The organism is Streptococcus mitis subsp. hohhotensis (genome assembly GCF_000722775.1).
GTDB classification, from domain to species: domain Bacteria; phylum Bacillota; class Bacilli; order Lactobacillales; family Streptococcaceae; genus Streptococcus; species Streptococcus carlssonii.
Map to the genome: position 1 here is coordinate 863,573 of NZ_JPFZ01000009.1, position 57,671 is coordinate 921,243.

Sequence of the window (57,671 nt, forward strand, 5' to 3'; positions counted from 1 at the left end):
TCATAATGATGCAACTGTTCCATAATATTGTGGACAGTTCGTTTAAAGACACTTTCTAAAATCTCCTCTTTGGAATCATAATTGCGATAAAAGGCCGCACGAGAAACGCCTGCACGTTTGACCAATTCAGAAATACTAATCTTGGTCAAGTCCTTTTTTTCCAAGAGTTGTAAGAGGGCTGTTTCAATGGCTTCTCTGGTTAATAAATTGGATTCTTGGTTTGATTTTCTGAGATTTTCAAGAGACTTTTCAGAGATTCTACGTTCAGACATAACATTTTCTTTCTACTTGTCACAACAGACGGATGAGGCTTTTGTTTCAAGGGCTTTCATGATATAATTGTAAAAAAAGACAGAACCTTTGTCAATGTATAACTGACAAAGATGGAGAATTTCTATGACTTGGAAGATTATCGCTGACTCTGGCTGTGATTATCGTCAGCTGGCAACACCAGCTATTGACACGACCTTTGTGAGTGTTCCCTTAACCATTCAAGTAGCTGATCAGGTCTTTGTTGATGATGCCAGTCTTGACATTGACCAAATGATGGGAACCATGTATGCAACCGCAGAAGCTTCAAAATCAGCTTGTCCAAGCCCAGATGATTATTTGCGAGCATTTGAAGGTGCCAAAAACATTTTTCTAGTAACCATCACTGGTACTCTTTCTGGCAGTCACAATAGTGCTCAACTAGCCAAGAATATTTATCTAGAAGACCATCCTGACACTAAGATTCATGTAATTGATAGTTTGTCTGCTGGCGGGGAAGTTGACTTGCTCGTAGAAAAATTAAATGATTTGATTGACCAGGGCTTATCTTTTGAAGAAGTGGTTGAAGCTATCACTGCCTATCAAGAAAAAACCAAGTTGCTCTTTGTCCTAGCTAAAGTCGATAACTTGGTGAAGAACGGCCGTTTGAGTAAACTTATCGGTACGGTCGTTGGCCTTCTCAATATCCGTATGGTCGGGGAAGCTAGTGAAACTGGAACTCTCGAATTGCTACAAAAAGCAAGAGGACCAAAGAAATCGATTCAGGCAGCATATGAAGAGTTAGTGAAAGCGGGATATGCTGGTGGTCGTATTGTCATGGCTCAACGCAATAACGAGAAATGTTGCCAACAGCTTTCAGAGCGAATCCGTGAAACCTTCCCACAGGCGGATATTAAAATTCTCCCAACATCTGGTCTCTGCAGTTTTTATGCAGAAGATGGTGGTTTGCTGATGGGATATGAAATTGATTAATTGCATTCTTGACAAGAGGTGACCATCATCTCTTGTTTTTTTGTGGTACAATAGAGCTATGAAACATTTTGATACTATTGTCATCGGTGGAGGTCCTGCTGGCATGATGGCTACGATTTCCAGTAGCTTTTATGGACAGAAAACCCTCCTCATCGAAAAAAATCGGAAACTTGGAAAAAAATTAGCTGGGACTGGTGGGGGACGTTGCAATGTAACCAACAACGGAACTCTAGATGACCTACTAGCTGGAATCCCTGGAAATGGGCGCTTTCTTTACAGTGTCTTCTCCCAATTTGATAACCATGATATCATCAACTTTTTTACTGAAAATGGGGTCAAACTCAAGGTCGAAGACCACGGACGCGTCTTTCCGGCCAGCGACAAATCGCGAACTATAATCGAGGCTTTGGAAAAGAAAATCACTGAGCTAGGTGGTCAAGTTGCTACTCAAACAGAAATTGTTTCGGTTAAAAAAATCGGCGACCAGTTTGTCCTTAAGTCCGCAGACCAAAGCTTTACTTGTGAGAAACTCATTGTCACAACTGGTGGGAAATCCTATCCTTCTACTGGTTCGACTGGTTTTGGTCACGAGATTGCCCGTCATTTTAAACACACCATTACCGAGCTTGAGGCTGCTGAAAGTCCTTTATTGACAGATTTTCCACACAAGGCCTTGCAGGGAATTTCATTGGATGATGTGACCCTAAGTTATGGTAAACATGTCATCACTCACGATCTGCTCTTTACCCACTTTGGTTTGTCTGGCCCTGCTGCCCTGCGTATGTCCAGCTTTGTCAAGGGCGGAGAGGTTCTCTCACTCGATGTTTTGCCTCAACTATCTGAGAAGGGCTTGGTAGTATTTCTAGAAGAAAATCGGGAAAAATCTCTAAAAAATGCCTTAAAAACTTTACTTCCAGAACGCTTGGCAGAATTTTTTGTGCCAGGCTATCCTGACAAAGTCAAACAACTGACTGAAAAGGAACGCGAACAACTTGTCCAGTCTATCAAGGGACTTAAAATTCCTGTAACTGGTAAAATGTCCCTTGCTAAGTCCTTTGTTACCAAAGGGGGCGTCAGTCTCAAGGAAATCAATCCCAAAACTCTAGAAAGTAAGCTGGTACCTGGACTCCACTTTGCTGGCGAGGTACTGGATATCAATGCCCACACGGGTGGGTTTAACATCACTTCTGCCCTCTGTACTGGTTGGGTGGCGGGATCAAACCCAATCTAAATCTAAATTATTCAATGGCTAAATCAGCCCCAAAAGAAAGGAAGTCCTTTGGAACATATTATCTTGTTAAGGGGAGTTACTCCTAATGGAAAAAATGCTATCCCTAAAATGTCTTATCTAGTAGATATCTTGACAGAAGCTGGTTTTCAACAAGTTCGAACCTATATTCAAAGTGGGAATATCATTCTTGAAAGTGACTTAGATTTAGAAAAAATACGAGAACGTGTCCATACTCTAATAAATGAAAATATTGGTGCTGACTTAAAAATGGTAATCAAGAACAAAAGTGATTTTAAAAAAATTGTCCAAGAAAACCCGTTTGGAGAACACTATCTTTATGACCGTATACACGTGATTTTTTATCAAGAATCTATTCAAAGTCTCCCTTTAGAAAAATTGAAAATTGATTACGGTGAAGAAGAAATTTGTATCGGTAACCATTGTCTTTACCTCTATCTCCCTAGAACTGCTAAACAAAAGAAACTCCATACCAACTATCTTGAAAAGCTTTTTAATGTAGATTTGACCATGCGAAAACTAAATGTAGTAGAAAAATTATTAAGCAAGTAGTGCTTGAATTTAGTAAAAATCGGAAGATCACTCCTCCGATTTTATTTTGTCTGAGTTTGGACATATTGGGCAATCACATCTGATGTGTACTGGGCTGTTCCAGGTCCAAATTTGTCAATATTTTCCTTAAACTCTGGGTTGTAGACGTAGCCTTTACCGATATAACCGAATACCTCAATAGAGCAGTCAAATCCATAAGTACGAATAGCTTGCAAGAGTTTAGCAGCTTCTTCTTGATTTTCGGTTGCTGTTACAGGTAGACCAGCTTGAAGATTTTGTGCCAAAGCTTGAAAAACTTGATTGAAGGCAGCCGTAGCCTCGTCTTCGTGACCTTTCTGGCGCTCCAGCGCTTGGTCCATGACTTCTTGTCCATATTTCTCTACCGCCTCTTGGTGGTATTTTTGATGGTCTTGGTAGTTAAATCCAGCAAATTTCTCTTGAATGCTCATTTCTCTTTCTCCTTTTTGTTCTTGAATGGTTTTTTGCAAGGTTGAAATCAAGGTATCCAGATGTTCCCTTTCTCGAGTCAAATAGTCCAACTGCCTAGTCAAATGAGGCAATAAATCTGTCCTTTCTTCCTTTAATAGCTCTGCTATTTTTTCTAAAGAAAAGCCTAGATATTTATAGTAAAGAATGACCTGAAGGCGTTCCAAATCCTCCTGACTGTAGGTTCGATAGCCGTTTTCCGACTTTAAAGGAACCAAAAGTCCTATCTTATCGTAGTGGTGTAGGGTCTTGACAGAGACACCCGAAAGCTGCGCAGCTTCTTTTATATGGTACATGATTTCCTCCTTACATTGATAGTATAACCCCTCCCCTTAGGTCAGAGTCAAGCGTTTTTGCGAAATTTTTTACTTTATCATAACATGAAAATGGTTTTCTTGACAGACCTTAGAAAACATGATAGGATAGTCAAGTCTATCAATCAAAAGAAAGGCTCACTTTGAGTACTGATGAGGCTATTTGTCAAGGGCAGTAGCTTTTTCTTTTGTAACACTAATTTTAGGAGTTTAACTATGTCTGAAAAATCGCAATGGGGTTCTAAACTGGGCTTTATCCTAGCATCTGCTGGTTCAGCCATCGGACTTGGAGCCGTTTGGAAATTCCCCTACATGACTGCTGCTAACGGTGGAGGAGGATTTTTACTAGTCTTTCTCATTTCCACTATTCTAATCGGTTTCCCCCTACTGCTGGCTGAATTTGCTCTCGGTCGAAGTGCTGGTGTCTCAGCTATCAAAACCTTTGGAAAACTAGGCAAGAATAGTAAGTACAACTTTATCGGTTGGATTGGTGCCTTTGCCCTCTTTATCCTCTTATCTTTCTACAGTGTTATTGGGGGATGGATTCTGGTTTATCTAGGCATTGAGTTTGGAAAATTGTTCCAAATTGGTGGAACGGGGGATTATGCTCAGTTATTTACTTCCATCATTTCAAATCCAGCCATTGCCCTAGGGGCACAAGCGGTCTTTATCTTATTGAATATCTTTATTGTATCACGTGGGGTTCAAAAAGGGATTGAAAGAGCATCTAAAGTTATGATGCCTCTGCTCTTTATCATCTTTGTTGTCATCATCGGGCGCTCTCTCAGTTTGCCAAATGCCATGGAAGGGGTTCTTTACTTCCTCAAACCAGACTTCTCTAAGCTGACAAGTGCTGGTCTCCTCTATGCTCTGGGACAATCTTTCTTTGCCCTCTCACTAGGGGTTACAGCTATGCTGACCTATGCTTCTTATTTGGATAAGAAAACCAATCTAGTCCAGTCAGGAATTTCTATCGTAGCAATGAACATCTCGGTGTCCATCATGGCAGGTCTAGCCATTTTTCCTGCTATGTCAGCCTTCAATATCCAGTCTGAAGGGGGACCGAGCCTGCTCTTTATCGTCTTGCCTCAACTCTTTGACAAGATGCCTTTTGGAACCATTTTCTACATCCTCTTCCTCTTGCTCTTCCTCTTTGCGACAGTCACTTCTTCAGTCGTCATGCTAGAAATCAATGTGGGTAATATCACCAATCAGGACAACAGCAAGCGTGCTAAGTGGAGTGTTATTTTAGGAATTTTGACCTTTGTCTTTGGAATCCCTTCAGCCCTTTCTTACGGTGTCATGGCGGATGTTCACATTTTTGGGAAGACCTTCTTTGACGCTATGGATTTCTTGGTTTCCAATCTCCTCATGCCATTTGGAGCTCTCTGCCTTTCACTTTTTACAGGCTATATCTTTAAAAAGGCTCTTGCAATGGAGGAACTCCATCTCGATGAAACAGCATGGAAACAGGGACTGTTCCAAGTCTGGCTCTTCCTTCTTCGTTTCATCATTCCAATCATCATCATCGTGGTCTTCACCGCCCAATTTATGTAATCAAAAAGGACTTGAGTATGAACTCAGGCCCTTTCTTTTTTATGGATGACTAACAATTAATTCTAAATCTTGCCCTTCCAGAGTCCAAGCTTCAACATCACTTGGTAGGATAAAGTGGCTGCCTTTTTGGATTGGATAGTTTTTCCCGTCAACAGTTAACTGACCTTGACCAGCCAAGACACTCAACAAGCTGTAGTCAGCTGTCTTTTCGAAGTCAACTTTTCCAGTAATTTCCCACTTGTAAACTGCAAAGAAATCATTGGATACAAGGAGAGTGGAACGCAAATCATCTGCTTTAACAGTTACAGGACGGCTATTTGCAGGCTCACCAATGTTCAATACATCAATGGATTTTTCAAGGTGAAGTTCACGCAATTTACCATTATCATCCTTACGCTCAAAGTCATAGACACGGTAGGTTGTGTCACTAGATTGTTGTGTTTCAAGGATTAAAATACCTGCCCCGATAGCATGCATGGTGCCGCTTGGTACATAGAAGAAATCTCCAGCTTTAACTGGTACTTTGGTCAACAGACCATCCCAGTCTTTCGCTTCGATTTGCTGGCGGAGTTCTTCTTTTGATTTGGCATTATGCCCGTAGATAATCTCTGAACCTTCATCCGCAGCGATGATGTACCAGCATTCTGTTTTTCCGAGTTCGCCTTCATGCTCGAGTCCATAGGCATCATCTGGGTGAACTTGGACGCTGAGCCAGTCGTTGGCATCCAGAATCTTAGTCAAAAGTGGAAATACAGACTCTGGACGATTACCAAACAATTCACGGTGTTTTGCATACAAAGTAGCTAGATCTGTTCCTTCAAAGCGACCATTGGCAACTTTAGAGACGCCATTTGGATGGGCTGAGATGGCCCAATATTCTCCGATTTTTTCACTTGGGATGTCATAACCAAACTCATCACGTAGCTTGGTACCACCCCAGATTTTTTCTTGCATAACTGATTGTAAAAATAATGGTTCTGACATGTCAATCTCCTATCTGATTTTTCTCCCTCATTATAGCAAAAAGCTCCATCTAATTGAACTCTTTTTCACATATTATAAAGTAGGGAGAAGATTTTATAAAAATAGTGAACAAATGTGCTCTACTCAATGCTTGCACCATTGCTGGCAATGACATCCTTGTACCAATAGAAGGACTTCTTCTTGCTACGTTTGAGAGTCCCATTTCCTGCATTATCTCGATCTACATAGATAAAGCCATAGCGCTTATTCATTTCGCCTGTTCCAGCTGAAACCAGATCGATACAGCCCCAAGTCGTATAACCAAGCAAATCAACACCATCGTGGTAAATGGCATCTCGCATAGCCTTGATATGAGCCTCTAAGTAAGCAATCCGATAGTCATCTGCTACATAACCATTCTCATCCGGTGTATCCATAGCACCGAGACCATTTTCTACAATGAACATAGGCTTTTGGTAACGATCCCAGATGGCATTGAGGGTGATGCGAAGACCAAGTGGGTCAATCTGCCATCCCCATTCTGAAGATTCTAGATAAGGATTTTTGAGAGAGGCAAAAACATTTCCAGCAGTTAATTCTTTAACTTCTGGATCCCCTGAGGCCACTCGACTTGCATAGTAAGAGAAGGAAACAAAGTCAACAGTGTAATTCTTCAACAAGTCCAGATCATCTAACGTCATTTGAATCTCAATTCCCTCACGCTCCCACTGCTTCTTGGCATAGTTTGGGTATTCCCCACGCGCTTGAACATCAATGAAGAAGTAACTCTTGCGATCTTCCTCCATAGCAGCCCAGTAGTCTCTCGGATGGGCTGTGTTGGGATAGTATTGCCCTGCTGCCAACATACATCCGACCTTGTTTTCTGGGTCAATTTCGTGGGCAAGCTTTGTTGCAAGAGCTGAAGCTACCAACTCATGGTGAGCAGCCTGATATTTAACCTGTTCTTGATTTTCTCCTTCTTCAGAACAGAGCCCAGCTCCCATAAAGGGTGCATGGAGAATCATGTTGATTTCGTTGAAGGTAAGCCAATATTTGACCAAACCCTTATAGCGGGTAAAGAGTGTGCGACAAAGTTTTTCATAGAAGTCTAACATGCGACGATTGCGCCAACCACCGTATTTTTCAATCAAGTGCATAGGACAGTCGAAATGCGTGATAGTCACTAGAGGTTGGATTCCATACTTGTGACATTCCTTAAACAAATCCTCATAAAAGGCTAGACCAGCTTCATTTGGCTCCGATTCGTCACCCTTAGGAAAAATCCGAGTCCAAGCAATGGATAGACGATAAGTCTTAAAGCCCATTTCCGCAAAAAGAGCAATATCTTCCTTGTAATAATGGTACATATCAATGGCTTCTTTGGCTGGGTAAAAATAACCCTCCTCAAACGAAAACATCTTTTTCTGACCTGTGATAATGGCTTCACGGTCTGGACCGATGGGGACGACATCCACATTCGCCAATCCACGACCGTCTAAATTATAAGCACCTTCACATTGATTAGCAGCCGTAGCACCGCCCCAGAGGAAACCATCTGGAAATTGTAGTCTTTCTGTCATCACTTTACCTCACTTGATTTATTACTTCTATTATACTAAAAAGAAAATAAAATGTTTGAAACTATCTGGGTAATGATGGGGCTGAGCTTGCTTATATATACGAAAAAAAAGACTGAAATCAGTCTTCTTTTTAAATCAATGCCGTAATAGCCGTTACTAGACCAAAAACGATACCCGGTGCATTGGCAGCTGCAAGTGGAATATCTCTTTCCTTTTTGAAAAGACCATAGTAAACCCAGAGACTACAGTTGATAGCTGCGACTAGGGGTTGAATGAAGTTGCCTTTTTGACCGGCAAGATTATTCATGATTTGTGGGAAGTAAGACACATACATCATAACAGACATGAAAATCGCTACCCAGCCCAACACTTTCATTTGTTTTTCGGACATTTTCAAAACCTCTTTTATTCTTTTATGCTTTTTATTTTATAATATGACGCAAAAACAAGCAAGAGTTTGAGAGTTTTGTTATAAAAATGTAAACTATCACAATCTTGTGATAAGTAAAGAAGAGTGAAGTTAGGAAAAGTATATATAATCAGAAAAACGCATATTATTATGTATTAAAAAATCTTGATACTAGGTGTTTTATTGCTGAAATATTTACTTTATTTTCTGATAAAACTAACTTTTAAGCCAGAATCAATATTTTCCTAAATCTACAACTTGTTGATATCTACTTTCATCATCAATATGATGGGCAATTTCTAACATCATAACAGGAAGAGAAAATAGTAGCTCATGTACCATGAAGGCGTTTTCTTTGTCTAGGGCTGCGGTCACTTCATCAGCCAATAACAGATTTTTTTTACGAAGAAGAAAACGTGCCAATTCAATCCTTACTCTTTGTCCTCCAGAAATATTCTCCCCGTTATTTTTGATAATAAAATCCATCCCACCCGTCAATTCAAAATCTAGTTTGACTTGTTTCAAAACAGCAAGCAACTCTTCATCAGAAAATTCTTGTCCTAATGTCAAATTATAACGCACTGTATCGTTAAAGAGAAATGGATGTTGGCTAATAATTCCTATACTGGATACAAAACTTGATGTACATTCATTAACAGTTGTCACACCGATAATTTCTCCCTCATCTGCTATTTCTTCTCCAGTAATGAGTCGAAACAAGGTTGACTTACCACAACCACTCGGTCCTTTGATTAAAACTTTCTGACCTGCTTGAACATCCAAATTTAGATGAGTAAAAAGTTGTCTGTCACCATAGGTTTTACTTAAATTTTTAATGTGCAGAGCATTCAATTCTTGCGCATCTTTTTTATCTATCTGTTTTACATCTCCAATTTCTAATACTCCAAAAATCTTATCTGCTGTCGTTTTTGCCCCTTGTATATCTACAGCATCATACATAATAGTCTGAATAGGGCTCACTAGCTGACCTGCTGCGATGTACATGGCAACAAGACTTGCCACTGACACTTTCTGCCCAGCCATAGCAAAGTAAAAACCTAAAACAAGTGGTAAAACTTGACTTAAAAAAACCATGAAACCGTTGCAAAAGAAAATAATATTATGGGTAAAGCAAAATTTTTGAATGGCTAGTTGATAATTTCGATTAATCTTCCAAAATCTGTTCTGATTTTCAGAAATTGCTTGGTTCATGAGTAGAGTGTGTGCTCCTCGGATACTATCAGATACTTGATTATGAACTTCTACTCTGCTTTGCGCCATGTCATCACCAGTATATTTGAGTCTTTTATTCATCAAGAACTGAGGAATAGGACGTAAAATAGTGAAACAGACAAAAATACTACCTAACAACAAATTTTGCGAAATAATATAAATCGCTGTTAGTAATGCTACAAAGCTCCAGCAAATGATATTGATATATTTTTCTAAGTAATTATCCCCCAAATACTCCATATCTTGTGTGAGCATAGTGATTTTTTCATCTTCGCTAAAATCTTTTTTTGTCATCAGCTTGTCAAATAAATCTGCCCTCATATTCATTTGAATTTCACGCCGAAAAACATTATGTGTATGATTACAAAAGAGCATTAAGCTATACAAGACAAAGTATACTGTAAAGCCAAAAACAGCAAACTGTATGATTTTAGAATAAGTCAGTTCCCCTTGATTTAAGGACAAGGCTTGTGATACGACTAAGGGTTGAGCAAGAGCCAAACCTCCATTTGCCAGTGCACCGATGATAGTATAAAACTTCGTTTTCTTATCCAGATAGTGAAATATTTTATTCATAATGCCCTCCTAGAAAAAGAGAGATGCTAGCACTTCTCTCCATTTTTATTATATAAATTTTACAAATATTACAATTATTGCTTACAGCTTCAGTTTTTTACAACCTTTTTGTTTTTCTTAATAGACATTTTTGCTTACCCCTCTCTAGTCCACATCTAAAATATCTTCATAGCATCCAGAAATAGCATAAAGTGCTAGATTTTTACGAATTTTCTCTTGCATATTCTTACAAGTCACAGAAGAGCTTAATTTCGTAATATGCTTAGCCATTGGACAAAATCCTGATTTACAAACTAAAACAAAGGGACATGTTTTACAATCTTCTCTAACAGACAGAAACCATCCTTTCATTTTATCTTTGTTAATCAATCCAGTATTGATATTTCCAAAAACATTTTGATTATCGTACAAAGCAACTGTACATGCTTGTACAATACCTCTAACGTTAAACATATAGTGATTTAAACGATTGGCATAACAAGAAAAGGAATTGTGAACCACAATGCTTGGCAAAGATAGATGGTACCCCAAATCAACTGCTTTCTTAGAAATACCAAAACTCATATCATTTTTAAATACTGTAACACAGTCGTCTTTAGAACGATCTCCTTGTCCCCAGTTACCGATATTATGATATAGAAGAAAAAATCTATCATCATTTTTAAAGTAACGACCATCATTTAATAGAAATGACTCCATATGGTCATAATTTTCCTTCGATATATTGAATCTTAACGTACAAATAAAATCTAAATCACTATCCTTCATTTTATGAAGATTATCTAAAATTCGCGCATAGGAACCTTTTTGATTTTTTAACACACGTTGAGAATCATGACTCTCTCCATCACCATCAATAGTAATCTGAAAATTAGTAACATCATACTCTCTTACTAATTTTTCAAATTTGGAAGATGTTAACAAAAATCCATTAGTAGTAATACTTGCTGAATACGTTATTCCAAATCGCTCACAAATTTTCAAAAATTTTAGTGAAAGCCGTTGAATTGTTTTATAGCCTAACAGAGGTTCTCCACCAAACCATGCTATCCTTAGGAAATGATATTGAGAATTACTCAATTTTTCTTCAGCAAATTTCAAAATAGCATTTTCTGTTTCAATAGACATTCCAATATTTTTAAAGTGTTCATAACAATACTTACATCGAAAATTACAATCTCCATGAGTAAGAATTGTAAACTCTAGTATCTCATTATTCCTATCTTCTATCTGTTTTAAATATTTGTTTACCTCATTGTCTTCACGTAAATATCTATTCTCTTCCAAATAGGCAATATATTCACTTCCCGTTGTTTTATTTTCTTGTATATTCTTCTTCAATTCATTCGTAATCAAAAATGAATGATTATTTTTGGTATTAAAATATACACTACCATCTTCAGTATCATACCTTAAGACATATCGTGATAATTTCATATTACCACCTCTTTATTCTTTGATTTCTTTAAATACATTATATACCTATTAAGATGATAATTCGACAAAAAGTCTGAAAATTAGAAAAGTTCTACATTTTAATAATTTTCAATCTAGTATAAACTAATTTCAAATCCCCTTATCTACTATACATGCCGTACTGTCACATTTCTATTCGTAGAGACACAATCTCGCTATTCCTTCCTCTGATGATTCTTATGTCCAGCGTCATACTTAAAACGGTCTATCACGAGACTGTTTTAATTCGTTACCTCACGATAGTCAAGCTCAGAAGTTACTATTAGGTTTACCTAAAAAAGACCGGATGGCTCCGATCTTTCAATGGTTCATATTCGCAATTTCTGTTGTAAAAATAGCTATGGTTAACGTCAATGACTAAGCCCCTTATTTCATACGATAAAAATCAACCACTAGACCAGCAGGGCCTTTAACTAATAAGGACTCTGTCCCCCAATCCGTTTCACAAATACCGTGTAAAATCTCGACACCAAGCTCTTTCAACCGTTGGTAATTCTGGTCTACATCCTCAACCTCAATGTGAAGAATAATTCCTGACTGAAAATTGTTCAAAGGAATCAAATGATTTTGGGACAACATCAGACAGTGACTGCCAATCGTAAATTGAGCAAAACTGTCATCAGCATAATCTGCCTTTTTATCCAAGATATACTCCAAGTCAGCACAGACTTGGGGAACATCTGAAACGATAATATCTAATTGATTTAAATCCATTTACTATCCTCCAGAAAAAGACCGGATTGCTCCGATCTTTTCAAGTTTCTCTCTATGAAAATCAAAGAATAAACAAGGTTAAACCAAGTTTGATGGCAAATCTTTGCTCATCAAACTACGAAAAATCCTTTGGGACTTTTTCTAGGCTCCACACTAGATTCCATCATTGAAATTTATGGTTTCAATGATGGAATCGTCGGCAGTAATCTAATAAAGAAGTCTATAAATTTATCTTTGATTTTCGACGAGAGAAATTATTTAATTGCGCGTGATTGCAAACCTTCTTCTTCCAAGAAGAGACGGAATGGTACGAGTTCTTCTGCTTCGTATTTTTCTTTGAAGGCTTTAATTGCTTCTTCTGAGTGAAGTTTTGGATCCAATTCAAGTACTTCTACTGGAAGTGGACGGTGTGGAGTGATGCGAGCATCGATTACAACAATTTTACCTTCTTTGTTCAATTTAACAGCTTCTGCAACAACTGCATCGATGTCTTCGATACGGTCAACTGTAAATCCTACAGCACCTTGCGCTTCAGCGATTTTCGCATAATCAGCATTAGGGAAGTCACAACCAAACAAGTGTTTGTTTGTGTCTTCGTATTTGTCCTTGATGAAGGCATATTTACCATTTGAGAAGACAACGTTGATAACTGGAAGGTCGTATTGAACGTTTGTGATAACGTCTGGGTAGCACATGTTGAATGCACCGTCACCCATGATGTTCCATACTTGGCGATCTGGATTGTCTTTCTTAGCAGCGATACCACCAGGAAGGGCAATACCCATTGTCGCAAAGAGTGGAGATGTACGCCACATGTTCTTAGGTGTCATGTGAAGGTGACGAGTAGATGTTTGAGTAGTGTCACCTACGTCGATTGAGTAGATAGCGTCTTGATCAGCATGTTTGTTGATTGCATTGTAAACTTGATACAATTGCAATTCACCCTCAGTTTTACCTTCGATTTTGTTCATGTAATCACGCCAGTTTTGGTTGTTCTTAACGTTTGCACGCCACCATGGAGTAGATTCAACTGGGTTCACTTTGTCAAGGATAGCTTTAGCTGCTTGACCTGCGTCACCAAGGATTGAAGCGTCAAGGGCGTGACGTTTACCAAGTTTGTAAGGGTCGATATCCACTTGGATGAATTTTTCAGTATTCTTGAATGCTTCGTAAACTTCAGCAAATGGGAAGTTTGAACCAAGGAAAAGAACTGTGTCTGCTTCAAAGACCACTTCGTTGGCTGGTTTCCAACCAACACGGTAAGCAGAACCTGTCAAACCTTCATAGTTCCATTCGAAAGCTTCAAAGTTTTTACCAGTTGTGATGATTGGTGCTTTGATTTTACGTGACAATTCAGTAATCACTTCACCAGCTTTAACACCACCGTAACCAGCATAGATAACAGGACGTTCAGCATTGTTCAAGATTTCAACAGCTTTATCGATTTCAACTTCGTTCAAAGCAGGAGCGATGAATGAACGCTCGTATGAACCTGATCCATAGTATGAGTTTTCATCGATTTCTTGGAAACCGAAGTTTACTGGGATTTCAACAACAGCTGGACCTTTTTTAGAAACTGCAGCACGGCAAGCTTCGTCAATAACTTTTGGCAATTGCTCAGCGTAAGCTACACGTTTGTTATATACAGCGATACCGTTGTACATTGGGTTTTGGTTCAATTCTTGGAAAGCATCCATGTTGAGTTCGTTAACTGGACGTGATCCAAGGATTGCTAGGAATGGAGTGTTATCCATAGCTGCATCGTAAACACCGTTAATCAAGTGAGTCGCACCTGGACCACCTGAACCAACTGCAACCCCGATTGAGCCGCCGAATTTAGCTTGCATAACCGCTGCAAGAGCACCTGTTTCTTCGTGGCGAACTTGTAAGAAGCGGATATCTTTGTCTTCAGCCAAAGCGTCCATCAATGAGCTGAGTGTTCCTGATGGGATACCGTAGATTGTGTCTACGCCCCATGTTTTCAATACGTTAAGCATTGCTGCAGATGCAGTAATTTTCCCTTGAGTCATAATGATAACTCTCCTTCAAATATTTTTAAATTCACTAAAAAAGGTTTCATATAGTTTTTGAAAACGTTTCAGTAAATTTTTACACTACTAATTTATCACATTTATTTTGACTTTACTAAGAATCTGCTCAGAAGTTTTTATTCTCTATTACAGTACAGTTTGAAAACGTTTTTAGTTTCTGTTTTATAATACTCAATGAAAATTAAAGAGCAAACTAGGAAGCTAGCCGCAGGTTGCTCAAAGCACAGCTTTGAGGTTGCAGACAAAGCTGACGTGGTTTGAAGAGATTTTTGAAGAGTATAAAAAGCGAGCAAGCCCGCTTTTAGTCTATTTTACTAAAGTTTAACAGAAGGGAACTGGTCAGAACAGATACAGAACTAAAGGCCATGGCTAGACCTGCCAATTCTGGGTTGAGAGCCAGTCCAACACCTGAAAAGACTCCTGCTGCAATCGGAATTCCGGCGACATTGTAGATAAAGGCCCAGAAAAGATTGAGCAGAATACGATGAAAGGTTTTCTTACTCATGTCAAAAGCACGAACCACTCCTAGGAGGTTATTAGTTGTCAACACCAAATCTGCTGACTCGATGGCAATATCTGTTCCAGCTCCCATAGCAATCCCCACATCTGCTACACTGAGGGCAGGAGCGTCATTAATCCCATCACCAACAAAGGCTACTTTCCCAGCTGCTTGTAGTTTATGGATTTCATGGGCTTTTTCTTCTGGCAAGACACCTGCAATGACCTCTTCGATTCCGATCTGATCGGCAATAGCACGCGCCACACCTGCATTGTCTCCTGTCAGCATGACTGTTTTAAGACCTCGTTTTTTCAACTGACTGATGGCAAGCTTAGCATTTTCCTTAGGAATATCTTGCAGAGCAAGCAAGCCTTTGATTTCATTCTCAACAGCCAAAAACACAACTGTCTTAGCTTCTTTTTCTAGTTCTTCTAGTTTTTCTTGATAAATGCTAGAAATATCCATGCCATCCAGCATTTTAGCATTTCCAAGCAAAACTTGTTTTCCATTGATTTGCCCTGAAACACCTTTTCCGTGCAAGGCTTGGAAATTTTCCACAGTGTGAAGCTCAAGTCCAGCTTCACTCGCTCGCTTGACAACGGCTTCAGCCAGTGGGTGTTGGGAAGATTCTTCCAAGGAGGCTGCCAATCCAAGCACTTCTACTTCGTCGCCTATGATATCTGTTACCACAGGCTTCCCTTCCGTCAAAGTTCCAGTCTTATCAAAGACAATCGTTTGAACTTTCTGGATTTCCTGTAGAACCGTTCCATTTTTGAGGAGAACTCCCATCTTGGCACTGCGACCTGTCCCCACCATAAGGGCCGTCGGTGTTGCAAGTCCCAAGGCACAAGGACAGGCGATAATCAAAACCGCCACTCCATAGAGAAGAGAGGACACAAAGCTAGCTCCAAGCACGACTACACTATCCCTGAGCAAGACGAACCAAACCCAGAAGGTCACAATCCCTAAAATGACAACTGCTGGGACAAAAATCCCTGAAATTTTATCTGTCAAATCTTGAATCGGCGCACGGCTAGTCTGAGCTTTTTTCACAAAATCGACAATCTGAGCCAAAACAGTCTCTGAGCCAACTTTTTCTGCCCTAAAGACAAGCGTTCCACTATTATTGATGGTTGAGCCAATCACAGTATCTCCAACTGTCTTGTCCACAGGCAGACTCTCACCTGTCACCATAGACTCATCAATACTAGAGATACCTTCTACTACGACACCATCAACCGCAATCTTTTCACCGGGACGCACTCGAATCAGGTCACCTACCTTGACTTGCTCCAAAGGGACTTGAACATAGTTATCCTCACGCAAGACTTCTGCAGTTTTAGCCTGCAAGTCAAGTAATTTCTCCACAGCTTGGGAAGTATTTTTCCGCATTTTCTCCTCAAAAACGGCTCCCATAAGAACGAAGAAGAAGATAAAGGCAGCACTTTCAAAGTAAACGGGGAGACCAGCGAAGAGGGCAACTAAGCTATAGAAATAGGCCACTAGGGTTCCCAGAGCAACCAAGGTATCCATGTTGGCATTGTGCTTTTTAAAACTAGCCCAAGCACTTTGGATATAAGGACCACCTGCTACTAGCATAATCGGTGTTGTGGCTAAAAAGGTGCCCCAACGCATGACTTGGTGACTAATTCCTCCTGTCGACATCCCAATCATGAGGATCACAAGAGGCACAGTAAAGATACTAGTAATCCAAAAACGCTGTAAAAGTGATAGAGATTTTCGAGTCTTCTCAACAACTGTATAACTTCCCTTTTGCATCTTCATACCACAAGAAAATTCATGTTGACCTAATTCTTGAGGGGTAAAACGAATGACTTTCTCCTCATCTACGCCGATTGGTTCCAAGATGCCTTCTTCTTCAAACAGAATTTCCTTATAACAGTTTGAAGGCGTAGCACGATGAAAGGTAATCTCAGCTGGAATTCCCTTTTGAAGCTGGATATGGGCTGGATGATAGCCTTTGTCTGCCGTGATACGAATTTTTTGAACACCATTTTCAAGACTTGCTTTTACAATTTCAGTCATATCATTCTCCTATTCTACAATCATCTTGCCGTGCATCATATTCATGCCACAAGAGAAACCATACTCTCCAGCCTGCTCAGGCGTGATTTCCACTACATACTCTTCGCCCATAGGCAGGTCCGCATGTACACCAAAATCTGGAAAAACAATTTGGTCCAGACAGGGTGAAGGGTCCTTGCGGTCAAAGACAATGCGTGCTGGCACTGATTTCTTGAGGATAATCAACTCAGGCGTATAGCCTCCCATGACTTCCACTCGAATCTCTTGGTAGCCCTTTTTTTGCTGGGCCTTTTGTCCAGATTTTTCAGGCTTTTTGAAAAACCAAAACAAGATAAATGCGATAAGGCCAATACAAACAATGGTTACAATACTATTTAACATGACGTCTCCTTTACATACAATTACATTTTACTTTTGTTACAGCGCTTGATTTCTTCTCAGAAATCACAGCTTCCAAGTCTTCCAAGTCAGCCTGAGTAAAATCACATTCAGTAATCAAATCAGCCAACAAGTTCTTAATCCTACGAGAACAAACCTTGTCCTTGATATCTTGGACAAGTAAATCCCGACTTTGGTCCAAAGTTAAAAGGGCTGAATAGACAAAGAACTTGCCTTCTTTTTTCCTTGCCAGACACTCTTTCTCAACCAAACGAACCAAAAGAGTTTGAATGGTTGACTTGGACCAGTCGAATCGCTCCGCCAGAACCCTAATCAAATCCGTACTAGTCTGCTCTCCTTGCATCCAAATAATCTTCATGACCTGCCATTCTGCATCTGAAATCTGCATCATCACACCTCCTAAATCTACATTTGTCAATTACAGTTATTAGTATACTCGGAAAATCTACATTTGTCAATTATAAAAAATCAAATCTTTAACTTTTTTAATCTTCATTACAAAATTGATTAATACTCAATAAAAATCAAAGAGCAAACTAGAAAGCTAGGCGCAAGCTGCTCAAAGCACTGCTTTGAGGTTTCAGTCACATATATAATCCAAGGGGTTTGAAGAGATTTTCGAAGAGTATAAAACACAAGCAAAAACCTCCACATCAAGTGGAGGCAAGCTATTTTATCAATACAATTTTAAGTCGCGTGGGTCAACTGGGAATGTTGGGTTGTATGGGTTATGACGAAGTTTAAAGTGTTTAACATCTTCAATAGTCTGAGTTCCAGACAATTGCATAACTGTCTTCAATTCTGCATTCAAGTGTTCAAAAACTTGACGCACACCGACACTACCGCCGAGAGCCAAGCCATAGATAACCGGGCGACCAATAGCTACCAAGTCTGCTCCTGAAGCCAAGGCTTTAAAGACGTGTTGACCACGACGAATACCTGAGTCAAAGACAATTGGTACGCGTTTGTCAACTGCTTCTGCTACTTCTTGAAGTGAATCAAAGGCAGCTGGTCCACCGTCGATTTGGCGGCCACCATGGTTGGTTACCCAGATACCAGAAGCTCCCGCAGCAAGCGAACGTTCAACATCCTCACGGCATTGTGGTCCCTTGACATACACAGGAAGTCCTGAGTATTCAGCGATAAATTCTACATCACGTGGAGACAAGCGTTGTTTAGCTGATTTGTAAACAAAGTCCATTGATTTACCAGCACCTTCTGGCAGGTATTCTTCAACAATCGGCATGCCAACTGGGAAGACAAAACCATTACGCTTGTCCACCTCACGATTGCCTCCTACAGTTGCATCTGCCGTCAAGACAATCGCTTTATAACCTTCAGCCTTCACACGGTCCATAATATGGCGGTTGATACCGTCATCCTTACTAAAGTAAAATTGGAACCAGTGAGGTGTCCCTTGAAGAGCTTCCGTAATTTCTGGAAGGTCGACAGTAGAGTAAGAACTGGTTGTATAGAGAGAACCAAACTCATGAACACCACGCGCAGTCGCCACTTCACCCTGTTCATTTGCCAATTTATGAGCCGCAACAGGCGCCATGATGATTGGTGAAGACAATTTTTCACCTGCAAATTCAATCTCTGTACTTGGATTTTCTACATTGCAGAGTGTATGAGGAACGATGAGTTTGTGGTTAAAGGCACGAATATTCTCACGCAAAGTGAAAGTATCTTCCGCCCCGCTAGCGATATAGCCAAAGGCTGCTTTAGGAATAACTTGTTGCGCCATTGGCTCCAAATCATAGGTATTGATGAAATCTACATGACCTTCTGCATTGCTTGTTTTGTATGACATAAAATGCCCTCCTTAATAAGTAAGCGTTTACTTTGTATATTACAAAAATATCTTAACTCTTTTTTCAAAATTTTTCAAATATTTTGTTTGGAAATTTCAGAAATTTTATGTCTATGATAAAAAATCCTTATAACGGCAATAAAAAATAGATATTATCCAAAGAAGATTTTAAGTGCTACAATAACTGTATTATTTCTAGATGGGAGGTTCTATTTTTGGATTGGTCCATTGTTGAACAATATCTACCACTATATCAAAAGGCATTCTTTCTGACCTTGCATATTGCAGTTTGGGGAATTTTGGGATCCTTTCTGCTCGGTTTAATCGTTAGTATCATCCGGCATTACCGCATCCCTGTTTTGGCGCAAGTAGCGACAGCCTATATTGAATTGTCACGCAATACGCCCCTTTTGATTCAACTCTTCTTTCTCTACTTCGGACTTCCTAGAGTAGGGATTGTCCTATCTTCAGAAGTCTGTGCCACTTTAGGACTGGTCTTTTTAGGAGGCTCCTATATGGCAGAATCTTTCCGAAGTGGCCTGGAAGCCGTCAGTCAAACCCAGCAGGAGATTGGATTAGCTATCGGTCTGACACCTGTACAGGTCTTTCGCTATGTGGTTCTTCCACAAGCAACAGCGGTGGCCCTACCGTCTTTTAGTGCCAATGTCATTTTCCTCATCAAGGAAACCTCTGTTTTCTCAGCAGTAGCTTTGGCCGACCTCATGTACGTCGCCAAGGACTTGATTGGGCTCTACTATGAGACAGACATTGCGCTAACTATGTTGGTAGTTGCTTATCTGATCATGCTGCTACCCATCTCACTGGTCTTTAGCTGGATAGAAAGGAGGCTCCGCCATGCAGGATTCGGGAATCCAAGTACTCTTTCAGGGAAATAATCTCCTGAGAATCTTACAGGGATTGGGCGTTACGATTGGGATATCCATCCTGTCTGTTCTCTTATCCATGATGTTCGGAACAGTCATGGGAATCATCATGACCTCCCATTCTAGAATCATACGATTTTTAACACGATTGTATCTGGAATTTATCCGTATCATGCCCCAGCTGGTGCTACTCTTCATCGTTTACTTTGGCTTAGCTCGAAACTTTAATATCAATATCTCAGGTGAGACTTCAGCTATTATCGTTTTTACCCTCTGGGGAACGGCTGAAATGGGAGACTTGGTACGTGGAGCCATCACTTCCCTCCCTAAGCATCAGTTTGAAAGTGGACAGGCGCTCGGCTTGACAAACGTTCAACTTTACTACCACATTATCATCCCACAGGTTTTGAGAAGACTGCTACCGCAGGCTATCAATCTTGTCACTCGGATGATCAAAACCACTTCCTTGGTTGTCTTGATTGGGGTAGTTGAAGTTACCAAGGTTGGACAACAAATCATCGACAGCAATCGCCTGACTATCCCAACTGCTTCATTTTGGATTTATGGAACCATTCTAGTCTTGTATTTCGCAGTTTGCTTTCCTATTTCCAAACTATCCACTCACTTAGAAAAACATTGGAGGAACTAAATGTCTGAAACTATTTTAGAAATCAAGGAACTAAAAAAATCCTTCGGAGACAATCCCATCCTCCAAGGACTTTCTCTAGATATCAAAAAAGGGGAAGTTGTGGTTATTCTTGGGCCATCTGGTTGTGGGAAAAGTACCCTCCTTCGTTGCCTCAATGGCTTAGAAAGTATTCAAGGTGGAGATATTCTTCTGGACGGTCAGTCTATCGTTGAAAATAAAAAAGACTTTCACCTCGTTCGCCAAAAGATTGGCATGGTCTTTCAAAGCTATGAACTCTTTCCCCATCTGGATGTCCTTCAAAACCTCATCCTAGGCCCTATCAAAGCTCAAGGAAGAGACAAGAAGGAAGTAACGGAAGAAGCTTTGCAATTACTAGAACGTGTTGGTTTGCTGGATAAACAACATAGCTTTGCGCGTCAATTATCTGGTGGACAGAAGCAACGGGTTGCAATTGTCCGTGCCCTCCTCATGCATCCAGAAATCATCCTTTTTGATGAAGTGACTGCTTCGCTGGATCCAGAAATGGTGCGTGAGGTGCTGGAACTCATAAATGACTTGGCCCAAGAAGGCCGTACCATGATTTTAGTAACCCATGAAATGCAGTTTGCCCAAGCTATTGCCGATCGGATTATCTTCCTCGACAAAGGGAAAATTGCTGAAGAGGGAACAGCTCAAGCCTTCTTTACCAATCCTCAAACCAAACGAGCTCAGGAATTTTTAAACGTCTTTGACTTTAGCCAATTTGGCTCATATCTATAAAGGAGATTCTTATGAAACTATTCAAACCACTCTTAACTGTTTTGGCACTTGCCTTTGCCCTCATCTTTGTTACAGCTTGTAGCTCAGGTGGAAATGCTGGTGCACCATCTGGTAAAACCACTGCCAAGGCTCGCACAATTGATGAAATCAAAAAAAGCGGTGAGCTACGAATCGCCGTGTTTGGAGATAAGAAACCTTTTGGTTACGTTGACAATGACGGTTCTTACCAAGGTTACGATATTGAACTTGGGAACCAATTAGCACAAGACCTTGGTGTCAAGGTCAAATACGTTTCAGTCGATGCTGCCAACCGTGCTGAATACTTGATTTCAAACAAGGTGGATATTACTCTTGCCAATTTTACAGTAACTGATGAACGTAAGAAACAAGTTGATTTTGCCCTTCCATATATGAAAGTTTCTCTGGGTGTCGTATCACCTAAGACCGGTCTTATTACAGATGTCAAACAATTAGAAGGCAAAACCTTGATTGTTACAAAAGGAACGACCGCTGAAACTTATTTTGAAAAGAATCATCCAGAAATCAAACTCCAAAAATACGACCAATACAGTGACTCTTACCAAGCCCTTCTTGACGGACGTGGAGATGCCTTCTCTACTGACAATACGGAAGTCCTAGCTTGGGCGCTTGAAAACAAAGGATTTGAAGTAGGCATTACTTCCCTCGGTAATCCAGATACCATTGCGGCAGCAGTTCAAAAAGGCAACCAAGAATTGCTAGACTTCATCAATAAGGATATTGAAAAATTAGGCAAAGAAAACTTCTTCCACAAGGCCTACGAAAAAACACTCCACCCAACCTACGGTGACGCTGCTAAAGCAGATGACCTGGTTGTTGAAGGTGGAAAAGTTGACTAGTCATTAACTCTTAAAAGGGACTGGATTTTAAGCTCCAATCCCTTTTTAAGATTTTACCTATAACATCCTGAGTCTATCTAATATGTTCAATCTGAACACAGTGTACATACTTTATCGTCTATTGCATATACTTTATCACATAAGATACGAATATCCTCTTCACTATGACTAGCAATCAAAATTGTTGTCCCTTTTTCACTAGAGAGCTTTCTAAACAATGTTCTCATATTTTCTACACTTGATTTGTCCAAGGCATTCATAGGTTCATCTAGTAAAAGAATAGAGGGATTCTCCATAATTGCTTGAGCAATCCCTAGCTTTTTCCTCATACCTAGCGAATAAGTTTTAACTTTCTGGTCTTTTTGCTCATATAGACCAACTATTTTCAGTGTATCATTGATTTCCTGATTACCAACTACTCCTCGTATGCTTGCCAAATATTGTAAATTCTTAAAGCCACTATAATAATTTATAAAACCAGGTTCTTCAATCAAAGCTCCCAAATTAGCTGGAATTTTTCTCTCAGGAACAATATTTTCCCCATTGATTAACACTTCTCCATAAGACGGACTATATAAACCAGCTATTAATTTAAACAATACACTTTTCCCTGAGCCATTCGCACCAGTAATTCCTATAATTTCCCCCTGTTTACAACTAAAATTAAGGTTTTGAAAAACACATGTTTTTTTAATTCCAACTGAATATTTTTTAATGTAATTATTTCATTCATTCTATAAACCTCCTCTTTTGACGAGTGAAATAGAAAATGCTTTTAAAAAGAAAGACTAAAAATAGCAACTGAAGAAATAGATCTCGTCCTATATCTCCATTTCCTCTATTCAGAATATAAAATAGATAATTGGTTCGATTCCCCACAAACAAACTGCCAAACACAATCATGAGTAAAAAGAAGCTAACACAAGAAAAGTTCATTTGCTCATTCGCTCCTAGTATGTATAACGTAAAGCAAAGCAAGGATAGCACACAAACATTCAAAAAATCAACTATAAACAAAACTCCTATATCCCAGTTTGGTAACTGTAACATAAATTGAATCACTAGAACTTTTACCATGATTAAAACGAGTCCATAAAGAAAACAGGTCCAAATCTGATACCTAATCCAGAGCTTAATAGAAGAAAATCGAATCACTTCCATAAAGAAATCGGATGCTCTTCTACGATATACAACTGCTAGAAAAAATGTATGAATAATAAACCAATGAAGCAACCATATAGATAAGACTAAAAAAGAGTTTTGACTCAGATTAGGCCCTTTTAAAATTTCTATAACAAGTCTATCATTTCCTTCTAACCAATACCATAATCCTAAACAAATCAATATCCAAAAAAGAACATAACCCCAAAAGTACTTGGTATAGATTATCTGATTCAACCTCCACATGTGACTACTTAACTTTCCCATTTCCAACTTTTACACTCTCCTCCAGTTTCTATGAACAGAAAATACAGTCAATGGAATTATGATAGATAGTAATGTAAGCCAATAAATCAATGCATACGGATTGGAATTTACCATATACTGAAAAATTGGCAATAATCCAATTATCCCATTGTTCAACTGATAAATCCAGAATAAGGATTCTACAAATAAAAAAGTAAACAGAAATACTAAGCTCATGTTTGATTTTTTAAACCAAGAAAAACTGCTAATAGTAAGTAAGGATAAAAAGAAATAGTATGCTATATAAGAGAAAAAAATCCTATAAAGAAACTAGCATTGTTTGCAATACTTATACCATAAAATTCTCTTAAAAAATCAACCTCCTTTATCTCCAAAGAAAAGCTAAAACCATTACTAAATGCAATTAGAAAAATCAATAAAAATAAAGTCGCCGTCCAAATCCCCGTACTAAGAGCTGCTAATTTGAAACTAAAACTGGTAAAGTGCTTAATTGATTTCAGACGAATGCGGCACTCCAACCTATTAAAATAGTTATTCATCAAATGAAAAAAGAATAATATATATGTGAACGGAAAGCAATATACTCCAGTCGTAATATCTTGAAGTAAGACTAAGAGCCATTCTAATACATTTGGATGGATTGAATATTGGCGACATCGCAGTAAATATACTGTACTAGATAAAATACAGGATAGCAGTAATATAAAATAAACCAATACTGATAAAAAATCTTTTTTGTAAAATTGAACAAATTGTTTCATTATACGTAGTCCTCTGAATGTAGAAAAAATGTACCATAAACAACCAAACAACTAACAAATAAAATAAAAGCAAGATGCCCACTAACTAAGGAAAGACTGATATCTTTCTGATATCCCAAAGCTAATGTTGTCACAGGTTCTAAGTAAGATAGCTCTAAAATACCCCAAAAAATACCCCCAACCATCATATAGGCAACTGGGATGAAAATAGCTCCTAATTTTTTCTTCACTAGCAAAGCACTAGCTAGTCCAAAAATAGAGAACACAGCGCCCCAAACTCCATACCAGAGAGTCGTTACAAGACTATAGAGAAACTGATTAGAATCAAATAATTCTTTTAAGGCACCACTATAGTCTCCAATATAAATTTCCTGATAAGGAGTCACTAAAAGATTAATTCCTAATAATAATAAATAGGGGAGAAAAAAGACTAGAAAAGAAGAAATAATTACAGTACTACCCACAATAGCCAGATACTTCTTTTTAGAAATTCGACACAATTGTGCTGTTAGAAAATGACTCTCAGCATCCTCTATTATCTGACTAGAATAGGGCAGTGTACAGATAAGTGCAGCTACTAGGCTAATCGGTGAAAATCCTCTAATAGAAGAAGCGGCAAAAAAAATCGATAAACCTTCAATTTTATAAATACCATTGAAAGCAATGAAATTTCCTAAACTCATGCAAAGAAGGGTCAAAAATAAAGACATATAAAACCGAGGTGATTTAACGACTCGTACAAGATTACAAATAAAAAATTCCATCCCAACTCCTCCTTATAATAAGAATAGGGTGTAGCATTCTTTTTTCATGCTACACCCACAATCAACCATCTTTAAGGCTTACTCTGACAAGTAAGTTAATAAGAATCTGGACTCCAAGAACCTGAAGTATGAATTCTTACATGATTTCCAAACTGTGGCGCCATAGCTAATCTAGTATCAGAACCAATATAATTATCACCACCTCCATTATAGTACATGACAATCCTAGAGCCAGAACTCAATTGATATACTGTAGTGATATCTGCCCCACTATAGGCGCTACGAATAGAGGTATTTAACGTTTTACCGCCACCAGTACTGTAATTATTATTAATTCCAGCAGAGGCGTTTTCTTTCTCAAGCGCACTAGTTGTATCCGAATGAAAACGCGGCAACGTTAAATCATAATCTCCAACCTGTCTAGCTAAGACTGTAGGGAGAAACAAACTAGCTGCAATTGTAACTACGCAAAAAAGGGAATATATTTTTCTTCTTTTCATGACATCGTCCTCCTAAAAAGTGATAAACAAGATAGTTGATTGATCAATTTGATACATATTATATTTTCATTATATCAGTAAAAGAAAGCGCTGTCAATTATTTTATTTAAAATATTGTCATATTTTAAATAAAATGGTTAAAAGAGTCCGGGACAAAAAGATTTTAATTTTAGAAATTCTTTATTATAAATTTTAAAAATCGATAGATTATACAAAAAAACGAACAAAACAGAATTCTAATTGTTAGATAACTCATTTTTTGTTCGTTTTTTATGTTTAAGTTAGATTTTTGTCCCAGACTCGTCTCTCTTTATCTTACTGACCTAACCTTCTTGCCAATTCTCTTGGTCTTCTTTAAAGCGTTTTAGAAGATCGAGTCCTTCTGGTGTGATATAGCCTTCTTCTTGGGCTAGGTGGATGAGTTCACTGTAGTTAGAAAGCGTTACAAGTTTGACACCTGCATCTGCAAAGTTTTTGTCTGCTTTTGGCAATTGGTAGCTGAAAATCGCTACAACTCCAAGCACATCTGCTCCTTCTCGCTTAGCTGCGGCTACGGCTTCGAGCACAGAACCACCAGTTGAAATGAGGTCTTCAACCACTACCATTTTTTGACCTTGAGCTACGCGACCTTCGATTTGATTACCAGCTCCGTGGTCTTTTGGTTTACTACGGATGTAGGCAAATGGCAAGTTCATCTTATCAGCAATAATAGCTCCGTGAGGAATCCCTGCCGTCGCAGTTCCTGCAATGACTTCTACCTCAGGAAAGGCTTCTTTGATAGCATCCACAAAACCATTTTCAATGAGAGTACGAGTTTCTGGATAGGCTAATGTCACACGATTATCAGTATAAATCGGTGACTTGATACCAGATGCCCAAGTGAAAGGCTCCTCTGGTTTGAGGTAAACGGCTTGAATTTTCAAGAGGTGGCTAGCGATATCTTTAGCAAGTGTCATGGTATTCTCCTTTTATTTTTCTAATCTAGTTCTTTAATTCCAGTCCTGTGTCCATTCATCCTTGATGGCATGATAAGCTGCAACAGGATCCTCATCTTGGGTAATGGGACGTCCCACTACGATATAGTCACTGCCGATTTGATAGGCATCAGCAGGTGTCATAACACGTTTTTGATCTCCCACTGCAGCACCTGCAGGACGAATGCCCGGTGTCAGACAGATAAAATCTAGATTGGTAGCCTGCTTGATGACTTGCACTTCCTGAGCCGAGCAAACAACACCGTCTAATCCCGCTTCAGCCGTCTTCTTGGCATAATGAATCACAGACTCTTGCAGGCTTGTCTGGATATTTTGAAACTCCTGCATCTGAGCTTCTGAGGTTGAGGTCAGCTGAGTGACAGCGATCAATTTTGCTTGACTTCCAAGACCTTCACGCGCCGCCTTCATCATCTCTACGCCGCCAGCGGCATGTACATTAGTCATGTCCACACCAAGCTGAGACAAGACCTTCATGGCAGATTTGACTGTATTGGGAATGTCATGCAGCTTGAGATCCAAAAAGACACTGTGACCCAAATCTTTCAAGTAAGACACAATCTCAGGCCCCGTTGCGTAATAAAGCTCCATCCCTACCTTTAGATAAAGGCTTTCTTCCTCTGGAAAAAGAGCTAAAAATTCCTTGACCGCCTCAAAACTAGGAAAATCAAGAGCAATAACTGGACGATGTTCTCGCATAGGTTTCTCCTTTTACCTTTGCTAGTGAGAGAGTCTGGCCACAAGAAATCACGAAAAAAGGAACCTGCCAACAGCAAGGTTCCACGAAAAATGGGTAGTCTCCACCCTTTCACCGTCTAACCTTAGCTGCCTCTCTGGACTGCTTTAAAGGTTTTCTATTATTCTATTATTTCTACTAGCACTTGTCAAGTAAAAACATGGCAACTAAAGAACTATAAGAGAAAAGGTAAACCTAGCGACGCGATGAGCGCTGGGTCGTTTGATTTCGATTGCTCTCTTCCTCTTGTTTTTTCTGTTCTTCTTCTAAACGTTTACGTTCTTCTTCCTGCTTTTTCTCAGCTTCTTCGGCCTCTTTTTTGGCTTTTTCCTCAGCCTCCATAATTAATTTATCCGCTACAGTGTAGCTGTAAATTCCAGCTTCCATGTCAATCACACTCGGTTCTGACAATTGAGGCTTAATCTTACTGTAATAAGGCAGTTTCTTACTCATTTCAGAAAGCGGAACCAAGACTTCGTCCGAATCATTCATGGTCAATCGAATTAAATCTGAAGTCACCTTGCTTGGGGCTAATTCCACTTTTTGGATAGCCGCCTTGAGTTCTGGGCTAATTTGAGCAAGTTCTGAGACAAAAGTCTTGATTTGTTCACTATCATTAAAGAGAACTGATAAATAAGTTTCTGGTAGACTGACCAAACTCACAGCACTGGTCTCAAGCTGACCACTGGAAAGAATAGGATAATGATTTTCACCAGAAATATAGTAAGCCACAATATCATATTCCTTGACCTTGATAGTGAACTTGGTTGGAAATTGATAAACAAGCTGAGCTGATTCCACCCAATAATTAGACTTGATCCGCTCTTCATATTTTGCCTTGTCTAGCAGAAGGTTAATCGTATAATCCGTATCCTGAATGCCTGAAGCCTGTCGAATATCATCAGCCGTAGTTTGCACCGTTCCCTCAACACGAATATCCTTCATGGTCGCATAAGGACTGAGTAAGTAGGCAGAGACAATCAATAAAAGCAGACTTGGAAATAAAATCGTTAAGGCTCGTAAGATATGAAGGCCAGGAATCTTTGCTTTGGCTGGTTTTTCTTTTGTAGCCTTTTTAGCAAGCTTTTTATCCTGTTCCTCGTCCTCTTTAGACCCTGATTCTTCTTTCTCTTCTTCCTCTTTGTCACCCTCTGAGGATGCTACTTTTTCCTCAGACTCCTCCTTAGTTGATTCTTCATCTCCCTGGTCTGTGTCACTCTCCTGGTCCTCTGACTTCTCAGATTCTTCTCCCATTCGAGCTTGTCTTTCCTTTTCCTTCTTCTCAGCTAGGGCTGCCTCTTCTTCAGCCTTCTTTTTTAGATATTCTTGGTTCCGTTTCTGCCATTCTGATAACTCTTTAAATTCTTCGAGGATTTCTTTACCCTCATTTTTCTTATCTTTTGACATTTACTTTCCTTATGATAAATCGTTTTTCAATAGTTGATAAAAATCTGCTAGAGATTTCAATTCCTTAGAAGCCTTCATCTTAGCTTGATAATCTTCCTTGTGACTTAGTAAGTGAGAAAGCTTCTCTTCTAAACTGTCCAAGGTCAAATCGCTTTCTTGAAGCTCTTCTGCATAGCCTTTTTTTACAAAGTAGGCTGCATTTTCAATCTGGTCACCACGACTAGCTTCACGACCAAGCGGCACAATAACATGCAATTTTGCCATGGCCAAGAGCTCAAAAATCGTATTGGCGCCACCACGTGTCACAACAATATCAGCCAATTCCATCAAGGGTTGATAGAGATTGGTCACATAGTCAACACGAAAAAGATTTTGGCTCAACTCGTTCAGGCTAGAATCTCCAGTTAGGTTGATAATATTGTAGCGCTCTGTCAGTTCTTTCTTATGGTCTGTCACCAATTGGTTAAAGACACGAGCACCTGCAGAACCGCCAACAAACAATACAGTTGGCAATTTAGGATTAAAGTGGGTTTGAATATCTACCAATTCATCTGGTTCTGGACCTTTTTGGTCTGAAACCTTGGTCACTGCTCCCACATGCTCGACCTTAGACAAACTTGAAGCTTGCTCAAAGGTTGAATACATCTTCGTCGCAAATTTATAGGCGATTTTATTGGCCAAGCCCATAGACAGGTCAGATTCGTGAATAAAGACAGGAACTCCTGAAACACGCGCTGCGATAACAGGCGGTACTGAGACAAAGCCTCCCTTTGAAAAAAGAGCTTGTGGACGAAGTCGCAACATGATAAAGAGAGATTGGACGATTCCCCAGCCAACTTTGAAGATGTCCAGCATATTTTGCCAAGAGAAATAGCGACGCAATTTCCCAGTCGCAATGGAGTGGAAAGTGACATCCAAGCCTGACTTGAGGATTTCTTGATGTTCAATACCACGCTTGTCCCCGATATAGTGGACTTCCCAACCATCTTCGATGAACTTGGGCATTAACAAAAGATTGAGGGTAACGTGTCCCACCGTCCCCCCACCTGTAAAGACAATTTTTTTCATATTATTCCTTTAACTCCGCTACTGTGTCGATAAAGAGGTCGCCACGTACTTCAAAGTTAGCATACATATCCCAGCTGGCATTGGCAGGACTGAGAAGAACCACGTCTCCTTGAGTCGCAAGTTCATAGGCCTTGCGGGTCGCATCTGCAATATCAGTCGCATCCACATAAGACACATCAGCCTTATCTGCTGCCCGTTTGACACGTTCGGCAGACTGACCAAGGATGACCATCTTCTTGAGTCCAGTAATGTCTGGTACCAATTCGTCAAACTCATTACCACGGTCCAAACCACCTGCAATCAAGATCACCTTGCTGTTGTCAAATCCTGATAAGGCTTTTTGAGTAGCCAAGATATTGGTTGACTTGCTATCATTATAGAATTTGACACCCTTGATTTCATCCACAAATTGGAGACGGTGTTTGACACCACCAAAGGCTGAAAGAGTTTCTTTGATGGTTTGGTTATCCACACCACGAAGCTTGGCTACAGCAATCGTCGCAAGGGCATTTTCTACATTGTGGCTACCTGGAACTCCGATTTCATTCGCTGCCATGACCACTTCCCCACGGAAGTAGAGTTGACCATCTTCCAGATAAGCTCCATCAACCTTTTCCTGTGTTGAAAATGGTACAACAGTGGCTTGTGTTTTGCTAGCCAATTCTTTTGCCAAATCTTGGTTAAAGTTCAAGACAAGGAAATCAGCTGCTGTCATCTTGTTCTGGATATTCCACTTGGCTGCTACATATTCCTCAAATGATCCATGGTAGTCGATATGAGTTGGCATGAGGTTGGTAATAACCGCAATCTCAGGATGGAATTCTTGGACGCCCATGAGTTGGAAAGAAGAAAGTTCCATGACAAGCGTGTCCTTGTCTGACGCAGTTTGTGCCACTTGACTAGCTGGATAGCCGATATTTCCTGATAAAAGACCATGTTGTCCAGCAGCAGTCAAAACTTCCCCAATCATGGTCGTTGTGGTCGTTTTTCCATTAGAACCAGTAATACCAACAATCGGTGCTTCTGAAATCAAGTAAGCCAATTCTACCTCGGTCAAGACAGGAATACCCTTTGACAATGCCTTTTCAATCATGGGATTGCTGTAGGGAATGCCTGGATTTTTTACCATAAGGGCAAACTCTTCATCCAAGAGTTCCAAAGGATGGCCACCTGTGATAACCTTGATTCCTTCTTCCAGCAAACTTTGCGCAGCTGGATTGTCCTCAAAAGGTTTCCCGTCATTTACCGTCACAATAGCTCCTAGCTTGTCCAACAAACGGGCCGCAGACTCACCAGACTTAGCCAAACCTAAAACAAGAACTTTCTTATTTTTAAATTGATCGATTACTTTCATGTCTCAAACTCCATTTCTACTCCTACTATTTTACCATTTTTATGAAAATAAAAAAGCCACAAAGTGTGTTTGTGACTCTTTCTTCTAACTGATACTCTTCGAAAATCAAATTCAAACCACGTCAGCTTCGCCTTGCCGTATATATGGTTACTGACTTCGTCAGTTTCATCTACAACCTCAAAGCAGTGCTTTGAGCAGCCTGCGGCTAGCTTCCTAGTTTGCTTTTTGATTTTCATTGAGTATGAATCTTACCATATCATCTATGTGATAAATCGGTAACTCGAATGACTTGGTCCACTTGTTCCCAAATAAGAGGATTGTGGGTCGCAATAATAATAGTTCGATTCGGATTTTTTAGAGATTCTAGGATAGAAAGTAATTCCTCAGAGTTTTTGGGGTCTAAGGAAGCGGTTGGTTCATCTGCGAGAATCAAAGGTGGATCCTTTAAAATTATCTTCGCTAGTGCAACACGTTGTGCTTCTCCTCCTGATAATTCAAAGATAGGTTGCTTTAAATCTAAATAAGAGAGGTTTACACGGTTTAGAGCTTGTTTCATCAAAGAGATTTTCTCTTTTTCTTTCAACTTTTTACCAACTAAACCCAGATTGAGATTCTCTTTGACGGTTTGACTTTCAATTAAGCCAAAATCTTGAAATAAGTATCCTAAGTAATCTCTAAAGAAAACAGAAGGCTTGATGTCCTTAAGAGAGGTACCATCATAGATGATTTGCCCTTTGTCATATGGCTCTAATCGTCCAATCATATTCAAGAGTGTTGTCTTACCACAGCCACTTGTACCGATTAAGGAATAAATTTTCCCACCTTCAAAATGAAGATTCGTATCTGAAAATAGCTGACGGCTTCCAAATTTTTTAGATATATTCTTTAGTTCAATCATCCTATTTTCCTTTCATAATTGTCATAGAAACACGAGATTCTTTATGAGCTTGACGGTAAAGCGTCAAAACTGCACTAGCTAGAAAGACTAATAAAGTGAGCAAGCCAATCACCAAGTCTCGACTGCTTAAAATAAAGAAACTAGCACCAAATACAAAACTGGCAAATTGACTAACCATATACTGAGCATGTGTTTCAAAAAATCGTAAACCTGAAATTCGTTTAATCAAGATATCTCGGCGGAATTGCTCGAAATATAGAAGATTGACAGAATAAAAGAGTAACAAGGAACTAGCTATTCCAACAATAGCTCCTAGGATTAAAGTTGCTGTTTCAGTTTGAACTTCATTATAACGAGTTAGATAAACACTTCTTCCTTCTTTAAGATAGGATACTTGCTCATAAATTCCAGCTTTCTTTAAGAGTTCTAGCCCACTCTCATATCCTTTGATAAAGAGTTGTTTTCCAGCATTGATAGACCAAATAGATTTGGAAATGATACTATCACCTGTAGATGTAGGAGTGAACACAACTAAAATCGGATCGGTTAAGTACTGAATGGATACTGGACTTTCACCGTTATTATAAATAAATCGCTTTTCTCCAGTTGGAAGATAGCTAACAATCGCTCTCATTTCATACTCTAAAGGAGCGTTTTTATCCTCGCTTGATTTTCCGTAATAGTTCAAACTCTCTTCAAAAGCTTTCTTAAGTTCTGCTTCCTGTGAACGAAGAGATTCTGGTAATAAGAGTCCAAATTCTCCTTTTTGAAGATGAGCTAGTTTCTGTCTAGTCTCATCATTTACAGTAACATTTTCCTTGTCCAAATAACTTGGGCTTATATAGAGAACATTAGCATCTGGACTATAGGTATCCAGTGTTTCCTCTTTTTCATTTTTTCCTTGAGGATTTGCAAAATGAATGAGATTATCTTTTACAAATAGAGCCTGTTCTTTTTCAACTGCTTCTTTGGAAAATTCATACCACTTATTCAGATTTTCTGTATCTTTTCCTCTATCACCTAAGCCAAAAGAAATTTGATAATAATCTGCTCTATCCTGCCATGCTTGTTTTGAAATTTCAAGTTCTTTCAATCGTTGGTAAGACGTCAAACCTGTCTTAACAGCGTAGCCTACTGTAAAAACAGCTACTAACTGACACAATAGGGTTAAAGCCATCAGGCGTTTAAGGGGTAATCTTCCCTTAATAACGGGAACTAATGCTTTATAACTCAAACTCATTAGATAAAGGAGCATTAGTAAAATTGAAATCCCCAATAAAAACAAAAGATAGAAACTAATCCCAAAACCATAGGTGGCTAACAAGATAGGATAAAACAAACCTTGACTAAAAAGAACGACTCCCCCACCTAGGAAGGAAAGGAGGGCTGATAGAAGGAGCCATTTGATATCAGTAGATAAAGAATGCCCCATGATGGATAAGAGAGTCTGACCAGAAAAGAGTTTTATACCTGCAGCTCTCATTTCCTTAATCCGAGTGATAATCACTAGAGCAAAGAAAGATAAGCCAAATATTGCTAAACTAATTAAAATAAGGGGAATTAGTAACATTCTAAAAGCAAGAGAATAGGGCGGTATCTTTCGGTCAGGAATTGCTTTATAACCCAAATCTCCTAATTTATCGGCAAGCTTTTCTTTCGTCAAGGAGCCTGACAAAAGGAGATAACTATTTAGCGGATCACTACGTTCACGACTTTCTTGGCTAGCTTCTTGGAATTCTTTTGGTAAAGTTCCCTGACCATAAGTTGCATAAGTAAAGTGAGTCGTCCCATCCTTACTCGGCTCTACGATTCTTCTAGCTATTAAACTCTGTTCTGAGTTTACAAAATTCTCCAATTCCTGTTCAAATACCTCACGCGTCGGTTCCTGAGTATCTTTTTTGACACGAAGTAAGGAGACGGAATCATAGCTTGCATATAAATATTGTGGCGCACGTAAGACAATAATCCAAGAAAGGAAGAAGCTGAGAAAAAAAGTTGATAATAATATAAATAGTTTCTTCATAGTAGACTCCTTGTATAAGAGAATAATCCTATAGAAAAATATTTTATCTTTTATAAATTCTTAGGATTATTTTCCTAGTTTAATCCATCACACCCTGAACAACAAGACAATAATACTCTTCAAAAATCTCTTCAAACCGCGTCAACGTCGCCTTGCCGTAGATATATGTAACTGACTTCGTCAGTCTTATCTACAACCTCAAAGCAGTGCTTTGAGCAACCTGCGGCTAGTTTCCTAGTTTGCTCTTTGATTTTCATTGAGTATAAATTTAATCCTTTCTTATTTTGAAATCGGTTTCTTATAACATAAATATATCACTTTCTATATAACCTGTCAACATATTGTACTAAGATATCATTAGTAATAGATTTTTACAATTTCCTAAAAAATAGAAGACATTAGCGAATTTTATTCCTGTTTTCGCCTTCATACTTTACAAGCAAAAGAGATGATATTGACTAAAAGGCAATTTAAACTATTGTAAAATTCCTACAAAAAAAGAGAGCCGAAACTCTCTTTTATCTTCTTTTACTTTTACTGACCGACATGAGGGTAATATCTCGCAAGCTAAAGTATGCTAGGAAAAGCATGGCGATGGCGATAAAGAATTCTGTCGGTAGCTGAAAGATTTGCAGAACAGACAACATCAGCGAAATCAAAAGTGCTACGAAAGCAAAGACGACAAGGACAATATTGACTGTCCCTTTAATGCTTTCTGGTGTTGCAAATACATAGAGTAGTAATAAGAGGATTCCTATGATTAAATAAACCATCTTTATCTCTTTCTAGCCCTTATTCAGCTGATTTTTTCTTCTTGTTAGCTTTCTCACGCTCTGCCTTGTTAAGGATTTGTTTACGCAAACGGATAGACTCAGGCGTTACTTCCATGTACTCATCGTCGTTCAAGAACTCAAGAGACTCTTCAAGTGTCAAGATACGAGGTGTCTTGATAACAGCTGTTTGGTCCTTAGTAGCTGAACGAACGTTGGTCATTTGTTTAGCCTTAGTGATGTTAACTGTCAAGTCATTTTCACGAGAGTTTTCACCGATGATCATTCCTTCATAAACCTCAGTACCTGGGTTGACAAAGATCGTACCTCGTTCTTCGATAGACATGATTGAGTAAGTTGTAGCCTTACCAGCATCGATAGAAACAAGGGCACCACGGTGACGACCACCAATTTCCCCTGGAATCAATGGCAAGTATTGGTCGAAGGTATGGTTCATGATACCGTAACCACGAGTCATTGACAAGAACTCAGTTGAGTATCCAATCAAACCACGCGCAGGAACAAGGAAGACCAAACGAGTTTGACCATTACCAGTTGAAATCATATCCAACATTTCACCTTTACGTTCAGAAAGGCTTTGGATAACAGACCCTTGGTATTCTTCTGGAGTGTCAATTTGAACACGTTCAAATGGCTCACATTTCACACCGTCGATTTCTTTTACGATAACTTCTGGACGAGATACTTGAAGTTCATATCCCTCACGACGCATTGTTTCGATAAGGATTGACAAGTGCAATTCTCCACGTCCTGAAACAGTCCATTTATCTGGTGAATCAGTTGGGTCAACACGAAGGGATACGTCTGTTTGCAATTCGGCCTGCAAGCGTTCTTCTACCTTACGAGAAGTTACCCATTTACCTTCTTTACCAGCAAATGGTGAGTTGTTAACCAAGAAAGTCATTTGAAGAGTTGGCTCATCGATGTGTAGGACTGGAAGAGCTTCAATTGCGTCTGTCGGAGTAATGGTTTCACCGACAAAGATATCTTCCATACCTGAAACGGCAATTAAGTCACCCGCTTTAGCTTCTTGGATTTCACGACGTTCCAAACCAAAGAAACCGAAGAGTTTAGTAACACGGAAGTTTTTAGTTGTGCCATCAAGTTTAGAAAGGGTAACTTGATCCCCAACTTTAACAGTACCACGGAAGACACGACCGATACCGATACGTCCAACGAAGTCGTTGTAGTCCAAAAGTGATACTTGGAATTGCAAAGGCTCATCTGAGTTGTCTACTGGAGCTGGGATATGGTCGATAATCGTGTCAAAGATTGGCGCCATAGTAGCTTCTTGGTCAGCTGGATCATCTGACAATGAAGAAGTTCCGTTGATCGCTGATGCATAGACCACTGGGAAATCAAGTTGGTCATCATCCGCACCAAGCTCGATGAAAAGTTCCAAGACTTCGTCCACTACCTCTGCTGGGCGAGCTGATGGTTTATCGATTTTGTTGACAACCACGATTGGGACAAGGTCTTGTTCCAAAGCTTTTTTCAATACGAAACGAGTTTGTGGCATTGTTCCTTCGTAGGCATCTACGACCAAGACAACACCGTCAACCATTTTCATGATACGCTCAACTTCTCCACCGAAGTCCGCGTGTCCTGGTGTGTCCATGATGTTGATACGAGTTCCGTTATAAGCAACAGCTGTATTTTTAGCAAGGATGGTAATTCCACGCTCTTTTTCGATATCGTTTGAGTCCATAGCACGCTCTGCCAATTCAGTACGTGCATCAAGCGTTTCTGATTGTTTCAATAATTCGTCAACGAGGGTTGTTTTCCCGTGGTCAACGTGGGCGATAATCGCAATGTTACGGATATCTTCTCTTAATTTTGTCATGATTTCCTCTATAATATTCAAAATTTATTTTCTAACTGAACGATTATACCATATTTTCAAGTAAATAACATAACTCAAGCAAGTGTAAATGTTTTCACTCTGCTTTTCTTTTCACGTCAAGTCTTTTCAAAGTAAGAGACTTATGATAAGATAGGCACAGTATGCGTTTAGATAATTTATTAGCCCAAGAAAAAGTTAGCCGAAAGGCCATGAAGCAAGCGCTTCTCAAAGGGAACATTCTCGTCGATGGTTGCCCAGCCCACTCCCTAGCCCAAAATATCGATACAGGACTGCAGGAACTCCTCTTTCAGGGCCAAATCATTCAAGGCTATGAGCACACCTATCTTATGCTTCATAAGCCTGCTGGTGTCGTTACAGCCAACAAAGACAAGAAACTTCCAACCGTCATGGACCTCCTTCTGCCTGACATCCAGTCTGATAAGCTCTATGCCGTCGGTCGACTGGACCGAGATACGACTGGTCTCCTCCTCGTGACCGATAACGGTCCTTTGGGCTTTCAGCTCCTCCATCCCCAATATCATGTCGATAAGACCTACCAAGTTGAGGTTAATGGACTTCTGACGCCTGCCCATATCCAAACCTTTCAAAAAGGAATTGTCTTTTTAGATGGTACTGTCTGTAAACCTGCAAGACTAGAGATTCTATCTGCAAGTCCTGCCCACAGCCAAGCCTCTATTACCATTTCAGAAGGAAAATTTCATCAGGTCAAGAAAATGTTCCTATCAGTTGGTGTCAAGGTGACATCCCTCAAACGCACCCATTTTGGACCTTGGAGCTTGGATGAGAATCTTCAAGAAGGAGACTACCGCTCCCTTAACTCCCAAGAATTAGCAAGCATTCGTGACTTTCTCAGAAAAAGTAGTTAAAAAATGAGCTTGGAACATCCAAGCTCGGTTTCTTATTTCTCAACTTTGACTTTCCCTTTCCAAGAATCCAATCCATAAGAAAGGATATAAATCTCAGAAAAACCTTGTTTTTTCAAATAAAGAGCCGCATTTGTCACACGTTGCGCACGTTGGTTTTCGTAAAGAAGGACAGGTTTATCTTTACGAAGGGCTGCAAGACTAGTCTTCAACTGACTTGAAGGAATATTGCGTGCACCAAGGATATGTTTTCTATGGAATTCAGCTGGGTCGCGCAAATCAATCAATTGGCCAGTTCGAATCAAGGCCTCAAACTCTGCATTGTCCACAATCTTAGCTGCACGGCGAATACGAAGATAGTTAAAGCCCATCCACGCTAACATTGCTAGTATAAGTATCCACAAAATCCAAGTAACCATTAATTCTTTTCTCCATTTTTCTCAATATAATCCAATTCCACCTTGTGCTCTCTGCGAAGAACCGCTTCTGCTTCTAGATAGTCTAATTTGTCCATCAACCCTGCATCATAAATCCGAGAGAGTTCTAACTTCATCAGTTCAATATCATATAAGCGTTTTCCCATGTAAACAATAATACCAAATTGCTTGAGGAACTGCTGCACATCATAGAATGTTTTCATAAGACTCATTTTAGCAAAATTTTGTGTTTTTTTCAAGAAGAGACTCACACAAGAAGTATCACAGAAATTAAAAAAGCTGCATCTTCTGCAGCTTTTTAATCTGGTGGAAAATAGCCCAACTGCTCAGCGATGTGAATCGCCTCCTGCCTGTTAGTCACTCCTAACTTTGAAAAGATATTGGCCAAGTGATTGGAAACTGTACGTTTACTCACATAGACCTTGTCACAGACATCATCAATGGTCAAGCCATTTCTAACCAGTTCTAGTATCTCGATTTCTCGTGGTGTTAGCACCTCTACCATCACTTCATCTGAAAAGACCTTACCACCTAGATAAATCTTTTCCAGTTTTTTCACCAACTCATCTGGGTCCATACTTTTGTCCAGAAAGCCATAAGCCCCCATAACTTTAGCTCGGTGTTCATACATTTTTTTACTGTAACCTGTCAAAATCACAACCTTACTAGAACAACCATTGTCGATAATCTCTTGTGCCAAGGTCAGCCCATCATCTTGATACAGACTCGTCAGATTGATGTCAATCAAAATAATATCATAGTCATTAAAAGCAATCTCCGAAATAGTCGAAAAATTATCCACTAACTGAACCTTTTTAATGTTTTCCGATAACTCTAAAATCATCTTGATACTTTGGCTAAATAATTTATGATCATCAATTAACAAAATTTTCATAACACAACTCCTTATCAATCGGGAGAGTAATTTCTACACGAAATCTCTTATTATTTTCAAAAATCTGCATTTGACCACCTAAAACACTAATTTTATTAGACATATTTTTCAAGCCATAACCTAAGGATTTTTCTGTTTGAAGGCAGTCATTTTCAGAAATGATAAAAAGAGCGTCATCATGCACATCAATCTTCAAAGAAATCCTTCCACCACTAGCGTACTTAACGGCATTGGTCGCCAACTCCTCAACCAGACGATAGGCAATTTTATCATAAGGAGATAAAAGTCTAAAGTGAACAGGAAACTGTGTGACGACTTCATTTTCTGCGTGATAGCGCTTGACAATCCGATTAATCAGCCCTTGATACTGGATGTCTAGTTGCTCGTCTGTTTCTACCATTGGCTGATAATAATCCATCCGCTCACGAATCCGTTGAACCAACTCCTCTGTCACCAGATTGATCTGTTCACCAAAAGCTTGATTGCTACTATATTTATTGAAATTTTTTATCGCCATCACATTTTGCAGGATTTCATTATGAAGAAATTCGGCGAACTGTTGTTCTGTGTCTTCATTTGCCAGCAGACTTTTCACCATACGATTACGCTTTAAAAAGAGAACTTTTACATAATCCCTAGCATCTAGCATTTCAGCAGAACGAAAGAGGCGAATCAATTCCTCCGAACAAATCCCGAACAATAGTAACATGATATTCAAGACCAAAAAGCTCATGTTTAAGTCTAAATGAAAGATGATGAAAATGCCTACTAACAAAAACAGAACCAGTAACAACAAGCGTGAAAAAGCTTTTATATAGGACAACTTCAACTCTACTACCTTTTTCTGAAGAGAGTTAATAATTGTTTTGAGATGCAAAAAAGCAAGTATTCCAATAATCTCAAGATACCAGACTAGGTTCATCACTCCTGAGCCCCTCGTATTGATATACAAAAAGAAATAAGAAAGAGGCAATATCAAAGCTAATATCCACAAATTTCGTCTCTGATACTTAAGTTTACTTTTCAACTCTTTATGATATAAAATCAGTAAAATCAAGGGAACAAAGTTTAAAAAGAAAGACGCAAACAAAGACAGAAATAGAAAAATTGAAGGACTTAACAGATACGAACTAATGGTGATTAGTGTCAACACAAAGGACACACTCAACAGTTCTTCTCCTATTTTCTCTCCCAGAAAGATAATAGACAGAGAACTATACACCAATAAAAAAGAGTTAAGCGGATGAAGAATATCAAAAAAGTGCAACAGGGTGCTCGCAACTCCTTGATTAAATATGGATTGCCAGCTAATGAGAAACATCATCAGGAGCAACCAAAGTTTCAACTCACTATACCGAAAGGTCACAATATTACAAATATAACTAAATGCAATTAAAGCAATAATCAGCAATAAAACCATCTGCAAGGAAAAATCTGTCGAAAAGTCCAGAGGAATCCTATAATAAATATAAATCATTAAAGCTAGATGATTAAAAATCGTCAACCACCACAATAAAAGTGAGTTTTTCGAGAGCGATTTGACAAACTGTTTCATATGTATCCACTTCCTGAACTACTTTAATATCATTATAACACAATACCAGAATTGTCGGATAGGCAACTCTGGTATTTGACTTAATTTTCAATAATTTCCCAACTTACTCTGTAAGTCACTAGCAGGTAAAGGACAAAGAGTAAGACCGCTACTCCCAGATAGGTGATATCTATAGAAATACTGGTATTAGCGAAATTCTCAAAATAGCCCAAAAGAGCTGTACTCAAGGTAAATGCTAGCGGACCTGCGATGACCAACGGAACCAAGAAATAACTTAGAATCTGTTGCAAAAGAATAGAGCGATTTTGCTTTCTCTTGTTCCCAAGAAGATATAAGATTTGATAATCATTGACACTATCCAAAGCACTTGTAGAAGTTTGAAGGGACAAGATACTGAGGGAAATAATGATAAAAATAACACTGACAAAAATCATGACAAAGACAATGACGCCCATAAATCCAAGGTAAACCTCAAAAATACTTCCTTTCGTTTGATAGGTGAACGAATTCAACTCTGCTCCATCACGAGTGAAGTAGTATTTTTCAATCCACTTACTCAAGAATGTTTCTACTTCCCGTTTGTCAATGTTTTCTTTGAAATTGGCAACATAGGTCGTGTGGTCTTCCGTCAATCCAACTACTACCTTATCTGGTACAATCAAGGTTCCTGCGTCATTTAGACCTACTGAAGATAAAAAGTAAACTGTTTCAAGTGGCTTTGAAGAGGCAAGGTTGAGAGAATGACCGTTAATCATGAGGGTTTTGGTCGTTGATAGAAAGTCCTGGATCTGCTTGGCAGTTCCTTTATAGTTGGCATTGACCAGAAATTGGTTATCTGCCAAGTCAACCGCTTTTTCCCCTTGCAGTTTGCGGAGATGATTGTAGGCAGAAATTCCTAAAATCGGTACTTTTGATTCAGGAAGTTTCTTATCATGCTCCCAGAGATTGCTGGTATCAATCAAATCTTTATAAGTTACATCACTAGAATAGATAGGACAGCTGTACTCCTCTTTGATGAGGTTAAAGTCAAAGCCATCGGCTTTCAATCTGTCTTTGACAGATTCCTGAGAAAATTGAAACTCTTTACCACGGTAGAGATTGACAGTTACATCATAAGGTGAGTATTTGTTCAGCTCTCGGTTCATAGTCGTATAGGCACTACCACTAAAAACGAGTAAGCTGAGAGCCAGTGTCAAGGTCAAGGATAAGACAGCCAACGTGACCGAATTACTATCAGCTTGTTTTGAAAATTGACGGATTTTAAAAGTGTTTAGTTTGTTATAGTAGGTTTGAGGCAGTTTTCTAAGGGAGACCAAGATAAAATGGCTCAAGGTATTGTAAAACAAAATCACAAAAATCACGAAGACAGATACCAGCAAGATACCCCAACTTTTCAAGAGTGATAGATGGTGATAGTCTGAAAAATAGAGAGCACCAAAACCGATAACAGATGTCGAAAGAATAAAGAGAAGTACTTGAAGAACTGGCTTGCCTTTTGCCAAGACAGATTTCTTGGCCCCATTTTCTTGAATGAGTGCAATGATATTTTGCTTTCTAAAGGTAAGAATGTCCATGACACCAACAATAAAACTGGTTACCAAATAGGAATAAACTAGTAAGATAACAGACTTGCTATCAAAGAAAAGCAGACTACCAAAGTAATTGGCCATAAAAAATTCAGATGCAATCTTAGCTAGAATGACCAGTAAGATCAATCCAAGCAAGAAACCTAGAATCAAGGAAAAGATATTGACCAGCATGGTTTCAAAGAACAGGGTACGGATAATCTGCTTCTTCTTCATTCCCAGCGTTGCATAAAGTCCCAGCTCTTTCTTGCGCCGTCCCAGCACAAAATTTGTGGCGTAAACGATGAGAAAGGCAATCGCCGATAGAATCAGATAGGAAAGCAAGCCCATGTACTGGCTCATCACCGTCGTCAACATTTCCTTTGCCCCTGATAAACTTTGCATCACTGGATGGCTTGGTAAAGCATTAAAAGCGTAGAGCAAGCTATAAATCAATGTCAGACTGAAAAAATAGATGGTATAAGTCTGTAAATTTCGGAATACATTTCGTAAAATCAATTTTGGATACATACTCTCACCCTCCTATCTGGTACGACTGTAAATCTCTTGCAAATACTGTTCATTAGATAAGCTGTTACGTTCCAAATCATCCATAATCTTTCCATCTCTAAGTAGCACCATCCGTGAAGAGTACTTTGCTGCGGCAGGGTCATGCGTAACCAGTAAAATGGTAATACCAAAACTTTTATTGATTTCCTGCAAAAGTGCCATCAGTTTTTCAGAATTGGCAGAGTCCAAGGCTCCTGTCGGCTCATCTGCAATAATCAGTTTGGAATCATCAATCAAGGCTCTAGCAGTTGCCACACGTTGTCGCTGACCACCTGATAACTGATTAGGAAACTTATCTTTTAAGTTCTGGATATTCAACTTATCCAAAATTTCCTCAATCTTATCCTGATGTTTTTTGATAGTTTTCCCCTGAATTTGAAGAGGTAGAACGATATTTTCATAAACTGTCAAGGTTTCCACCAAGTTGTAGGCTTGGAAAATATAGGAAATATTTTTAGCACGATAGTCAGCTAGTTCATTTTCCTTGGCATGGATGATGTCAAAATCTTCAAATCGAATCTCACCTGATGTTGGTTTATCAATCGTTGAAATACAGTTGAGGAGTGTTGTTTTTCCACTACCACTAGCCCCCATAATTGCCAGAAATTCTCCTTTTTCAACAGACAAGTTCACATCTGATAAAGCATGAACAATATTATCCCCTTGACCAAATGTTTTCGTTAATCCTGTCACGATAAGCTGTTTCATCATTTCATTCCTCCGTTTCTTTATGACACTCTCATTATACGGTTTCTTTCAAGGTTTGCCATGAGTATTTTGTGCAATATATTCAAGTAATAAAAAAACCGATGCCTTTTTCAGGTATCGGTTGATGTTGATTATTTGCGATCGTTTCTTTTTTTCATAAAGTAAACAATCCCTATGACAATAACTCCTAAGACCAGTACAGGTGCATAGAATTCTAGTGTTCCAATAATTCCTTCCATTTTATCCTCCTGTCAAAAAATAGAGGTAGTTTTATCCACAGCGCACGTTTGGCGAAATACATTCATAAGAATATGTAAATTACCAACCACAGCGTCCCTGTGCTGTTAATCTAACAGCCGTACCCTACCCAGCAACAGATTTTCCATCCAATTCTTGGCTATTAATTTCCATAATCCAAAGAATCAATCTCAAAGTTATCTTATTTTATTTGTATTTCTCCCCGTAAATATAACACCAAATCAAAATGTTGTCAATGTTTTGTAATAAAACACTAGAATTTTCCTTTTGTTTTATCTAACAGCGAACATTATTTCTCGTACACTCATAGGAATAGGTGAAACACAATCCACAGAGACCTGCTAGTATCAATTTAAAAGCTGTATACCACTAGCTCCTGATTTCCCGAAAAGTTCTTGATTTTCAACCTCGAAACTTAGAGAATCAAACTCTGGACGACTTGTATTTTTAGCCATAAGGTTGCCTCCTTCCTTCTTTTAGATGATCATCTTTACAGTAACTAATATAAACTCTAGTATTGGATAAGTAATGAGTAAATCGTGCAAGTTTCTTATTTTCGAGGAAAATTTTTATAGTTCTCAGTAAAGAAACAACTGAACATTCTCTTGCTCAGCTACTTTTTTACACTATTTCTTAAATTATTTAGAAGTTTCTTCTTAACTACTTTACAGAGACTCACACATCTCCCTGATTTTCCTATCTTCTTTGGCGATTCTGACGCAAGTGTGGTACAATAAAAACATGAGAATTCAACAATTACACTATATTATCAAAATCGTCGAAACTGGCTCCATGAATGAGGCCGCCAAGCAACTCTTTATCACCCAGCCGAGTCTTTCCAATGCTGTGAGAGATTTGGAAAATGAGATGGGAATTGAGATCTTTATCCGCAATCCCAAGGGTATCACCTTGACCCGTGATGGCATGGAGTTTCTCTCCTATGCCCGTCAGGTTGTCGAGCAAACTCAGCTTCTAGAAGAACGCTATAAAAATCCTGTCGCCCACCGTGAACTCTTTAGCGTTTCATCTCAGCACTATGCCTTTGTGGTCAATGCCTTTGTATCGCTACTTAAGAAAAGTGATATGGAAAAGTATGAGCTTTTTCTCCGTGAAACACGAACTTGGGAGATTATCGATGACGTTAAGAATTTCCGTAGTGAAGTTGGTGTCCTCTTTTTAAACAGTTACAACCGAGATGTTTTGACAAAGATGCTAGATGATAACCATCTGCTTGCCCACCATCTCTTTACAGCCCAGCCCCATATCTTTGTCAGTAAGACCAACCCTCTGGCAAAAAAAGACAAGGTGAAACTATCTGATTTAGAAAACTTCCCTTACCTCAGCTATGACCAAGGAACTCACAACTCCTTCTACTTTTCAGAGGAAATCCTTTCCCAAGAGCACCACAAGAAATCCATTGTGGTTAGTGACCGTGCTACCCTCTTTAATCTCTTGATTGGTCTGGACGGTTATACCATTGCGACAGGGATTTTGAACAGCAACCTCAACGGAGACAATATCGTTTCTATCCCACTGGATATTGATGATCCAATTGAGCTGGTCTATATCCAGCATGAAAAAACCAGCCTGTCTAAGATGGGCGAACGCTTTATCGACTATCTACTAGAAGAAGTTCAGTTTGATAGTTGAGAAATGATAAGAACCAATATGTAGGCTACAACAACCTGCACATTGGTTCTTTTTACTTATAATTAAAAGTCTCCCCTGCCAACTTATCAGCTAGCTTGGGAAAGAGGGTATAAAACTTATGGGCTAGGTGTAACAAAACTGGGAGATTGAGTTCTCGTTTGTTTTTTCCTATAATCTTGACAATCTTTTTAGCAACTGCATCTGGTTCTAGCAGGAAGCGGTCAACCGACTTGAGATAAGTTCCATCTGGGTCAGCTTGGTCAAAAAATCCTGTTCGGATTGGTCCTGGATTGACTGTTGTCACATAGACACCGTAGGACATGAGTTCTAGTCGTAGAGCATTTGAAAAACCAATGGCCGCAAACTTGGTCGCTGAGTAAAGACTGGACTTGCCAGTAGCAATCAAACCTGCCATGCTGACGATATTGATAATATGACCTTTTCGACTGTTCTTCATACGGGTCGCAAGGCGTCGAGATAGATTCATCAGGGCAAAGGTATTGACCTCGAACATCTGATGAATATCTTGGTCGGAAATCTGGTCAAATTCCTCAAAAATCCCGTAACCAGCGTTGTTTATCAAGACATCAATCTTGCCATAGCGGAGATAGAGGTCTGCTACCAGAGTTTCTAAGGCTGAATCATCGGTAATATCGATTTCAATCAATTCTGCATGGGGATGGTCTCCGTAGAGTTGGGCTAATTTTTCCTTGTTTCTACCAAGCAAGATGAGTTGGTCATTTGGCAAGAGTTTGACCATCTCTTGTGCTAGGCTACCGCTAGCTCCAGTAATGAGAATAGTAGGCATACTTATCCTTTCTGTGACTGCTAGATTTCCACTTCTTCCAAGTCTTTGACGACATGGACATTTTCAAACACACTAGCCGCATCTTTCTTGAGCTTGCTGATATCTTTTGAGAGGAAACGAGCACTGATGTGGTTTAGTAAGAGGCGTTTGGCACCTGCTTCTACTGCAACCTGTGCTGCCTGCATATTGGTTGAGTGACCATGATTTCGAGCTATCTTTTCATCACCCTTGCCATAAGTCGATTCATGGACAAGGACATCGGCATTGACAGCCAGACGCACACTGGCATCGGTTTTTCGAGTATCACCCAGAATAGTGATAATCTTACCAGGACGTGGAGCTGAGATATAGTCTGCTGCCTTGATTTCAGTTCCGTCTTCCAAAACAACATTCTGGCCGTTCTTGATTTTCCCAAAAAGTGGGCCAAATGGGACGCCAGCAGCCTTAAGCTTTTCAGCATCCAAGGTACCTTCTAGGTCCTTTTGCATGACACGATAGCCAACGCAGAAAATTGTGTGGTCCAGCTCCTCTGCATACACAGTGAATTTATCGGTCTCAAGGATTTTTCCTAAAGAATCTTGGTCAAACTCATGAAAATGAATACGGTAAGGCAGGCGCGAACCTGACACACGAAGGCTGGTTAAGACAAATGACTTAATCCCTTGCGGTCCATAGATTTCCAAATCTGTCTGCTCTTCATTAGCCTGAAAAGCACGACTAGAAAGGAAACCTGGCAAGCCAAAGATGTGGTCTCCATGCAGGTGAGTGATAAAAATTTTGCTGACCTTGCGTGGTCGAATTGTGGTTTCAAGAATGCGATTTTGCGTACCTTCTCCACAGTCAAAGAGCCAGACTTCGTTAATCTCGTCCAAGAGTTTCAGGGCGAGACTTGAAACGTTGCGGGCTTTAGAGGGCTGACCAGCCCCCGTTCCTAAAAATTGAATATCCATTCGATACTTTCTAATTAATCAATATATAACATGGCTGTGCGGTTTTCCGATCGGAAATAGCGCTTGCCAGAAAAAGCTGTAGCTTCTTGTAATAACTCCTCTTGGCTGTAACCTTTAAGACACTTGCGACCATCAGCCAAACTTTCCAAATCTGTCAAAGCTGTAAGATTTTCCACGCTCACAACTTCTTCTTCCCCGACAGCCTTCATATAAATCTTGCCAGACTCCTCAAAGACTAGCTGATGGGGAAAAATTTGCGCAATTTCAAAGAGCAAGTCATCCGAAATCTTCTCTTCATTTTCAGAGAAAATCCGACCAAGACCCTCACTCTCATAACAAAAACCAAAGGATTTACCAGACAGATTAAGCCGAATAAAAGGCTTGTTTTCTAGGGTGAAACTTGGCTCATCATTGTAGAGATTCAGTTCCTGACTGAGTTCCGCAAAATAATCCGTCGCTGCTTGAGGACTCTTTTTCTGGTAGAGTTCTGCAAAGTAAGCATTGACCACGCTGGGCGGAGGTGTGATCAGTGCCAACTGCTCCTGCTCTGTCTTGCCAGTTAGAAGCTGATCTAGATAGACCTTGTCCAGACTTGTATAGCCCCCATATTTTAGAGCTAATGTTTTGATATCAGTCATAAAATTCTTCTAACCTCCATTTGTTTTTCTCAGAAATGTAGCCTGTAATCACTTCGCCATCCTCCTGATAGTCACGCTCTTCCAAAATCGCAACACTTTCTAAATCATGAATCTTGTAGGACTTGGAAAAAGGCACGCGCAGGGTAAAGACTTCAAAAATATCCTTGATTTTCTCTAAAAACAAAGCCTGCAAATTTTCACGACTATTCTCAGACTTGGCAGAAATGAGGGCATAAGGCGTTTGGGTAGGCGTGAAATCCTCCACCAAATCCGCTTTATTATAAAGGGTCAAGCGAGGAATATCTTCCATGTCCAGGTCTTTCATGATGGACAGGACTGTTTTTTCATGCTCCTCGTGGTAAGGATTGCTGGCATCGATAACATGAACCAGAAGGTCCACATGCTTGCTTTCTTCCAAGGTTGACTTAAAACTGGACACCAACTCTGTCGGCAAATCTTGGATAAAGCCCACGGTATCTGTCAAAGTTACTTGAAGATTGCCCCCCAGATGGATACTCTTAGTCGTCGCGTCCAGAGTTGCAAAGAGCTCGTCCGCTTCATACTGGATCTTACTGGTCAAGGTGTTCATGATAGTTGACTTCCCAGCATTGGTATAACCAATCAAACCAATCTTAAAGGTGCTGGACTCCAGACGTTTTTCTCTGACAGTCGCCCGATTTTTCTCAACCACCTTGAGCTGGCGCTCGATATCCGTGATTTGGTTGCGAACGCTACGACGGTTCAATTCCAGCTGGCTTTCACCAGGTCCACGGGAACCAATTCCCCCTGCCTGACGGCTGAGCATAATCCCCTGACCAACCAAGCGAGGCAGGAGATATTTGAGTTGTGCTAGGTGGACTTGTAGCTTGCCTTCGTGACTTCGAGCTCTCATGGCAAAGATATCCAAAATCAACTGCATACGGTCAATAACCTTAACACCGAGAACTTCTTCTAAATTGACATTTTGCCTTGGCGTCAGACGGTTGTTGACGATGACAGTGGTAATTTCTTCTGCATCCACCATGAGCGCAATTTCTTCTAACTTACCTGAACCGACGAAGGTCTTGGAGTCATACTTTTCACGTTTCTGTCTGTAGCTATCGACTACGACTGCCCCAGCTGTCTTGGCTAGACTGGCCAACTCTTCCATGGAGAGGTCAAAATTGTCCATGCCTTGCAATTCCACACCGATAAGCAGAACTCGCTCCTCTTTTTTCTCCGTATCAATCATCTAAAAACTCCTCAATCTGGCTAAAAATGCGGTCTTGCACACCAGATTCTCCAATCTGATAAAAGGTGACCTGCATGCGATTACGGAACCAGGTCAGCTGACGCTTGGCAAAACGACGAGTCGCCTGTTTAAGACTCTCACTAGCTTCCTCTAAAGTCTGCTCTCCACGAAAATATGGAAAAAGTTCCTTGTAACCAATCCCTTTAGCAGCCTGCACATTAGGGTAATGATCAAAGAGCCACTTAGCCTCATCCAAAAGCCCAGCCTCAAACATTAGATCTACTCGGCGATTGATACGCTCATAAAGCTGACTACGCTCATCATCCAAGCAGATAATCAGCGGTTCATACAAGGTCTCTTGATTTTCCAAATCCTGACCAAAATGGGCAATTTCCAAGGCACGCATAGCACGACGACGATTAAACTGGGGAATCTCAAGGCCTGCTTGGTCCACAAGATGAGCTAGTTCCTCATCTGTATAAGGCTCCAAACTAGCTCGATAAGCTAAAATCTCTTCATGGGGAGTCTCCCCACCTAGGTGGTAACCTTCAAGCAAGCTCTGGATATAAAGTCCAGTCCCACCGGCTATAATGGCTAGCTTGCCACGGCTGTGAATATCCTCAATAGCCATCTTAGCTTCTGAAACAAAATCAAAAGCCGAGTAAGACTCGGTTACCTCTCTAACATCGATTAAATGATGAGGAACAGCTGCCTGCTCTTCTGGACTAGCCTTGGCCGTCCCAATATCAAGTCCTCGATAGACTTGCTGGCTATCTCCACTAACCACTTCGCCATTAAAACGCTTGGCCACTTCAATGGCAAGGGCTGTTTTTCCAACAGCAGTCGGTCCAACAATCACAATTATTTTTGTTTTCATCTTTTTTCCTTGAAAAATTCCCATTTTTTCGTTACTATTATTATAACACAAAAAGGTCAGTCAGAAAAATGTGACCTCTTGAAGAGGCTGACTGATTGAGAATATAAAGGAGGAAGACTCATGGCTAAAGGATTCGCTAAAGGTCTTGTAACAGGTGTCGCAGGAACTGTCGCTGCACTTGCAGGCGCGGTATACGCATTTAAAAAGAAAGTAATCGAACCAGAAGAGCAAAAAGCAGCTTTCATCGAAGAAAACCGTAAAAAAGCAGCTCGTCGTCGCGTATCACGTTAAGAAACAAAAGAAGTTGGGATTTATTTCTCAACTTCTTTTTTCTATTCTTTTAAATAGCCAGGTCAAACTTCAACTGTGGCTTGACAGGGTCATAATCCACCAACTCAAAATCTTCTGCTTTAATATCAAAGAAATTGGTCTTATCTGGCACATTCAAGACCAAACGTGGTTGGCAGTTTGACGGCTCCCGACGGAGCAATTCTTGAGCTTGTTCAAATTGATTGTCATAGATATGGAGGTTGTTGATAAAGTAGAAGAACTTCCCAACCTTCCAGCCAAAATGCTTGGCAATCATCATTTGGAGAGCCACGTACTGCATAGCATTGATGTGGTGGGCCACTAACATGTCATTCGAACGCTGAGTTAAGGTTGCATCCAGATAGATTTCTCCATCTACACGGCGGACATCAAACATTGTCTGAAAGGCACATGGGAGTAGCCCATCTGTTTCTTCGAAAGCTTGGTAATCCCAGAGCGAAATGATATTGCGACGGTTCCAAGGGTTGGCTTCCAACTGCTTGAGAAGCTTATTGATGATATCGTGTTTCTTAACAACGGCACCATAGCGCTCACCAATGGTTCCAGTATCACCCACTTCCCAGTCATTCCAGTAGTGAACATTGTACTTGTCATTGAGCACTTCTAAGCTATTTGACTGGTCTTGGTAGATCCAGAGAACTTCTTTGATAGCTGATTTGATGGCAATAGGACGCAAGGTTGTGATGGGGAATTCCCCTTTTGCCAAGTCATACTCTGCAAAGGCACCCGTTACGTACTTAGAGTTAGCAACTGTCCCATCCTTATACTTAGGACGTGCTTGCTCTGAAAAGACACCATCTTTGAGGATTCGTTCAATATTCTCTTTAAAAATCGTATCTGCTTTTGTCATTCTCTCACCTCATTTATTGTCCTAACTAGTATAGCATAAAAAAAGAAAGGAGGAAAATCACTCGCTTCTGGAAAGCAATTTTCTCCTTTTTTATTTTACTGCAATACAAGTGATGCTGCTCCGATAACCCCAGCGTCGTTTCCTAGAGTTGCAAGAGCCAATTTTGTGGATGTACGTACTTGTGGGAAAGTATTTTCATCGTAGACTTTTTGAACACCTTGTAGAAGGAATTCTCCTGCAGCTGACACACCGCCACCGATAACGATTGTTGATGGGTTTAGGATTGAACCGATATTAGCACAAGCGATTCCCAAGTAACGTGAGAAGTTACGGTAAACAATCAAAGCAAGGTCGTCTCCTTCTTTTGCAAGGTCAAAGACAGTCTTAGCAGTTACTTCTTCTCCGTTATCAATCAAGCGTTTCAAAGCTGCATCGCCTTCGTATTCATCCGCATAACGACGAGTCAAGTTAACAATCCCTGTTGCTGAAGCAACTGTCTCAAGGCAACCTTTCTTACCGCAAGTACATGCGATTGGTTGGTCAAAGTCAACAGTGATGTGACCAAGCTCACCTGCTGCACCAGCAACACCGTGAAGCAATTTGCCTTCTGCAACGATACCCCCACCAACACCAGTACCGAGTGTCATAAAGACAACGTCTGGTTGGTTATCACCAGCACCCATCCAACGTTCACCAAGAGCTGCTACGTTGGCATCATTATCGATGAAAAATGGAATGCCCAAAGCTTTTTCAATCTTTTCTTTGATTGGTTGAAGGGTTTTCCAGTTGAGGTTGTAGGCACCAATAACTGTTCCTTTTTCACGGTCAACCACACCTGGTGATCCCATTCCAATTCCTTGGAAGTCCGCTGCTACCAATCCAAGCAAGTCCAAACGGTGTTGAATAGACTCAATCATATCATCTACGATATGACTTCCCTCATCCAAAATGTTGGTCTTGATAGACCATTTTTCTTGGATTTCTCCTGCTGTTGTTAAGATTGCAAATTTGATAGAAGTTCCACCAAGGTCAATCCCAATAATCTTTTGACTCATCATATTCTCCTTTTTTATTATGAATTAATTGAAAATGCTTACAGTACTAGTATAACAAAATTCACTCATTTATGCAAAGGTTTGCGTGAATGAATTATAAGGAATTTTTCGCCTACCAGTATCTGTTAGTCATCTAAATGATTAATTGCATAATTAGCTTCTTCCTCTGTAAAGCCATCTATAGAAGAGGTCAATTGGTTGATGAGACGAGACTTAGACATATTAAATAATTTTCTATAGTTTTTAGCATTAAATAAGGCATTATATTTATAATCGGCTTCTAAATGATCAACCGCATATTGAGCTGCATCATTTGAAAATTTATCAAAATCAGAAGTTAATTGTCTATACATACGTTTTTTTGACATGTGGAATAACGAATTATAACTTTTTGCCTTTCCTAAAGCAGCAGAATATTCACTATTGCTATCATTACTAGAAGAAGCTGTACTTGCTTGACCTTCCTTCCAAACTCCGTCAGCGCCAACATAATAACGTCCACCATCAACCCATTCATTGACAGCCATTTTACCATTCGATTTTAAATAATAATTTCCTTGCCATGTACTATAAGCATAAGATCCATCTGATTTCAAGTAATACCAAGCTTGATAGGTAGCATCATAAACCCATTCACCTTTAGCCATTTTACCATCCGATTTCAAATAGTAGTTCCCTTGCCAAGCATTGCGAGCATAAGATCCATCTGATTTCAAGTAATACCAAGCTTGATAGGTAGCATCATAAACCCATTCGCCTTTAGCCATTTTACCGTTTGATTTAAGGTAGTAAGCTCCTTGCCATGTACTGTAAGCATAAGATCCATCTGATTTCAAGTAATACCAAGCTTGATAAGAATCATCATAAATCCATTCGCTCTGGGCCATTTTTCCGTCTGCTTTCAGATAATAACTTCCTTGCCAAGTATTTTTCACTGGATTTCCATTTCCATCAAAATAGTACCAAGCACCGTCCTGCTTAACCCAACCACTTGTTGTAGATGAAGTTGTGTTGGTTTGAGCCGCAGTTGCTTGTTTTGCTTTAAAGGCACCCTTAGGAGCATTTTTCAATTCGCAAGCCACACCATCATGATCGCGGTCTAACTTGGCAGAATAACCAGGATCCCCCTCATGAAGATCCGAATAGCCATTAGCCCAAGCTTCCTTACAACTAGAAAAATGAATGTTTTCTTCCGCTAAAACTGGTTGTGAAAACAAGGCTAAAACTGGCAATGTAGCCAGACTCATTTTTAAAAATAGACGTTTGTTCATCTTTTTCTCCCATAATTATGATATCGATTTCATGTTTATTTTATCAGATTTATTTCTTCAATTCAAGGAAAAATCAATCCTAGTTCTTATAACTTTTCATTACAATTCTTATTTTTGTTTTTGAATAAATAACTCATACAAGCCTCTCACTGCATTACAGCCGTAAATATCTTCTGCTTGGACTAAGTCTTTTAAGGTCAAAACTTTCTCTTCTACCTCTCCTGTTTCCAGCAAATGCTGACGGTAAATTCCTGGCAAGATTCCAAGTCGGATAGGCGGTGTGTAGAGTTTCCCATTAATTTTTAAGACCAGATTTCCAATAGAGGTTTCAAGAAGTTCTCCAGACTTATTGTGGTAAATCTTCTCTTGTTCTCCTAAACTCAAGTGTGGTCTATGAGTTGTCTTAAAGTAGGTAAAGGCATGTTGCAAATTGGCTTCCTGCAGGCAAAGTTTGGCTTTGCAGAAGGTCGGACTGAAAGGTTCCAATACTTGACGATTGACTTCTATCTCTCCAGATTTGCTAATGCTGATTCGCAAGCGGTAATCTTGATTAGCATCACAAGTCTGACACTCTGCTTCAATCTTTTGTCTCAAAATTTCTGGGTCAAAAGGAAAGGCAAAATATCGACTAGCTTTTCTCAGTCTTTCCAGATGTTGTTCTTCAAACAGCAAGTTCTTCTGGCTGATTTTCCCTGTAGTAATCAGTTTGAAACGAGCTTGTTTACGATAGAGAACAGCTGCCTTTTGATGAACCTCTCGGTATTCAGATTCCCAAGTGCTATCCCAAGTAATGCCACCACCCACTCCATATATGGCTTTTTCTTGATGCAATTGAATGGTACGAATGGCGACATTGAAAATCCGTTGCCCATGTGGAAGCAGGAGACCAATCGTTCCACAGTAGACTCCTCTGGGTTGTGGTTCCAAGTCCTTAATGATTTCCATAGTCGCAATTTTTGGAGCGCCCGTTATGGAACCACAAGGAAAGAGTGAGCGGAAGATTTCAACAAGATCAACATCCTCTCGCAACCGACTCTTGATGGTCGAAGTCATCTGCCAAACAGTAGAATACTGTTCTACCTGACACAGACGCTCCACGTGCTCACTTCCCACTTCAGAAATACGGTTCATATCATTGCGCAAGAGGTCCACGATCATCATATTTTCAGAGCGATTTTTAGGATCCTGCTCCAACCAGCTAGCCTGTTCTAAATCTTCTTGGTCAGTCATGCCACGCTGAGTCGTTCCCTTCATTGGTCGCGTTGTCAACTCGCGGTCATTTTGCTCAAAAAAGAGTTCTGGACTCATGGAAATCACTGCCATCTCATCGTGTTCTACATAGGCATTGTAGCCCGCCTCCTGCTCTACCACCATACGATTGTAGATGGCAAAAGGATTGGCAGACAACTCCTGCTTGAGTTGGACGGTGTAGTTGACCTGATAGGTGTCTCCCTGGCGTAAATGATGGTGAATCTGAGCAATCGCCTTTTCATAGTCCTCTGCAGACGTTACTTCCTGCCAATTTGAAGGCAAATCAACCTCATCATAAGTCAGAGGAATAGGGGAAGTTTCTACGCTATCATGAACAGTAAAGTAAATCAGGTACTCTCCCAGTAGGGGAGCCTTGTGAACTGCTAATTTCTCCTCAAAAGCAGGTGCAGCCTCGTAGCTGACATAGCCCACCACATAGTAGCCCTGCTCTTGGTAGCTTTCCACTTGTGCCAGCAAGGCTGTTACTTCCGCTAAATCTCTGGTTTTTAACTCTTTGATAGGCTGGGTAAAGGTGTATCTCTCCCCCAAAGCCCTAAAATCAATCACTGTTTTTCTATGCATACCTTAAGTATAGCACAAAATAAGAAAACCCTCATCCGCAAAGCAGATGAGAGATTTCAATTATTTAAAGATTGAAGTTTTAAAGCTATTTGTTTGTTGAAGAAGTTTCTTGAAGATTTTCTCTTTAAGTGATACAGTATTATCAAATTTAACTGATCCATTTTTAAGAGTAGCTTTATCTTTATCAACAGCTGCAGCAAATGCATTCTTCAAGTCATCGTAGCTACTGTATGTAGTGCCGTCAATTGTAACTGGATTAAATCCTGCTTTCGCTTTATCAACAACTTCTTTGAAGTATTCTTTCTTCCAATCTTCTAGAGTATTAAATTTACCATCAGAAACTTTCTTAATGATAAAGTCATCACCTAGAGTAGCATGACCAGCCTGTTTAGACTCATTTTTCAGCATGTTAGAAGCGTAGTTTAAGAAGCCTTTTTCATATCCAAAGTAACCCCACATACGGAATGTGTTATGTTTGAATGACATAGAGCCTGGAGCTCCTTCACTTGTATTACCACCATAGATACCAGCAGTGATAGGCACCGTTACATAGGCAGAGCCAAATCCAGTTGGGTCATAAGTACCATTACCAGGACCGTGTTTGGTCATGAAGTTCTTATCTACTAGGTCGTTAACAGAAGTTAAGTTATATTCTTTTTCTTCTGCATTCAAATCACGAACCTCATCGTATTGGTTCTTCGTATTAGCGTTACGTAATTTCTTAGCAACTTTCTTGAACCAAGCGTTGTTTAGTTCTTTGCTGCCTTTATCAAGAACGGCTTCTCCTTCAAGGTAATCAAGAAGCATTAGAGTATCGTTGAAACCTTTCATGTAATGATCGATTTCAGCGCGAGATGTAAGGTCATTTGGATTTGTGTTATACCATTGATTTCCGTCATTTGGACGTTCGTATGCCATGTTTAATCCAAGTGCTTTGAAGTCACCGTTTGGACTTGTTTCAGCAGGAGATTGCAACATACCTTGTGCAAATGCTTCTAGGTCAGTACCTTCACGGTGTCTTGAACCACCTAAGTAAACCATACGGTCATTTACGTGAGTCGTTTCGTGAGTGAAGGCTGAGATACCAAAGTCACTAATCATATCAGTAACCATGAAGAAGACTGAATCATCCTTATAAGGGTTACCGTAAATACGAGCTACAGCTCCCATACGCCAGTCAGTTGCATGATAACGACCTGTTGGTCCGTATAATTCACGGATAGGCGCTACATCCTTACCACTATTCGTATGTCCGTATTTATCTGTGCTGATTCCTTTATAGTTTTGATTATCTAACACAGGAGTTGGTACCATGTTATTGCTCTTAAGCAGCTGGTTGCGAACTTTATCCAATGATAGACGAGACCAGAAATCTAGGTAATTTTGTTGACCTTTAGCAACTTTATTGATTTCAGCTTTGAACGCTTCACGTTCGGCTTCAGTATTCTTACCGTATTTTTCAAATGAACTGTAAGCCATAGTGTTATATGTTGAGATTAAGAACATGTGGGCATCTTTTAAGTTTAATAGAGGAAGAATCATCTTACCGTGAACATCATTATTTAATCCTTCGTATGCTCTGTGTTTCTTATCAGCAAATTCAGGAGTTGTTGTTTTTGGTTCGACAATATATACATTATCTTTAGTAGCTTTTATGAACCAATCGTTTAAGTCTGTATCACTTGTGAATAGACGCATATTATAGTCTAAGAAACTGTTTAACTCGCCTATACCGATAACTCCACCGATCGTTTCGCGATAAGCTTCTAAAGTTCTATCACCTTTAATGTTACTTTCTTTAGAACCAACCTTAATCAAGAAGTCTAACACATTAACATTCTTACCATAGAAGTCAGGTTTGAATAGCATTAATTCTTTAATATTAAAGTCATCGAATTTAACTCCGTAGTAACGGTTGAGGTAAGACAAACCAAGAAGAACTGCGGCCTTATTGTCATCAATTTTCTTAATCAAGGCACGTTTTGCAGCTTCATCAGTGTTAAGCTGGTGATCTTCATTTTCTACTAACTTCGTAACGAATTGAGTAAGATTATCTTTCACATACTTGAAGCTTTCTTCTAGGTACAAGTCCTTAATTGCATTGACTTTGTTGCCACCAGTTCTACCCAAATGTTGGTAAATCGGGTCAGATTGCAATTCAACTGGACTTAATTTGCTTTCAATAGCACTGATTAAGTCAGCACGATCTTTAACAACCATGTTTGGTGTGTACACAACTTCACCGAGCTCAGCAACACTATACTCTTTTACTTGCTTAACTTGAGAGTCCTTAGGAGAAATCGTAAAGATATCTTTTGTCTTATCCGCGTAGTGAACCATAATATGGTCGGCATCTGTAAGGTCTGTGACAAAGTCATTGCCTTTCATTGCAGTTACAGACAATACTTCTTT

At 39.7% G+C, this 57,671-nt stretch carries 55 protein-coding genes and 1 pseudogene (2 of these 56 running past the window's edge); 11 read left to right on the plus strand and 45 right to left on the minus strand.

Annotated features, from left to right (window positions below; genetic code table 11):
• A protein-coding gene (locus tag SK608_RS06855; RefSeq protein WP_033677582.1) for a TetR/AcrR family transcriptional regulator crosses the window boundary here: on the minus strand, positions 1-272 show its 5' end (the start). 286 nt of this gene lie to the left of the window's left edge; 272 of the gene's 558 nt are visible here — the first part of the coding sequence; it begins with the start codon at positions 270-272; the stop codon falls past the left edge of the window.
• A 124-nt stretch (positions 273-396) separates the two neighbouring features.
• Here SK608_RS06855 and SK608_RS06860 point away from each other — a divergent pair, with 124 nt between their 5' ends.
• The 3 genes from SK608_RS06860 to SK608_RS06870 are packed head-to-tail and all read left to right on the plus strand — an operon-like array spanning position 397 to position 3,043.
• Positions 397-1,242, plus strand: a complete 846-nt coding sequence (locus SK608_RS06860) for a DegV family protein (protein ID WP_033677585.1) — start codon at positions 397-399, stop codon at positions 1,240-1,242.
• A 58-nt stretch (positions 1,243-1,300) separates the two neighbouring features.
• A complete protein-coding gene (gene aao, locus SK608_RS06865) occupies positions 1,301-2,473 on the plus strand; it encodes an aminoacetone oxidase (protein ID WP_033677811.1) in 1,173 nt (390 codons plus the stop codon).
• 48 nt (positions 2,474-2,521) lie between these two features.
• Positions 2,522-3,043, plus strand: coding sequence for a DUF1697 domain-containing protein (locus tag SK608_RS06870; RefSeq protein ID WP_000400051.1), 522 nt, complete (start codon positions 2,522-2,524; stop codon positions 3,041-3,043).
• A 41-nt stretch (positions 3,044-3,084) separates the two neighbouring features.
• Here SK608_RS06870 and SK608_RS06875 read toward each other — a convergent pair whose 3' ends face one another.
• Positions 3,085-3,825: a MerR family transcriptional regulator gene (locus SK608_RS06875; protein WP_033677587.1), complete on the minus strand. Its 741-nt coding sequence runs from the start codon at positions 3,823-3,825 to the stop codon at positions 3,085-3,087.
• Between the two features lie 234 nt (positions 3,826-4,059).
• Here SK608_RS06875 and SK608_RS06880 point away from each other — a divergent pair, with 234 nt between their 5' ends.
• Positions 4,060-5,400: a sodium-dependent transporter gene (locus SK608_RS06880; RefSeq protein WP_033677589.1), complete on the plus strand. Its 1,341-nt coding sequence runs from the start codon at positions 4,060-4,062 to the stop codon at positions 5,398-5,400.
• A 39-nt stretch (positions 5,401-5,439) separates the two neighbouring features.
• On the opposite strand, the gene manA is transcribed toward SK608_RS06880, so the two are convergent.
• The 11 genes from manA to lctO form a co-directional block, all read right to left on the minus strand.
• On the minus strand, positions 5,440-6,384 hold the full coding sequence (gene manA, locus SK608_RS06885) for a mannose-6-phosphate isomerase, class I (protein ID WP_033677591.1): 945 nt from the start codon (positions 6,382-6,384) through the stop codon (positions 5,440-5,442).
• A 119-nt stretch (positions 6,385-6,503) separates the two neighbouring features.
• Positions 6,504-7,943 carry a 6-phospho-beta-glucosidase gene (locus SK608_RS06890; protein WP_033677593.1) on the minus strand — a complete coding sequence of 480 codons (1,440 nt, stop codon included), beginning with the start codon at positions 7,941-7,943 and terminating at the stop codon, positions 6,504-6,506.
• Positions 7,944-8,073: 130 nt separating this feature from the next.
• A complete protein-coding gene (locus tag SK608_RS06895; RefSeq protein ID WP_033677595.1) occupies positions 8,074-8,334 on the minus strand; it encodes a SemiSWEET family transporter in 261 nt (86 codons plus the stop codon).
• Positions 8,335-8,586: 252 nt separating this feature from the next.
• Positions 8,587-10,161, minus strand: a complete 1,575-nt coding sequence (locus tag SK608_RS06900) for an ATP-binding cassette domain-containing protein (protein WP_033677597.1) — start codon at positions 10,159-10,161, stop codon at positions 8,587-8,589.
• Between the two features lie 144 nt (positions 10,162-10,305).
• Positions 10,306-11,598 carry a radical SAM protein gene (locus tag SK608_RS06905; protein ID WP_033677600.1) on the minus strand — a complete coding sequence of 431 codons (1,293 nt, stop codon included), beginning with the start codon at positions 11,596-11,598 and terminating at the stop codon, positions 10,306-10,308.
• A 405-nt stretch (positions 11,599-12,003) separates the two neighbouring features.
• Entirely contained in the window at positions 12,004-12,351 is a 348-nt protein-coding gene (locus SK608_RS06910; RefSeq protein ID WP_033677602.1) for a VOC family protein, read from the minus strand.
• A 254-nt stretch (positions 12,352-12,605) separates the two neighbouring features.
• Complete coding sequence (spxB, locus tag SK608_RS06915; protein WP_033677605.1) at positions 12,606-14,381, minus strand: pyruvate oxidase; 1,776 nt, start codon at positions 14,379-14,381, stop codon at positions 12,606-12,608.
• Between the two features lie 322 nt (positions 14,382-14,703).
• Positions 14,704-16,947 carry a heavy metal translocating P-type ATPase gene (locus SK608_RS06920; protein WP_033677606.1) on the minus strand — a complete coding sequence of 748 codons (2,244 nt, stop codon included), beginning with the start codon at positions 16,945-16,947 and terminating at the stop codon, positions 14,704-14,706.
• Positions 16,948-16,956: 9 nt separating this feature from the next.
• Positions 16,957-17,328, minus strand: a complete 372-nt coding sequence (locus SK608_RS06925; protein ID WP_033677607.1) for a cupredoxin domain-containing protein — start codon at positions 17,326-17,328, stop codon at positions 16,957-16,959.
• A 10-nt stretch (positions 17,329-17,338) separates the two neighbouring features.
• Positions 17,339-17,734 (minus strand): CopY/TcrY family copper transport repressor, encoded by a 396-nt coding sequence (locus SK608_RS06930; RefSeq protein ID WP_033677609.1) that lies wholly within the window; start codon positions 17,732-17,734, stop codon positions 17,339-17,341.
• Positions 17,735-18,022: 288 nt separating this feature from the next.
• On the minus strand, positions 18,023-19,159 hold the full coding sequence (lctO, locus tag SK608_RS06935; RefSeq protein ID WP_000120723.1) for an L-lactate oxidase: 1,137 nt from the start codon (positions 19,157-19,159) through the stop codon (positions 18,023-18,025).
• A 215-nt stretch (positions 19,160-19,374) separates the two neighbouring features.
• On the opposite strand from lctO, the gene SK608_RS06940 reads away from it, so the two are divergent.
• The 4 genes from SK608_RS06940 to SK608_RS06955 are packed head-to-tail and all read left to right on the plus strand — an operon-like array spanning position 19,375 to position 22,329.
• Positions 19,375-20,055: an amino acid ABC transporter permease gene (locus SK608_RS06940; protein ID WP_033677612.1), complete on the plus strand. Its 681-nt coding sequence runs from the start codon at positions 19,375-19,377 to the stop codon at positions 20,053-20,055.
• Positions 20,015-20,692: an amino acid ABC transporter permease gene (locus SK608_RS06945; RefSeq protein ID WP_001154146.1), complete on the plus strand. Its 678-nt coding sequence runs from the start codon at positions 20,015-20,017 to the stop codon at positions 20,690-20,692. The genes SK608_RS06940 and SK608_RS06945 overlap by 41 nt, the downstream gene beginning before the upstream one ends.
• The gene (locus tag SK608_RS06950) at positions 20,693-21,451 is read left to right on the plus strand and encodes an amino acid ABC transporter ATP-binding protein (RefSeq protein WP_023943160.1); all 759 of its coding nucleotides are present in this window, start codon (positions 20,693-20,695) and stop codon (positions 21,449-21,451) included.
• Between the two features lie 11 nt (positions 21,452-21,462).
• Complete coding sequence (locus SK608_RS06955) at positions 21,463-22,329, plus strand: cysteine ABC transporter substrate-binding protein (RefSeq protein WP_023943162.1); 867 nt, start codon at positions 21,463-21,465, stop codon at positions 22,327-22,329.
• Positions 22,330-22,415: 86 nt separating this feature from the next.
• Here SK608_RS06955 and SK608_RS06960 read toward each other — a convergent pair whose 3' ends face one another.
• The 16 genes and pseudogenes from SK608_RS06960 to typA form a co-directional block, all read right to left on the minus strand.
• Positions 22,416-23,045 carry an ABC transporter ATP-binding protein gene (locus SK608_RS06960; protein WP_200872047.1) on the minus strand — a complete coding sequence of 210 codons (630 nt, stop codon included), beginning with the start codon at positions 23,043-23,045 and terminating at the stop codon, positions 22,416-22,418.
• 13 nt (positions 23,046-23,058) lie between these two features.
• Positions 23,059-23,757: a hypothetical protein gene (locus SK608_RS06965; RefSeq protein ID WP_192855400.1), complete on the minus strand. Its 699-nt coding sequence runs from the start codon at positions 23,755-23,757 to the stop codon at positions 23,059-23,061.
• A gap of 9 nt (positions 23,758-23,766) precedes the next feature.
• Positions 23,767-24,518 (minus strand): annotated as a pseudogene (locus tag SK608_RS06970) (hypothetical protein).
• Entirely contained in the window at positions 24,518-25,282 is a 765-nt protein-coding gene (locus tag SK608_RS06975) for a hypothetical protein (RefSeq protein WP_023943168.1), read from the minus strand. The pseudogene SK608_RS06970 and the gene SK608_RS06975 overlap by 1 nt, the downstream one beginning before the upstream one ends.
• 95 nt (positions 25,283-25,377) lie before the next feature.
• On the minus strand, positions 25,378-25,782 hold the full coding sequence (locus SK608_RS06980) for a hypothetical protein (RefSeq protein WP_023943170.1): 405 nt from the start codon (positions 25,780-25,782) through the stop codon (positions 25,378-25,380).
• 323 nt (positions 25,783-26,105) lie between these two features.
• Positions 26,106-26,738 (minus strand): orotate phosphoribosyltransferase, encoded by a 633-nt coding sequence (pyrE, locus tag SK608_RS06985; RefSeq protein WP_000170896.1) that lies wholly within the window; start codon positions 26,736-26,738, stop codon positions 26,106-26,108.
• 33 nt (positions 26,739-26,771) lie between these two features.
• On the minus strand, positions 26,772-27,473 hold the full coding sequence (gene pyrF, locus SK608_RS06990) for an orotidine-5'-phosphate decarboxylase (protein WP_023943173.1): 702 nt from the start codon (positions 27,471-27,473) through the stop codon (positions 26,772-26,774).
• 232 nt (positions 27,474-27,705) lie between these two features.
• On the minus strand, positions 27,706-28,917 hold the full coding sequence (locus tag SK608_RS06995; RefSeq protein ID WP_033677618.1) for a cell division protein FtsQ/DivIB: 1,212 nt from the start codon (positions 28,915-28,917) through the stop codon (positions 27,706-27,708).
• A 9-nt stretch (positions 28,918-28,926) separates the two neighbouring features.
• Positions 28,927-29,985, minus strand: a complete 1,059-nt coding sequence (locus tag SK608_RS07000) for a UDP-N-acetylglucosamine--N-acetylmuramyl-(pentapeptide) pyrophosphoryl-undecaprenol N-acetylglucosamine transferase (protein WP_000724813.1) — start codon at positions 29,983-29,985, stop codon at positions 28,927-28,929.
• 1 nt (position 29,986) lies between these two features.
• Positions 29,987-31,339, minus strand: coding sequence for a UDP-N-acetylmuramoyl-L-alanine--D-glutamate ligase (gene murD, locus SK608_RS07005; protein WP_000863056.1), 1,353 nt, complete (start codon positions 31,337-31,339; stop codon positions 29,987-29,989).
• Positions 31,336-31,575, minus strand: coding sequence for a hypothetical protein (locus SK608_RS11740; protein WP_082242442.1), 240 nt, complete (start codon positions 31,573-31,575; stop codon positions 31,336-31,338). Before SK608_RS11740 ends, murD begins: the two co-directional genes overlap by 4 nt.
• Before the next feature lie 20 nt (positions 31,576-31,595).
• On the minus strand, positions 31,596-32,237 hold the full coding sequence (locus SK608_RS07015; RefSeq protein ID WP_000571295.1) for an ABC transporter ATP-binding protein: 642 nt from the start codon (positions 32,235-32,237) through the stop codon (positions 31,596-31,598).
• A 1-nt stretch (position 32,238) separates the two neighbouring features.
• Entirely contained in the window at positions 32,239-34,260 is a 2,022-nt protein-coding gene (locus tag SK608_RS07020; RefSeq protein WP_033677623.1) for a bacteriocin-associated integral membrane family protein, read from the minus strand.
• Between the two features lie 131 nt (positions 34,261-34,391).
• Positions 34,392-34,517, minus strand: a complete 126-nt coding sequence (locus SK608_RS11920; RefSeq protein WP_001818081.1) for a hypothetical protein — start codon at positions 34,515-34,517, stop codon at positions 34,392-34,394.
• Between the two features lie 261 nt (positions 34,518-34,778).
• A complete protein-coding gene (locus SK608_RS07025; RefSeq protein ID WP_033677625.1) occupies positions 34,779-35,033 on the minus strand; it encodes a DUF3165 family protein in 255 nt (84 codons plus the stop codon).
• Positions 35,034-35,052: 19 nt separating this feature from the next.
• Entirely contained in the window at positions 35,053-36,894 is a 1,842-nt protein-coding gene (typA, locus tag SK608_RS07030; RefSeq protein ID WP_033677627.1) for a translational GTPase TypA, read from the minus strand.
• A gap of 161 nt (positions 36,895-37,055) precedes the next feature.
• On the opposite strand from typA, the gene SK608_RS07035 reads away from it, so the two are divergent.
• The gene (locus SK608_RS07035) at positions 37,056-37,781 is read left to right on the plus strand and encodes a pseudouridine synthase (RefSeq protein ID WP_033677629.1); all 726 of its coding nucleotides are present in this window, start codon (positions 37,056-37,058) and stop codon (positions 37,779-37,781) included.
• 32 nt (positions 37,782-37,813) lie between these two features.
• Here the strand turns inward: SK608_RS07035 and SK608_RS07040 are convergent, their stop codons facing one another.
• From SK608_RS07040 to SK608_RS07065, 6 genes are all read right to left on the minus strand, one after another.
• Complete coding sequence (locus SK608_RS07040) at positions 37,814-38,197, minus strand: rhodanese-like domain-containing protein (RefSeq protein WP_033677633.1); 384 nt, start codon at positions 38,195-38,197, stop codon at positions 37,814-37,816.
• Positions 38,197-38,466, minus strand: a complete 270-nt coding sequence (locus SK608_RS07045; protein ID WP_025171619.1) for a YqgQ family protein — start codon at positions 38,464-38,466, stop codon at positions 38,197-38,199. Before SK608_RS07045 ends, SK608_RS07040 begins: the two co-directional genes overlap by 1 nt.
• A 47-nt stretch (positions 38,467-38,513) precedes the next feature.
• Positions 38,514-39,110 carry a response regulator transcription factor gene (locus SK608_RS07050; protein ID WP_000698198.1) on the minus strand — a complete coding sequence of 199 codons (597 nt, stop codon included), beginning with the start codon at positions 39,108-39,110 and terminating at the stop codon, positions 38,514-38,516.
• Positions 39,091-40,665 (minus strand): sensor histidine kinase, encoded by a 1,575-nt coding sequence (locus tag SK608_RS07055; protein ID WP_033677639.1) that lies wholly within the window; start codon positions 40,663-40,665, stop codon positions 39,091-39,093. Before SK608_RS07055 ends, SK608_RS07050 begins: the two co-directional genes overlap by 20 nt.
• Before the next feature lie 80 nt (positions 40,666-40,745).
• Positions 40,746-42,761, minus strand: a complete 2,016-nt coding sequence (locus SK608_RS07060) for an FtsX-like permease family protein (protein WP_033677641.1) — start codon at positions 42,759-42,761, stop codon at positions 40,746-40,748.
• A gap of 12 nt (positions 42,762-42,773) precedes the next feature.
• Positions 42,774-43,508, minus strand: a complete 735-nt coding sequence (locus SK608_RS07065) for an ABC transporter ATP-binding protein (RefSeq protein WP_050489924.1) — start codon at positions 43,506-43,508, stop codon at positions 42,774-42,776.
• Positions 43,509-44,507: 999 nt separating this feature from the next.
• Here SK608_RS07065 and SK608_RS07075 point away from each other — a divergent pair.
• On the plus strand, positions 44,508-45,416 hold the full coding sequence (locus SK608_RS07075) for a LysR family transcriptional regulator (protein ID WP_001222592.1): 909 nt from the start codon (positions 44,508-44,510) through the stop codon (positions 45,414-45,416).
• A gap of 52 nt (positions 45,417-45,468) precedes the next feature.
• Here SK608_RS07075 and SK608_RS07080 read toward each other — a convergent pair whose 3' ends face one another.
• From SK608_RS07080 to miaA, 5 genes are read right to left on the minus strand one after another with little or no spacing between them, the layout of a single operon-like run.
• Positions 45,469-46,224, minus strand: coding sequence for an SDR family NAD(P)-dependent oxidoreductase (locus tag SK608_RS07080; RefSeq protein ID WP_033677647.1), 756 nt, complete (start codon positions 46,222-46,224; stop codon positions 45,469-45,471).
• A 20-nt stretch (positions 46,225-46,244) separates the two neighbouring features.
• On the minus strand, positions 46,245-47,174 hold the full coding sequence (gene rnz / locus SK608_RS07085; protein ID WP_033677650.1) for a ribonuclease Z: 930 nt from the start codon (positions 47,172-47,174) through the stop codon (positions 46,245-46,247).
• Positions 47,175-47,188: 14 nt separating this feature from the next.
• A complete protein-coding gene (locus SK608_RS07090; protein WP_033677652.1) occupies positions 47,189-47,812 on the minus strand; it encodes a cystathionine beta-lyase in 624 nt (207 codons plus the stop codon).
• Entirely contained in the window at positions 47,805-49,043 is a 1,239-nt protein-coding gene (hflX, locus tag SK608_RS07095; protein ID WP_033677654.1) for a GTPase HflX, read from the minus strand. The genes SK608_RS07090 and hflX overlap by 8 nt, the downstream gene beginning before the upstream one ends.
• Positions 49,036-49,920, minus strand: a complete 885-nt coding sequence (miaA, locus tag SK608_RS07100) for a tRNA (adenosine(37)-N6)-dimethylallyltransferase MiaA (RefSeq protein WP_033677656.1) — start codon at positions 49,918-49,920, stop codon at positions 49,036-49,038. Before miaA ends, hflX begins: the two co-directional genes overlap by 8 nt.
• Before the next feature lie 120 nt (positions 49,921-50,040).
• Here miaA and SK608_RS07105 point away from each other — a divergent pair, with 120 nt between their 5' ends.
• Positions 50,041-50,211 (plus strand): DUF3042 family protein, encoded by a 171-nt coding sequence (locus tag SK608_RS07105; protein ID WP_001051777.1) that lies wholly within the window; start codon positions 50,041-50,043, stop codon positions 50,209-50,211.
• 49 nt (positions 50,212-50,260) lie between these two features.
• Here the strand turns inward: SK608_RS07105 and SK608_RS07110 are convergent, their stop codons facing one another.
• The 5 genes from SK608_RS07110 to SK608_RS07130 form a co-directional block, all read right to left on the minus strand.
• Entirely contained in the window at positions 50,261-51,100 is an 840-nt protein-coding gene (locus tag SK608_RS07110; protein WP_033677660.1) for a thymidylate synthase, read from the minus strand.
• Positions 51,101-51,195: 95 nt separating this feature from the next.
• On the minus strand, positions 51,196-52,155 hold the full coding sequence (locus tag SK608_RS07115; protein ID WP_000078564.1) for an ROK family glucokinase: 960 nt from the start codon (positions 52,153-52,155) through the stop codon (positions 51,196-51,198).
• Between the two features lie 125 nt (positions 52,156-52,280).
• Positions 52,281-53,426, minus strand: coding sequence for an Ltp family lipoprotein (locus SK608_RS07120; protein WP_033677663.1), 1,146 nt, complete (start codon positions 53,424-53,426; stop codon positions 52,281-52,283).
• 108 nt (positions 53,427-53,534) lie between these two features.
• On the minus strand, positions 53,535-55,259 hold the full coding sequence (gene pabB, locus SK608_RS07125) for an aminodeoxychorismate synthase component I (protein WP_033677664.1): 1,725 nt from the start codon (positions 55,257-55,259) through the stop codon (positions 53,535-53,537).
• A 60-nt stretch (positions 55,260-55,319) separates the two neighbouring features.
• Positions 55,320-57,671 carry the end of a ZmpA/ZmpB/ZmpC family metallo-endopeptidase gene (locus SK608_RS07130; RefSeq protein WP_033677666.1) on the minus strand. The gene runs 3,705 nt beyond the window's last position, so 2,352 of the gene's 6,057 nt are visible here — the last part of the coding sequence; the start codon falls outside the window, past its right edge; the stop codon is at positions 55,320-55,322.

What these genes read in the sequence shown, in the direction of transcription:
- manA (WP_033677591.1), bottom strand. Translation starts at nt 6,384, where the DNA reads ATGTCAGAACCATTATTTTTACAATCAGTTATGCAAGAAAAAATCTGG.
- typA (WP_033677627.1), bottom strand. Translation starts at nt 36,894, where the DNA reads ATGACAAAATTAAGAGAAGATATCCGTAACATTGCGATTATCGCCCAC.
- SK608_RS11920 (WP_001818081.1), bottom strand. Translation starts at nt 34,517, where the DNA reads ATGAAAATCAAAGAGCAAACTAGGAAACTAGCCGCAGGTTGCTCAAAG.
- SK608_RS06955 (WP_023943162.1), top strand. Translation starts at nt 21,463, where the DNA reads ATGAAACTATTCAAACCACTCTTAACTGTTTTGGCACTTGCCTTTGCC.
- SK608_RS07060 (WP_033677641.1), bottom strand. Translation starts at nt 42,761, where the DNA reads ATGTATCCAAAATTGATTTTACGAAATGTATTCCGAAATTTACAGACT.
- SK608_RS07090 (WP_033677652.1), bottom strand. Translation starts at nt 47,812, where the DNA reads ATGACTGATATCAAAACATTAGCTCTAAAATATGGGGGCTATACAAGT.
- SK608_RS07055 (WP_033677639.1), bottom strand. Translation starts at nt 40,665, where the DNA reads ATGAAACAGTTTGTCAAATCGCTCTCGAAAAACTCACTTTTATTGTGG.
- spxB (WP_033677605.1), bottom strand. Translation starts at nt 14,381, where the DNA reads ATGACTCAAGGGAAAATTACTGCATCTGCAGCAATGCTTAACGTATTG.
- SK608_RS06945 (WP_001154146.1), top strand. Translation starts at nt 20,015, where the DNA reads ATGCAGGATTCGGGAATCCAAGTACTCTTTCAGGGAAATAATCTCCTG.
- SK608_RS06905 (WP_033677600.1), bottom strand. Translation starts at nt 11,598, where the DNA reads ATGAAATTATCACGATATGTCTTAAGGTATGATACTGAAGATGGTAGT.
- SK608_RS06950 (WP_023943160.1), top strand. Translation starts at nt 20,693, where the DNA reads ATGTCTGAAACTATTTTAGAAATCAAGGAACTAAAAAAATCCTTCGGA.
- SK608_RS07115 (WP_000078564.1), bottom strand. Translation starts at nt 52,155, where the DNA reads ATGAGTCAAAAGATTATTGGGATTGACCTTGGTGGAACTTCTATCAAA.
- SK608_RS07065 (WP_050489924.1), bottom strand. Translation starts at nt 43,508, where the DNA reads ATGAAACAGCTTATCGTGACAGGATTAACGAAAACATTTGGTCAAGGG.
- SK608_RS07110 (WP_033677660.1), bottom strand. Translation starts at nt 51,100, where the DNA reads ATGACAAAAGCAGATACGATTTTTAAAGAGAATATTGAACGAATCCTC.
- SK608_RS07015 (WP_000571295.1), bottom strand. Translation starts at nt 32,237, where the DNA reads ATGATTGAACTAAAGAATATATCTAAAAAATTTGGAAGCCGTCAGCTA.
- pyrF (WP_023943173.1), bottom strand. Translation starts at nt 27,473, where the DNA reads ATGCGAGAACATCGTCCAGTTATTGCTCTTGATTTTCCTAGTTTTGAG.
- SK608_RS07020 (WP_033677623.1), bottom strand. Translation starts at nt 34,260, where the DNA reads ATGAAGAAACTATTTATATTATTATCAACTTTTTTTCTCAGCTTCTTC.
- SK608_RS07025 (WP_033677625.1), bottom strand. Translation starts at nt 35,033, where the DNA reads ATGGTTTATTTAATCATAGGAATCCTCTTATTACTACTCTATGTATTT.
- SK608_RS06890 (WP_033677593.1), bottom strand. Translation starts at nt 7,943, where the DNA reads ATGACAGAAAGACTACAATTTCCAGATGGTTTCCTCTGGGGCGGTGCT.
- SK608_RS06920 (WP_033677606.1), bottom strand. Translation starts at nt 16,947, where the DNA reads ATGACTGAAATTGTAAAAGCAAGTCTTGAAAATGGTGTTCAAAAAATT.
- lctO (WP_000120723.1), bottom strand. Translation starts at nt 19,159, where the DNA reads ATGTCATACAAAACAAGCAATGCAGAAGGTCATGTAGATTTCATCAAT.
- SK608_RS06980 (WP_023943170.1), bottom strand. Translation starts at nt 25,782, where the DNA reads ATGAAAAGAAGAAAAATATATTCCCTTTTTTGCGTAGTTACAATTGCA.
- SK608_RS06995 (WP_033677618.1), bottom strand. Translation starts at nt 28,917, where the DNA reads ATGTCAAAAGATAAGAAAAATGAGGGTAAAGAAATCCTCGAAGAATTT.
- SK608_RS06925 (WP_033677607.1), bottom strand. Translation starts at nt 17,328, where the DNA reads ATGTTAAATAGTATTGTAACCATTGTTTGTATTGGCCTTATCGCATTT.
- SK608_RS07000 (WP_000724813.1), bottom strand. Translation starts at nt 29,985, where the DNA reads ATGAAAAAAATTGTCTTTACAGGTGGGGGGACGGTGGGACACGTTACC.
- aao (WP_033677811.1), top strand. Translation starts at nt 1,301, where the DNA reads ATGAAACATTTTGATACTATTGTCATCGGTGGAGGTCCTGCTGGCATG.
- SK608_RS07120 (WP_033677663.1), bottom strand. Translation starts at nt 53,426, where the DNA reads ATGAACAAACGTCTATTTTTAAAAATGAGTCTGGCTACATTGCCAGTT.
- SK608_RS07105 (WP_001051777.1), top strand. Translation starts at nt 50,041, where the DNA reads ATGGCTAAAGGATTCGCTAAAGGTCTTGTAACAGGTGTCGCAGGAACT.
- SK608_RS07035 (WP_033677629.1), top strand. Translation starts at nt 37,056, where the DNA reads ATGCGTTTAGATAATTTATTAGCCCAAGAAAAAGTTAGCCGAAAGGCC.
- miaA (WP_033677656.1), bottom strand. Translation starts at nt 49,920, where the DNA reads ATGAAAACAAAAATAATTGTGATTGTTGGACCGACTGCTGTTGGAAAA.
- rnz (WP_033677650.1), bottom strand. Translation starts at nt 47,174, where the DNA reads ATGGATATTCAATTTTTAGGAACGGGGGCTGGTCAGCCCTCTAAAGCC.
- SK608_RS07080 (WP_033677647.1), bottom strand. Translation starts at nt 46,224, where the DNA reads ATGCCTACTATTCTCATTACTGGAGCTAGCGGTAGCCTAGCACAAGAG.
- SK608_RS06975 (WP_023943168.1), bottom strand. Translation starts at nt 25,282, where the DNA reads ATGGAATTTTTTATTTGTAATCTTGTACGAGTCGTTAAATCACCTCGG.
- SK608_RS06875 (WP_033677587.1), bottom strand. Translation starts at nt 3,825, where the DNA reads ATGTACCATATAAAAGAAGCTGCGCAGCTTTCGGGTGTCTCTGTCAAG.
- pabB (WP_033677664.1), bottom strand. Translation starts at nt 55,259, where the DNA reads ATGCATAGAAAAACAGTGATTGATTTTAGGGCTTTGGGGGAGAGATAC.
- SK608_RS06930 (WP_033677609.1), bottom strand. Translation starts at nt 17,734, where the DNA reads ATGCAGATTTCAGATGCAGAATGGCAGGTCATGAAGATTATTTGGATG.
- SK608_RS06880 (WP_033677589.1), top strand. Translation starts at nt 4,060, where the DNA reads ATGTCTGAAAAATCGCAATGGGGTTCTAAACTGGGCTTTATCCTAGCA.
- pyrE (WP_000170896.1), bottom strand. Translation starts at nt 26,738, where the DNA reads ATGACACTTGCTAAAGATATCGCTAGCCACCTCTTGAAAATTCAAGCC.
- murD (WP_000863056.1), bottom strand. Translation starts at nt 31,339, where the DNA reads ATGAAAGTAATCGATCAATTTAAAAATAAGAAAGTTCTTGTTTTAGGT.
- SK608_RS11740 (WP_082242442.1), bottom strand. Translation starts at nt 31,575, where the DNA reads ATGAAAATCAAAAAGCAAACTAGGAAGCTAGCCGCAGGCTGCTCAAAG.
- SK608_RS06900 (WP_033677597.1), bottom strand. Translation starts at nt 10,161, where the DNA reads ATGAATAAAATATTTCACTATCTGGATAAGAAAACGAAGTTTTATACT.
- hflX (WP_033677654.1), bottom strand. Translation starts at nt 49,043, where the DNA reads ATGATTGATACGGAGAAAAAAGAGGAGCGAGTTCTGCTTATCGGTGTG.
- SK608_RS07050 (WP_000698198.1), bottom strand. Translation starts at nt 39,110, where the DNA reads ATGAAAATTTTGTTAATTGATGATCATAAATTATTTAGCCAAAGTATC.
- SK608_RS07040 (WP_033677633.1), bottom strand. Translation starts at nt 38,197, where the DNA reads ATGGTTACTTGGATTTTGTGGATACTTATACTAGCAATGTTAGCGTGG.
- SK608_RS06860 (WP_033677585.1), top strand. Translation starts at nt 397, where the DNA reads ATGACTTGGAAGATTATCGCTGACTCTGGCTGTGATTATCGTCAGCTG.
- SK608_RS06895 (WP_033677595.1), bottom strand. Translation starts at nt 8,334, where the DNA reads ATGTCCGAAAAACAAATGAAAGTGTTGGGCTGGGTAGCGATTTTCATG.
- SK608_RS06965 (WP_192855400.1), bottom strand. Translation starts at nt 23,757, where the DNA reads ATGGGAAAGTTAAGTAGTCACATGTGGAGGTTGAATCAGATAATCTAT.
- SK608_RS06910 (WP_033677602.1), bottom strand. Translation starts at nt 12,351, where the DNA reads ATGGATTTAAATCAATTAGATATTATCGTTTCAGATGTTCCCCAAGTC.
- SK608_RS07075 (WP_001222592.1), top strand. Translation starts at nt 44,508, where the DNA reads ATGAGAATTCAACAATTACACTATATTATCAAAATCGTCGAAACTGGC.